Consider the following 57,671-nt stretch of genomic DNA (forward strand, 5'->3'; position numbering starts at 1 on the left):
AATTTACGAGCAACTTTAAAGTTGCTAGCTCGTTTTTGTTGCTTATTTATTGTCAAAATTGACAGTTGAATGATTTAATCATTCGCCCTGCACTTTTGGTTCGTTTTGCTTTGTTCAGTTTTCAAAGGTCTATCTCGTTGCCCTCAGACAACTTTATTAGTCTATCATAACCACGAATCGTTGTCAACTACTTTTTTAAAGTTTTTCACAAGCTTCTTTCGTCAACTACTTGGTGTTTGACAGTGTTATTATCTTATCACTAGCAGATTTGTTTGTCAATAACTTTTTTCAAACTTTCACAAAGTTTTCTTGTTAAAGAAATAATTGCTTCGTCACGAGACAACTTAATTAGTTTATCACTTGAGAGTACTTATGTCAACTGTTTTTTCAGAAATTTTCATTTAGATTTTTTCAATACATAAAAATTAGTCTCTAATGATATTCAAAGTATACATCACTACGTGATGTGCTTCAAATAAGAATCATAGATAACTGGAGAACTTTATTTCATTTAAAAATATAAAAAAACAATTTAGTAATCTGTAATTTACTAAAATCTATCTATTTTAACTTATATTATATATTGTAGTTTTACATCAATATATAATATTATCTATAAATACGACATACTTAATTAATAATTAGATGCAAAATACATCGTTATTAATCAGTGATCTTATATTTTATGTTATATTTCATTTTACTGGATATGGAAATGATTAATAATTTGTATATTATTTCGTATTATATAGAAGAAAACGTATTTTTAAAAACCTTATTCTAACTCAACAGATATACATAATTTACCTTTTTTTAATCAACTGTTGTAATAAATAAGAAATATTTGAAACCAAACTTATACATATATCCCATATCATTGTAATATTACTTTGTTTTAATATGTTTGTACAAGAAAATAAAAACAAACATAAAAAAACATAAAAGGAGATTCATTTTACTTATGAATATTAAATCGATATTAGCAACTGGTGCAGTATTAGGAACGGCAGCTTTTGGTGCCACTTCAGCAAACGCAGAAACAATCTCTCATGAAATTGTATCTGGTGACACTCTTTCATCTATTTCTCAAAAATACCTTGGAAGTGCTGATTATGTTAAAACACTCGCTAGCTTGAATAAAATTCAAGATGCTAATTTAATCTACGTTGGTGAAGTTATTAAGTTTGATACTGACAACTTAACTGTTACATTCACTAATACAAACACTAATGAAGAAAAAACTGTTTCACTCCAAGATGCTGCTCCTGTAGCTCAAGAAGTTACGGCTCCTGCTGTAACAGAAGCTCCTGTAGCCCAAGCTCCGGTTGAAACTACTCATACAGAACAACCTGCTGCTCCTGCACAACCAACTGCTCCTGCAAAACAAGAAGCTTCTTATACTGGTAATTCTTCATCTGCTAAAGAATGGATTGCACAAAAAGAATCTTCAGGTTCTTATTCAGCAACTAACGGACGTTATATTGGACGCTACCAATTAGATTCATCTTACTTAAATGGTGATTATAGCCCTGCTAACCAAGAACGTGTAGCAGATGCTTACGTTAACGGACGTTACGGTTCATGGGAAGGTGCTTTATCTTTCTGGCAAGCAAACGGTTGGTACTAAAATAAATTTCAGTTCGATATAAAATTAAAATAAATAATAACAGTATAGAGATAGATTTAAACTAAAGTATAGAGATGTAAGTAGCCTTTAAGGCTACTTTTTTTTATTTGTAAATTAATTTTTATGTTTATTAATTCATATATATGTAAATATTTGCTATTATCTTAAGTAATAAGAACTTATAAAAAACGTAGAAAGTCATTTTATGAATAAAATTATAGAAACATTTATTGAGAGAAAAGATGATCTTTTCAAGGCACTAATCCAACACATTTCCATTTCCTTAACTGCATTGATTATTGCAGTAATTATTGCACTTCCATTAGCTATATTCTTTTCTCGCTATAAAAAGGGTGCTGAATTCATTCTTCAAATAACAAGTGTTCTTCAAACTATACCTTCACTTGCATTGCTAGGTTTGCTCATTCCTTTTGTTGGTATCGGAACAACACCTGCTCTTATTGCATTAGTAATATATGCTTTACTACCTATTTTTCAAAGTACATATATAGGTCTCTCAGAAATTGACCCTTCTCTAGAAGAAGCCGGTACTGCTTTTGGTATGAGCCAAGTGCAAAAACTAGTAAAGTTTGAGTTACCAATAGCTATGCCGGTAATAATTTCAGGTATTAGAACTGCCTTAGTTTTAATAATTGGAACTGCTACTCTTGCCGCTTTAGTCGGAGCTGGTGGTCTGGGTTCATTTATACTTTTAGGTATTGACAGAAATGATCCTTCGTTGACAATTATTGGGGCCACTTGTTCAGCACTTCTTGCAATAATATTCAGTAGCTTTATAAAATTTCTTCAAAATAAATCTTTTAAAACTATAATTTTAGTTATGCTTTCTTTTATTTTATTAATAAGTGGAGGTGTTCTTGTAAAAAATATTAATAATAGGCAAGCTAAGACAATAACAATTGCTGGTAAACTTGGTGCTGAACCAGAAATTATTATTAATATGTATAAGGAGTTAATTGAAGAAGAAAATCCCAATGTTGATGTTAAATTAAAGGAAAACTTTGGTAAAACTAGCTTTCTTTTCAATGCTTTAAAGGCAGGACAAATAGATATCTATCCGGAATTTACAGGAACAGTCTTGGAGAGTTTGGTCGATGTTCCACATGAAACAAAAATTGATAAAAGTGCTGAGGGTACATACAAACTTGCTAAAGAATTACTTAAAAAAGAAGATAATATGGCTTATCTTAAACCAATGCAGTATGAAAATACATACGCACTTGCTGTTAAAAAAGAATTTGCTAGCAGCAATAATTTAAAAGATATAAGTGATTTAAAAAAGATAAGTAAAAATCTTAAAGGTGGCTTCACACTTGAATTTATTGACAGGGAAGATGGCCTAAAAGGAATTGAAAAAGCTTATAATATAGAAATACCTAGTGTTCAGTCTATGGAGCCTGCTCTTAGATATCAAGCAATTAATAAGGGAGATATCAATTTAATTGACGCATACTCTACAGACAGTGAAATAAGGCAATATAACCTTGTTACTTTGAAAGACGACAAGGGTATTTTCCCAGCCTACCAAGGCGCGCCTCTTATGACACAAAAATTTAAGGATGCTAATCCAGACGTTGTAAAGGCTCTCGATAAGTTAGCCGGTCGTGTGACTGAGGATCAAATGATAGAGATGAACTACCAGGTCAATGTTAAGGGACGTAAGACTCATGATGTCGCCCATGACTATTTAGTCAAAGAAGGACTTGTGGGGGAAAAGAAATGAAAAATATTATTGAATTCAAAGATGTAAATAAAAATTATGACCAGAAAAAGGCCCTTCAAGATATTAATTTACAAATAAGAGAGGGTGAAATTTTTGTATTAGTTGGTCCATCTGGAAGTGGTAAGACTACTAGTTTAAAGATGATTAATGGATTAATACCTGTAACTAGTGGGGAGATTTTATTCAAAGGTAAGGATATTCATGAATATGACCTACAGAAAATGCGTTGGCAAATGGGCTATGTTTTGCAACAAATTGCTCTTTTCCCTAATATGACTGTTAAGGAAAATATTGAGCTTATACCATCTATGCTTAAATGGTCGAAAGAAGATATGAAAGATCTTGCAAGTAATTTGTTACAAGAGGTTGGATTAAGTCCTGAAAAATATCTCAAACGCTATCCAAAGGAACTATCTGGTGGAGAGCAGCAAAGGGTTGGTATTATACGTGCTATTGCATCTAAGCCCGATATTATTCTTATGGATGAACCATTCAGTGCATTAGACCCAATCTCTCGAGAGTCCCTTCAAAATTTAGTCCTCGATATTCATAAAAATTTGCAAACAACTATAGTATTTGTAACTCATAATATGCAAGAGGCATTACTTCTAGCGGATAGAATTGCGATTATGCGAGATGGACAAATTATTCAGTGCGATACTCCGGAAAACATTTCAGATAATCCTGCTAATGATTTTGTTCGTGACTTCTTTAAGGAAACTCACCGTGATGAAGATGGAAAAGAAACTATTTTACAATTTCTTGCTAATAGACCAATGCTTGCTGCAAATATTGATGATAAAGCTCCTCGAATAAATATAAATTCAAAAATGATTGATGTATTCTCACTTTTATCAAAAAATGTCATTGTCAATATAGAAGATAATGGAAAAAACATCGCTTCTTTATCACAAGATTTAGTCTTCAAATATTTAAGTGAAAAATGAGGATATAACTAGCGTTCATCAAGATGAGTCGCTACGTCTTACTCCGATGTCGATTATATTTTAAATAAACAAGCTTATTAGTATAAATCATAACGATATATTAGCCTATTTTTAAGTGACTATAAATAAACGACAAAACTCAAGGTCTTCTGGCCTTGAGTCTTTTTATCAATCAAATAATTTTGAAAAGAGTAATTCTTTGTCTTCATAAAAAAGTTTTAACAATTGATATGGTTTACTATCCTGATAGTCAATTTCAAGTGGACTGTCTGAATCAAGTGAGATAATTTGTGCACCTGGAAGTGAAAGTAACAATGGTGAATGTGTTGCAATGATAATCTGTGAACCCTCATCAGCAAGTTCTTTTAGACTGACCATTAGTGATAATTGCCTTTGCATGGATAAAGCAGACTCTGGTTCATCTAGAATATAAAGTCCATCACCTCTAAATCTATTATTAACGAGATTTAGAAAACTTTCTCCATGTGACTGCTCATGTGATGGTTTTCCTCCCCATTCTATAAATCCATTCTCAATACCAATCCCAATATCTTGAGCATTACTTGCTACATTGTAAAAACTTTCAGCTCTAAAAAAGAAACCATCTTTAGCATGTCTAAAAGATTTAGCTAATCTTATAGAAGAATAAAGAGGTGAATGTGTATCATGAGTTGAAAAATTGAAGTTTTTACTTCCCCCTTCAGGATTAAAACCCCAATTTACAGCAATTGCTTCAAGTAAGGTAGATTTTCCACTTCCATTTTCACCTGTAAATATTGTTATTGGACTAGTAAAATCAAGCTCTTTAAATTTCTTTAAACCATCGATTTCAAATAGATAAGAATCCTCGTCAAATCCATCTAGATATATTCGACTGATAAAATTTTCCATGATATCTCACCCCCCTTTTTCCAATATTCTAGCACATTATTTAATATAAGAATGTTTTTCTTTTTGATAAACAAAAATATTTGAAAACAAGGCTACTGAAATGAAAATTAGCATCAAAAATAGAAGATTAGTTTGGAAATTATTTGAGATGAAAACTCTATCTTGTATATTTAATAATTCAAGTACTGATTGATTCTTAACTGGTGATAAATTACCAATCTTTGTAAGAAATGGTTTATTGAATTTCTCAAAAATAAGAGGTAATAAATATAAGCCAACTGATATAGCTAAAACAGGAAATGATGCTTTGCTTAATGATGAAAGCAATAAAGTAATACCTGAGATTGCCAAAAGTCCAGTGAACTGAAGGAGCAATAATAAGATATACACTTGAAATTGATTTAATTCTACTGGGAATGTGAACACTTCAAGCATAAAGTTAAGTTGTATACTAGTATTCCATCCTAAACTACTTGAATAGTATAGAAATACGGCATATGTTAATAGATTTGCTAAAATAAATATTCCACTTGTTATCGTAAATCCTGCTAAAATCTTTGCTGAAATAAGTTTTGAACGACCGTATTTAGTTGTCAGTAATATTTGATTAATATTTTTTTCAGTATCTCCTGCAAAAATTCCCGCTAATAGAATAATAGTAAAAATAACTATTGCCATTATCACCATACTAGTAGCATTATATAAGTCATACCATCCATAATAACTACTAGTATAGAGTGGTTTATTAAATTTAGGAAAGTTAAGGTCAGAGATTTTTTTCAAATCAATATCTGTAACTCTAAGCGTCTTACCACTTTTTACAGCTTCATCAATCTTAACATAAGAACTTCTGTCCCTTGAATTTTTATCAAAATTATCAAATATGAACCAAGTATATACATCCATATTATTTTCTATTTTATATGTACCTGCCTTCCTTTCATCTTGAAATTTTACCATATAATCATCTATTATTTGATTAAGTTTTTCATCTGTGAAGTCTCCTTCGTGACTTTTTGCCACCTGTTGAGCATTGTCATTTAATCTTGAGACCTCAAAACTTAAGAAGTAAATCCCTGTAAGTGCCAATAAAAAAATTACAAAAGAACCTATAAATAATTTTGTTTTTAGTATTTTTTTTATTTCAAATTTGTAAATATTAAACATTTTTATACCTCTTCCTGAAAATATCTTAAATATAAGTCCTCTAAAGTAACATCTGCTCTCACTGCATCTCCTGCTGGCCTTGTTTCAGAGATTATTCTTAAAAGTACTCCGCCAGTATCATGTCTTTGATTGATAACTGTATATTCTTTACGGTAATCTTTGACATCACGCGCACTTACATTTACCTCCCATACTAATCCCTCAATTTCAGAAAGTAGTTCTTGTGCTGTTCCCATGTTCTTAATTTGACCATTTTTCAAAATAATAATCTCGTCAGCAATATATTCAACATCGGAAACAATGTGCGTTGATAGAAGAACAATATTATCTTCAGCAATTTCACTAATCATATTTCTAAAACGAACACGCTCTTTGGGGTCAAGTCCAACTGTTGGTTCATCAATAATTAATACCTTTGGATCATCCAAAATGGCTTGAGCAATTCCCAATCTTCGTTTCATTCCGCCAGATAGTGTCTTTATCTTCTTTTTAGATAAATTTCGATTAAGCCCTACCTTATCTAAGACTTCAAAAGTCTTATTTTTTGCAATCTTTTTATTCATACCATTCAAGGCTGCCATGTAAAGCATGAAGTCAATCACTGTAAACTCAGGATAGTAAGAAAAATCTTGAGGAAGGTAAGCCAAGTCATCCAAAAATTCTTTATTATTTACAATATTATTTTCATTATAAGTAATTTCACCTTTTGAGGTTCTACTAACATTACAAATCATCTTCATTAGTGTTGATTTGCCTGCACCATTTGCTCCTAATAATCCGTAGAGTCCTGGTTCTAAAGTCAGATTTATGTCATCTATAACTAACTTATCTCTATAAGATTTGCTTACATTTTTAATTTCTAAATTCATAATTTTTCCTTCTTTCTATTAATAGCAAAATAATAAATACCAACCATGATAAAGGTGTAAATATTATTGACATGCGTGTAAATATATTGTCAACATAGTTTACAGATAAGGTATTTTCCATATTTAAAATGTCCTTCTTTATATTTAAACTACCAATTTCTGACAAGCTATAGTTTTCACCAATTAATTTTTTATTATTTAGGTTTAATTGTGTGCCTTTATAGGTAACAATGGGAATATTATTAGTTTGATTATTTCCTTTCCATTCGATAATCAAACTATTGTTTTTTACATATTTTTTAAATTCAGGATTTATTTTAATTATTTCTTCTTCGTAAACATCGTATTTACTTATAGATTTACTACTTGTAAAATTATCAGGTAAATAATCAGCTGTTCCCTTACTAACTAACGCTAAACTTTTTGACTTATCCTTATCATAAAATGATTCTTTAATATACTTAAACTCTTTAGATAAATATACTGTCTTATCACCTGTTTTAAGAAAATTTTCCTTGCTGTTCCAAGTATTCAAAGTAAATAAAACTAAAGTAACCACTTGTATGATACTAATTAATATAATTAATTTCATTAGCTTGTGCTTATCAATTTTCAACTTAGTATCTTGAAAAATTTTTGTGAATAAATAAATTAAGATAATAGTAGCTGGAATAAAAAATCTAAAAGGAAACTGAATTAATTGTGCGAGATAAAAATTTATTTTCACCAAGTAGTTCCATGGTATAAGATTAGTAGATAGTATCAAATATACTAGCATGATAATAAATAAGATTTTATCAGCATCAAAAAATCTCTTCCAATTTCTAGGTAGATAGACCAATGTAATAACTAATATTGGCAAAAGAAATACTGGATTGATAAGCCAATAGTAACTATTTTGTGTGATAGTACTTAAATTCATATCTATATTAATAAATGGTTGGGTAATATAGTCACAAAATAGTATCGTAAAATATGAAGTCCAAATATTTAATGTCAGGAGAATGAAAATTATTATTTCTCTTAAAATATCGCATATGAATCCTCTCTTAGATGTAGTCTTAGCAAAAGCGAATGTGAAACTTATAAGATAAGCAATAGTTATCATAAATGCTGATAACATATGCACTTGTAAAGCAAGAGCAAGATATATTCCTAACCTAAATTTTGGAATCTTGTAGTTACTTTGTATAAGCTCAAAGATAAGGCTAAAACAAAAAGGCATGACAACTGCTCCCCAACTTGAAAATCCTTGTCTTATAACCCAATAGAGTACGGAATAGGTGGTCATATAAAGGATACTAGAATATAAAATAAAGGGATTTTTTATATTAGCTCTCAGTAAAAATACATACATAGAGATACCTGATAATATGTATAGAAGAAAATTTGAACTTACTTGATAAGTAAACCAACTCCTACTAATTAAGACAATTAATCCATGTATATAAGCTATATATGGACTGTAAAGAGCATTTACAATACGAGCTGATTGCTCAAAACCATACATACTAATAAAATATTGAAAATTCTTTTCTTTAATTTGTTGACTAGTATCATAAAAACGATTGAAGTGAAAAATTGAATCTGAGCCCATAATCATATTTCTAGTAATTAATTGAGGAATAACCAATGTAAATGCTACCAATATAATTATAAAAATATGGTATTTAATTTTTGAATTCCTAACCATTCATTCTCCTAAAATTTAATTTACTTTATTTGGTATTTTTATTCTTCTTTGATTAAATATTGAATTACTTATAATTTTATCTACTATAAAAATACAAGCTAGGCAGCTACTTAGAGTTGATAGAAATAAAGGAAAACCTTGAAATTTTTCTACTCCACTATTTTCAATACTCATTTTTATTATTTCCAAAAACATAGGATGTAGGAGGAACAATTTCTTGCTGTAGCTTCTTAAAATCCAAGATTTATTCCATTTGAATTTTGATTGGATGATTAGTAGAAATATTATCGGTACCAGAATAATTAAGCTAAAGATAAAATTTTTGTCATATCCTTGATTATTGAATATTACTTTTCCTTCTAAACAATAAATAAAGATAGAGATTATTAGTTTTACAAGGATATGTTGCTTGAAAATTTTCGCCTGCTGAAAGTCGTGAATGATAAAACCAAGTAGGATAAAGATGAAAGCAAAGAATAGGCCATTTTTACTGGTAAAGAAGATGCTTTTATATTGATCGAACATTTGCCCTAGAGCTGTTCCCCTGGTATAAGATGAATATGTTTCTAGAGCGCCAAAGCTATAGAAGATAAGTGCTAGGACTACTAGTAATTTGTAGGATAGGTATTTTTTCAACTTTTCAACTAACCATATGGCAAATATGAGGGCTGGGAAATACCAGAGATGGTAGCAGACACCAAGATACATTAAGGCGAAGATGAGAGCTAATGGATAGTATTTCGCCTCTATATTGAAGTTAGAGAGCATTTGTAGACCATAGGGTAGATAGACGACTGACCATAGTAAGTACGTTTTGAGCTGCCTTTTGACATATATTGGGTGATAGTTAGGGGTAGATAGTGACATCTTACGGTAAAAGTATCCGTTTGTTATAAGAAATAGTGGGACGGCTATTCGGCAAAGTCCTGATTTTAAAATAAATTGTGCCAAGTCGTTTTCAAACATTCGTCCTGAGTGGATGAAGATTATTAATATTGATGATATAAATTGACTTATATCTAGTCCAGAATATTTTTCTTTCATATTTTTTCCTTACCTAATATTTATATATTTAATATAAAATCTAAAGGAGTAATATTAAAGAAATGAAGAATAACATGTCAGAATTTGATGAGAAACAGTAGCTAACATGTATAAAAAAGACCCGCAACAAATTGTTGCAGGCGCGTGGTTAAGCTATTTCTAAATATATGTACTTTTTTATATGATATAATTGATTTAATAAATAAATGGAGCACGTGTCATGAAAATTGGACAAATTATAAAGGAAGAAAGAACTCATAGAGAACTTACACAAGAGGACATGGCTAACGAATTTTTCGTAACTCGTCAGCTAATCTCTAAATGGGAAAATGATAAATCTTATCCTGATCTAGAGCAAGTCGTAAAAATTTCTGAGTATTTTGACTTACCTCTTGATTATCTTTTAAAAGAAGATAAAAAAATGGTAAATGAACTAAACTTCGATTCTAAAAAGAAAAAATGGATGAAGTATTTGATTTACTTCCTCATCACATTAAGCTTTTATTTAGTAGTATCATTTTTTTTGATATCATTTTATGATGGAGCTTCTTTAACAAAAAAAGATATAGAGATTACTAAAATTGAAAAAATACTTTTACCAGAAAAGAAACTCAAAAATAGTAAAACAGGACAAGAACTAACTTTACCTGAAGATATTGAATATACTATATACTTTAAAACTAATAAAGCTTTTGTAGATCTATCTAATGTGTTTGGACGTGAATTGTACACAAATGAAGAAAAAATTGTTACTCAAATCAATACTGGTCGAAAAATATTTGGGAAAAAAATTAAGAAAGGTAAGATATCTATTCGTAGTAATCGCGGATTATTATCAGAATATAATTTTGAAGGTGATAACACAAATATAAATAAAGACATCTACTTATATGACCCATATAAAGCTAATAAAAATATTGATTGGGATAACATTCCATCATACGCTGATTTAATTGCCTCAAAAGAAGAACTTAATAAACTACCTTTGAGTAAAAACAAATCATAGATTAACTTTTGATTGAGCGATTTTAATACAATTACAAGTAAATGGAGTTGAGTTATGAAAATTGGACAAATTATAAAAGAAGAAAGAACTCATAGGGAACTTACACAAGAGGATATGGCTAACGAATTTTTCGTAACCCGTCAACTAATCTCTAAATGGGAAAATGATAAATCTTATCCCGATTTAGAACAAGTCGTAAAAATTTCTGAGTATTTTGACTTACCTCTTGATTATCTTTTAAAAGAAGATAAAAAAATGGTTAACGAACTAAACTTCGATTCTAAAAAGAAAAAATGGATGAAGTATTTAATTTATATATTTACTATCATATTTGTATATTTATTAATAACTTTATTTATAATCACTTTCTTTGATCTAAGTGAACTAAATAAAAATGATATTCAAGTCACAAAAGTTGAAAAATATCATCTTCCTCAACAAGATATTATTAATAAATCAACTGGTCAAAAAGTCACTTTAGCTGAAGACTTTGAATATGTAATATACTTTAAAACGCAGAAACCTTTTATTGATCTACCTACCATCACATCTACAAATACAATTAATGAGGATAGGAATAATATCTTAATTAATAGTGCAATTGTCCACAAAAAAATATTTGGAAAAAAAGATAAAGAAAGTACATTCGTTATAAGAAGCCAACGAGAAAATCTAAATATTGACAAGGAATATTTAAATAAAAATAAAAGTATATATCTTGATAATATTAATAAACGTAAGAAAAATATTAACTTCAATAATATTTCCACGTATTCAGATTTGTTATTGACTAAAGATGAACTTGACAAGCTCCCTATAACAGAAGGAAAGATGCCCTATTAAAGGAGCATCTTTTTTATATATTTAATTTTCCATTTTCCAGTTTTAATATTTGATCAAAGTTTCCTAAAAATTCTTTACTATTGGAGTGGGTAACTACGATAATTATCTTATTTTCTATTTTTCCAATGGCCTCAGATATTAGATTTTCATTGATAGAATCTAGACCACTTGTAGGTTCATCAAAAATCAAAACATTAGCATCTCTATATAATGCGCGTGCAATGTCTAAGCGTCTTTCTTCTCCACCAGATAATTTAGTTTCAGCTGTAAGTTTAGTCTCAATACCAGCTTCAAAGCCTGAAATTAATTTAGATAATCCTGCCTTCTCTAGACATATCTTAACTTTCTCAGCATCAACTGGACCAAACATTGTAACATTTTCAGCAATACTTGCAGGGAAAATTGCAGTTTTTTGAGGTACGTATGCTATGTGGTCGTAATAATCATAAGAATTCACCTCTTGCAAATTGAGACCATTAACTTTAACAGATCCTTTATCAGGTCTGATAATTCCCATTAAAATTTGAAGGAGGGTACTTTTACCAGCTCCACTCTCACCTTTTATTGCATATTTTTTATTTTTATCAAATTCACAGTTTAATTTATCAAAAAGCTCTTTTCCTTTTACTGAGTAGTTAACATTATCTAAATCTAACTTTATTATTTCTTCAGAAAAAGAGTTAATTTTTTTGCCCCTATCAATAGGATCGTCTTTAATTGTATCAAAGTAATCTTTTACTACTTCTTTACTTGATGAGAGATCCGTTACTAGCTCGCTTAAGTACTGTATGGGACCTGCCACTGTATTCATAAGAATTGTCATAGCAATCAGTCCTGGAACTGTAAGTTGTTTATTAAAAACAAAAACACCCCCAATAATCCATGTACCCGAATAGACGATATTACTCAAACCGTAAGAAATAGCAATTGTTTTAGATTCTTGCTTTTTAAATTCGTCATTTGAATCTTTCATATCTTGGCTTGATTTACCAAGCATTCTATTGAATACTTTTTGCGAGTTGGTAATTACTACAGTTGAAATATTTCGTGAGAAGCTCTCAAATACTCCTAAATAACTTTTTTTAGCTTCTTGATAATCCTTTTTATTGGAAGATAGGATTTTTTGGTTGATCAATGGTGCAAGAAAAGGAACAAAACAGATTACTAACATAATAATTGTGAGCATTCCTTGAAGATAGAAAGCACCCATTAAAGAAAATATAAATAAAAATGAAGTTTGAATAATAGATAATATAGGGCGCAAATACTCATTTTCAATTACATCTAAATCATTTACTAGTCTATTGGTCCTTACTGATGGATCTTCTTGATTCAATGAATACAAATCTTTCTTAAGATAGTGTGTGGTTAAGTCCATTCTCATTGAATTCATAACTGAATTGACGAGGACCGACTTTGTAGCTCTTGGTACATAGTCAAAATATGCATCAAACAACAAATATATAACTGCAAAAATTGCCATTAAAATGAACTTTTGAAAATCATCTCCTAATGCTGTTGATGTCAATCCACTATAGAGGAACCCCATACCTGCTGTTAGAAGCGATGTTATTGTAGCCGCAATTAAATAAATAATGAATTCTTTTCTATTACTTTTAAAGTATTTTTTCATAAATATACTAATCAACTACAATTGAATCAACTACAATTGAACTCCAAAAAATTTAAAATTATCTTTAAGAATGTTCCGCTCCTTCTTGAGTTGATTTTTCTCCTATTTTTAATTATATAAAAATTTATATAATTAAACAATTAATATTTTAATTTTCTAACAATTATATACATTTAAATTTTTTTATAAAAAAAAGAATCTATTTCTAGATTCTTACATATGGGCACAAGTGGACTCGAACCACCGACCTCACGCTTATCAGGCGTGCGCTCTAACCAGCTGAGCTATGCGCCCTCTTTTATATAAAAGAGTTTTACAAAAAAAAATGAACCGAAGTTCAAAGCGGGTGACGAGAATCGAACTCGCGACAACAGCTTGGAAGGCTGTAGTTTTACCACTAAACTACACCCGCTTATTATTAAAAATGGCGCGAGACGGAATCGAACCGCCGACACATGGAGCTTCAATCCATTGCTCTACCAACTGAGCTACCGAGCCATAGTGGCGTTTACCGCTCTTACCTATATTTATAATTACTTAAAATAGATTAATACTTCGTTGACTAGTATCAATGAACAACAGTTCCATCAGCTACTCGTCGCCTAGTCTTATTTCTATTTTAATCAACTATATAAGTATTGCGGGAGCAGGATTTGAACCTACGACCTTCGGGTTATGAGCCCGACGAGCTACCTAACTGCTCCATCCCGCGATATTAAAAAGGAGGATAAGGGATTCGAACCCTTGCACGCTTTTACACGCCTGACGGTTTTCAAGACCGTTCCCTTCAGCCGGACTTGGGTAATCCTCCAAAAATAGTCCGTACGGGATTCGAACCCGTGTTACCGCCGTGAAAAGGCGGTGTCTTAACCCCTTGACCAACGGACCATTTGTTTTTAAGAGATCTCTCTCTACTCCGGCAGTAGGACTCGAACCTACGACATCATGATTAACAGTCATGCGCTACTACCAACTGAGCTATGCCGGATTATAACTTGGCACCTACCTTATCTCACAGGGGGCAACCCCCAACTACTTCCGGCGTAATGAAACTTAACTTCTGTGTTCGACATGGGAACAGGTGTATCTCTCATGCAATTAGTACCAAATTAATGGGCACAAGTGGACTCGAACCACCGACCTCACGCTTATCAGGCGTGCGCTCTAACCAGCTGAGCTATGCGCCCTAATTCTCAATGAATTAAGTTATAAAAATTGAACCGTGGTTCAAAAGCGGGTGACGAGAATCGAACTCGCGACAACAGCTTGGAAGGCTGTAGTTTTACCACTAAACTACACCCGCTTATTATTAAAATGGCGCGAGACGGAATCGAACCGCCGACACATGGAGCTTCAATCCATTGCTCTACCAACTGAGCTACCGAGCCATATCGGTGTTTACCGCTCTTACCAATGTAAGTATTGCGGGAGCAGGATTTGAACCTACGACCTTCGGGTTATGAGCCCGACGAGCTACCTAACTGCTCCATCCCGCGATATTAAAAAGGAGGATAAGGGATTCGAACCCTTGCACGCTTTTACACGCCTGACGGTTTTCAAGACCGTTCCCTTCAGCCGGACTTGGGTAATCCTCCAAAAATAGTCCGTACGGGATTCGAACCCGTGTTACCGCCGTGAAAAGGCGGTGTCTTAACCCCTTGACCAACGGACCATTTGTTGTTTGCCCGTCTCTCAACGGTACTTTATTATTATATATTATTTTTGCTATTTGTAAAGAGTAAATTTAAACTTTTTTTAAATTTACTCTAAAATCACATCATATGACTTAATAGCAATACCTGATAAAGATTGTAAATTTTGAAATAATAGTAAAATCCACGCAAATGCTAAAATAAATGCAATTAATTCAAATGCAGTTAATGATAAATAACCAACATTTTGGAACAAAACATTAGCAACAACTAATAGTGCCGCAATTCCATATGAAATTGTCAAAAATTCTTTTTTAACATTTGGTAATAACCATCTAAGACCAATTATCATTATTACAATCATATAAACTAACATATTTGCTGACTTGTCATGCAGTACATGCCAATAGGTATCTTTATTATTTGGAAAAATACCAACGCCCGCTAAACTAAGTGCTGTAATTGTCATTAAAACATGTAGAATCATTAATCCGGTATTTTTAGGCATATTTTCCTTCAAAATACTAAAAATATAATCTGTAAGTGTAAGTAAAAGAAATGCTGATAATATAAGCGTTAAGTTGAATTGCCATGAAGAAGCAGCTTTTGCAGTTCCTAGAAAACTAAGGTTAACATGCCACCATTGTAAGTTTCTATTAGAAATCATTGCCATAAATACTCCACCGATAATTACCACAGTAAATAAGGTTATTATTCTAGTTGGTGTGATAGTTACTGCAAAGTAGATCATTAGATAATTAATAACTGCTACAAAAATAAAGAATAAAAATGTTGATGTGTATATATCAAACTTAGCACCTTCAAAAATAATACTAAAAAGCCAAAATATAGCTAACAAAACCATTCCTAACATTACTGCAAATGAAATTAAAAGAACTGGGAAATTCCTCCAATATATATTCTTTAAATTTTTTTGAGCACTCCTTTTACCTTTAATAAAGAAAATGGCGAATGAGATGATACCAGTTAAAAGTCCTAAAACAATTGTCATTGTAGAAATTGAAACGGTATTTGCTCCTGTAAAGGAAATATAATTTATTTTTTCATAAAATTTGAAGTATACAAAAAATGCAATACTAGCTAAAATAGATGGAACAAGAAACCATCTCAAAGAAATATTTTGTCCACTTTGAATATTCTCTAATTTTTCAATGACAATTCTATCACCATCAATTTTTACTTGTAGTTCATCAGAGGAATGTAAATTCAAATCTTTTTTTACCTCTTCTGGCAACTGTATCTTAGTTTCAGTCATTAATAATCTCCTATAAAATTGAACTCTAATTGTCTTAATTATAAACTATAAAATTTTATTACTCAAATTTAAAAAAGATCAAGCATACTTTACTTGATCTTTTTACTTATCTCTATTATTGAGCTGAATAGTTAGGAGCTTCTTTAGTTATTTGAACATCATGTGGGTGACTCTCTTTAAGACCAGCACCACTCATTTCGATAAACTGAGCATTGTCATGTAATGCTTGAATATCCTCTGCTCCAACATATCCCATACCAGCTTTAATACCGCCAAGCATTTGGAAAACAATATCAGTTGCACTGCCTTTATAGGCAACACGTCCTTCAATTCCTTCTGGGACTAGCTTGTTAGCTTCATTAACTGAACCTTGGAAGTATCGGTCACTTGAACCCTTCTTCATGGCTCCAAGACTTCCCATTCCACGATATGTTTTAAATTTACGACCTTGATAAATTTCAAATTCACCTGGAGATTCATCTGTACCTGCTAGCATTGAACCAAGCATTACTGCGTTTCCACCTGCCGCAAGAGCTTTAACGATATCTCCTGAGTATTTAATACCACCATCAGCGATAATTGTTTTACCATATTCACGCGCAACACTTGCTGCATCATAAATAGCTGTAATTTGAGGAACACCAACTCCTGCAACAACACGAGTTGTACAAATTGAACCTGGACCAATACCAACTTTAACTACATCAACTCCTGCATCGTAAAGAGCACGAGCTCCTTCTGCAGTAGCAATATTACCAGCAATAAGAGTCTTATCAGGGAAATGTGCACGAATTTCAGAAATCTTGCGTAGTACACCCGCTGAATGTCCATGGGCAGTATCAATAACAATTGCATCAGCTCCTGCTTCAAACAATGCTTCTGCACGATCAAATGTGTCACTAGTTACACCTACAGCACCTGCAACGATTAAACGTCCATGCTCATCTTTAGCAGAGTTAGGAAACTCAATAACACGTTCAATATCTTTTATTGTAATAAGTCCACTTAGACGACCTTTTTCATCAACCAATGGAAGTTTTTCGATTTTATGTTTTTGTAAAAGTTTTTCAGCATCTTTCAAAGTAGTTCCAACTGGTGCTGTAATTAGCTCCTCTGTAGTCATAACATCTTTGATAGATTGAGAATAATCATCAACGAAACGTAAGTCACGGTTAGTAAGGATACCAACAAGTTTACGATTTTCTAAAGTTTCAACGATTGGCACACCACTAATACGGTATGTAGCCATTAGATTTTCAGCTTCTTCAACAGCATGGTCTGGTGTTAGGAAAAATGGATCTGTAATTACTCCAGATTCACTACGTTTAACCTTGCGAACTTCTTCAGCTTGTTGTTCAATTGACATATTTTTATGAATAACACCAAGTCCACCTTGACGAGCAAGTGAAATTGCCATAGCAGATTCAGTAACTGTATCCATAGCGCTTGATAAAATCGGAATATTTAATGTCAAATTACTAGCAAGTTTAACCTGCATATTTACTTCGTTTGGTAAAACTTCACTTCTTGCTGGAATTAATAAAACATCATCAAATGTAAAGCCTTTTTTCAAAAATTTACTGTCCCAATTTGACATTAGATTCTCCTTTTTTCTATACGAATTTTTTTTATTTTTCCTATGATAACATTTTACACCTAAAGGTCAATACAATTAAACTTTTTGATATGTTCTTTTAATATCTTTCTTTTATTTCTTTTCTTCCCTATATAGAATCCACATTAGTACTCCAAATGGAATCATTAAAAGAAAGATTGTATTATTTCCCATATAATTACTTAATTTAGCAGATAGATATGCTCCAAATGCAAAAGCCAGTACCACTAAAAAAGTATTTCTTGCTTTTCTAAGATATATAGGATCTCTTTCGCTTATACCTTGAGCAAGAAAAACTGAGAAGCTTTTTAAATTTCCCGTCATCATAATATTTGCATATGGTGTACCACGAACATGTTTGAAGGTTTCTGCCTGGATAGCCGCAAAGAATGCTAATAGTGCAACTGTCAATTGATTATAAGATGTCATGGAAGACAGACCAATAATAAAAATCCCTACAAACATTAAAGTTGCAGATGTCAGGTACCATGGACCTCTCTTATAGATAATCTTCTTTCGGATAAAGTAGGTAAACATTGCTCCTATTATGAAACATACGATTGGTAAGAGGTAGCTTAGTGCACTCCAATACCTACCTGCAGCTAGCTCCATCATAAGATAAATCATATTTCCTGTCTGCATACCAGAGAAATGACCACCTTGTGTTTTAAAACTGTAAGCATCCATAAAACCTCCGATGAAAGTCAGCATTGATGCTGTCCTCAGTCGTTCTGCCATATGGTAACTTTTTTTATTCATTTGTAACTCCTTAAATTTTTATCACTTGTGATACTCACTACCTCGATTAATCATTTGAGCTCGATATATCTGTTCAACTAGTACTAATCTCATTAATTGATGAGGTAGCGTGAATCTACCAAAAGAAATTTGTAAATCAGCTCTTTTATACACATCGTCTGATAATCCTAGTGATCCTCCAATCACAAAGACAACATTTTGTGCACCATAGACTTCAAAATCTTTCATTTTCTCAGCTAATTCTTCGCTGGTCATCAACTTCCCTTTAATTGCTAAAACGATAAGTTTATCTTGGGGTGAAATTTTTTCAAGAATTTTTTGTCCCTCTTTATTTTTAACAAGTTCTTTTTCCTTATCACTTGCTTTATCTGGGATCTTTTCATCTGATAATTCAATTACCTCAAGTGGGAGCATGGTGGTCATTCTTTTTTTGTACTCATCTATACCTTGCTTAAGATATTTTTCTTTTAGTTTTCCAACTACTACTAATTTTAATTTCATAAATTTATTTTATCATAGTTTTCCCCATTGAAAATACTTTTGAAAGCTTTATTTATCAACAATTTCTAAAAACCATCCACATTTCTGTGGAAAACTTTTAATCTTTTCCACTTACTAACAGAATTCAGTATAGTTATTAACAAAAATGTGGATAACTTTGCTTAACATTTTTATTTATAAGGCTTTTAAGGTATTATTAAGTTTGTGGAAATAAAATTAATAAAAAAATAACAAGGAGATAATATGGCAAAAAATAATTTCATTGGTACTGTCTTAGCTGGTGTGGCAGGTGGTGCTCTTGCACTAGGTGGAAACGCTGTTTATCAAAATAATTTTGCAAATACACCCAGCACAACTACTACTACAACAACAAATAATGGAAAATCAACTACCAAAGTATCATATGTTGTTGAAAGTGATACAACAAAAGCAATTGATAAGGTTTCTGATGCAGTCGTATCTGTTATCAATTATCAAAAGAAACAATCAGGAACTTCACTTGAAGATTTTTTAAATGGTAATTTTGATCAAAATGGCAATGATGATGCAAAAGAAGAAGAAGCTGGTGAAGGTAGTGGTGTAATATATAAGAAAGATGGAAAAACTGCCTATGTGGTTACTAATAATCACGTAGTTGAAGGTGCTAGCAGTTTAGAAGTAATGCTTTCTACAGGTGAGAAAGTTAAGGGTGAACTTGTAGGTAAAGATGCATTTAGTGATTTAGCTGTTATCAAAATAGATGGTAGTAAGGTTAAAAATACTGCTGAATTTGGTGATTCTAGTACTCTTAAGGTTGGTGAACCCGCAATTGCTATTGGATCACCTCTTGGAAGCCAGTATGCAAACTCAGCAACTCAAGGTATAATTTCAAGTCTAAATAGACAAGTAACTTCACAAAATGATAATCGTGAAACTGTAAGTATTAATGCAATTCAAACTGATGCTGCTATCAATCCAGGTAACTCAGGAGGTGCTTTAATTAATATTAAAGGACAAGTAATTGGGATTAATTCAAGTAAAATCGCATCAACCTCATCTAGCGTAAATGGAATTTCAGTTGAAGGTATGGGATTTGCTATTCCTTCAAATGATGTCCAAAGTATTATTGATAAATTAGAAAAAGATGGACAAGTGTCTCGTCCTGCTTTGGGTATTGAGATGAAAAATCTAGCTGATATCCCTAAAGAGTCTATTGATAAATCTCTTAAACTTCCAGAAGATGTTACAAGTGGTGTTGTGGTAACAAATGTTCAATCTAACATGCCCGCTGAAAAAGCTGGTTTGAAGAAATATGATGTAATCACTAAATTAGGTGATGTAGATACCCCAACTTATATTGAGTTACAATCTGCTCTCTATAAATTGAATATCGGAGATACAGTAAAAGTTACTTATTATAGAAATGGTAAGAAGGAAACAACAGATGTAAAACTTACTGAATCAAATAAGAATTTGAAACAATCTCAAAATAGTAATGACCAAAAGCAAGATAATAGTAACAGTGGTCGAAACTAAAAAATATTTATCGAGCGGTCCTAAAGGGCTGCTTTTTTTATTATAAAAAATTTTAATTTGTTTCACGTGAAACTTGCCTTTATAAAATCATTAACTTAAAATTAAGATATGAAAAATGATGAAATCAATGAAGAAATTAAAAAAATAAAAATATCTGACATTACGGCCAATCCATATCAACCTAGATTGAATTTTAACGAAGAAAAATTGGAAGAATTAGCAAAATCAATCAGAGAAAATGGTATCTTACAGCCAATAATTGTTCGCAAATCAGGAGTATTTGGTTATCAAATACTTGCAGGAGAGAGACGATTTAGAGCATCAATTATTGCAGGATTAGATGAAATTCCCGCAATAGTAAGAGAGATTAGTGATCAAAAAATGATGACTCTGTCCATTCTTGAAAACCTTCAAAGAGATGATATGACAGCAATTGAGGAAGCAAAAGCTTATAAAAATTTAGTTGATAAAACAGATATGACTCATCAAGAAATTGCACAAACCCTAGGAAAATCAAGACCATATGTTTCAAACATGATTCGTATACTAAATCTTCCTATGAGTATCCTTAGACTATTAGATGAAAACTTAATAAGTCCTGGTCACGCGCGTGTACTTCTCTCACTTGACAATAAAAATGACCAAGAAAAAATTGCTAAACAAATAATCACAGATAAAATTTCAGTCCGACAATTAGAAAATATTGTTTCATCCATCAAAGAAAAAAATAACCAAGAAAAAAAATCGAAGAATAAAAATATTTTTTCTAAGGAAATTGAAGAAATATTATCTCGAAAATTTGGTATCAATGTATCGATAAAAAATAGTGGTAATTCCAAAGGAAAAATCGAAATTCCTTTTTCAAATTTAGAAGAATTGAATCGAATTATAGACGATTTACTTTGAATATTATAATCAACAAAAGTATCCACAGGCTAAATTCAGCCTGTGGATACTTTTATTTTAATATACAATTATTTACACAAAAAAAGCTAAATTCACAGGCTGTTAGACTTTTTTATCCACAAGTTGTTAAAAACTCTTGGAACCCTTTAATTTACTGAAATTTTTATACACATTTTACTGTTAATTGATTAGTTATTTTGGATAGTTATCCACTTTATACACAACTATTAATTTTCATCCTAAAATACTGTTAATTTCTTATTCACAATTTATTTTTCCTGTGGATATATTTTAAAATAAATAGTTTTTCTTTCTAAAATATGTGGATAACTTTTATAAAAAGTGTTATCATAGCTATACTGATTTTTTATGAAAGGAGCACCATGACTCTAGATAATCTCGAACAACAGTTTTGGAATAGAATAAAGGAACTGGCTAAAGAAAATATCAAGCCCGCTGCCTATGATTATTTTATTGAGTCTGCCAATTTGCTTTCAATTCAAGATAATGATGCTAAAGTGTTAGTACCGACAACCTTCCACGAACCTTTTTGGCGCAGTCAAGAAGATTTAGTTACCACTGCAGGTTTTGAAGTATACGGTGATAAGATTTCTTATAGTATATTTGCAGCTGAAAAGACATCAGATGAACAAATAGCTGAACTAAGTGGTAGTTCAATTTCAGAAGATGGCCAAGAACAGCTCAAACCAACAGTCACTCAAAAGGAAGATACTGGCATTAAGTCTGACTACACTTTTGAAAATTTCGTTCAAGGAGAAGGAAATAAGTGGACTCTAGCAGCTGCTATTGCTGCAAGTGATTCACCTGGTAAACTTTATAATCCCTTATTTATATATGGTGGGGCAGGACTTGGTAAAACTCATCTAATGCATGCTATCGGTAATGAAATATTAGAAGATAATCCACGTGCAAAAGTTAAATATGTATCAAGTGAAACATTCGTTAACGACTATGTTAACGCTACACGTAAAAATAAAATGGATGAGTTTACCAAAACTTACCGTAGTTTAGACTTATTACTACTTGACGATATTCAATTTTTCAGTGGTAAAGAAGGAACCTTAAATGAGTTTTTCTCAACCTTCAATGCATTGTATGATAAAGAGAGTCAAATTGTTCTTACAAGTGATAGATTGCCACAAGAACTTAACAATCTAGAAGAGCGTTTAGTTTCTCGTTTCTCATGGGGACTAACTACGGACATTACACCTCCCGATTATGAAACACGAATGGCAATACTACTTAATCTTGCTGAAAAATCTGAAATTCATTTTGATGATAAAACGCTAGGATATATTGCTGGTCAGATTGACTCTAATATTCGTGAGCTCGAAGGAGCATTCAATAGGGTAGAATTTGTTACTAAAACTAGTGGCGTATCCTCAGCAAATATTGAGATGGCAGAAAAAGCTCTCGAAGGATTGAAAGCCAAAAGCGCAATAGCTACAAAAGTAATAACTACAAAAGATATTCAGTCTGCAGTTGCTAAACACTATCGCATTACTCGTGATGAGATAGTAGGTAAGAAAAGATTAAAGCAAATCGCCTTTCCAAGACAAGTAGCAATGTACCTAACAAGAGAACTAACTGATAGCAGTCTTCCAAAGATAGGTGCTGATTTTGGTGGTAAGGATCATACTACAGTAATGTATGCCTATGATAAGATAAAAGACATGATGAAAATTGATGCTGAACTTCAAAAAGATATTGATAGCATTAAAAGTAATTTAAAATAACTTGGGGATAAGTCCTAAAGTTATTCCAAAATTATCAACAAGTAATCCACAGGGATAAGCCCTTTTAGTTTATAGGTTTTTATTACTTATCCCACTTATCCACAGGACTTATTACTATTACTATTTTATTTATAATATTAATATATATATAAGGAGTTTGAAAATATGATAAATTTTTCTATAAATAGAACTGCATTTCTAAATTCATTAAAAATTGTAAAATTAGCAATCAGTTCTAAGGTTGTTATTCCAGCATTATCTAAAGTAAAAATTTCAGTTGATAATGAAGGTTTAACATTAACAGGTTCAAATGGTCAAATTTCTATTGAACACTTTTTACCAGTAGCAGATGAAAATGCTGGTATGGTTGTTAATGGAAGTGGAGCAATTTTATTAGAAGCAGCTTTCTTTGATAGCATTGTATCTAATTTGCCAGAAGTAACTTTTGATTTTAAAGAAATCGAGCAAAATCAAGTTTTGATAACTTCAGGAAAGTCTGAAATTACACTTAAAGGATTAGATTCTGAGAATTATCCACGAATCCAAGAAATTTCTACTGAAAATCCATTAAAAATTAATGTTGGCCTTTTGAAAAGTATCTTTTCAGAAACTTCATTTGCAGCAAGTACTCAGGAAAGTCGTCCAATCTTAACTGGTGTCCATCTATTATTACTTGAAAATCAAAAACTTAAAGCAGTAGCAACTGATTCTCACCGTTTGAGCCAAAGAGTCGTTACTCTTGAAAAATTAAGTGAAAATTTTGATGTAGTAATTCCTAATAAATCAGTTAATGGATTTAAGAGCGTATTTTCTGATGATACTGATGAAATTGAAGTTTTCTTGTCTGATAGTCAAGTATTATTTAGAAACGATACAACGAGCTTCTATACTCGTCTAGTAGAAGGAAATTATCCAGAAACTAATCGTCTTATCCCAAATGATAGCGACTATACATTAGATTTAACTTTTGATACTGCATCACTTCGCCATACAATGGATCGTGCTCGTCTTTTAAGTAGCGCTACTCAAAATGGTACAGTTAAATTAACAATTGAAAATGATAAAATCATTGCTTCTGTTAACTCACCAGAAGTTGGTAGCGTTCATGAAGAGATTGATGCTATTAAATACGAAGGTGATGATCTTGTAATAAGCTTCAACCCTCAATTTATGATTGATGCATTAAAAGTTATCCAAGAACCAGAGGTAAGAATTAGATTTATCTCAGGAGTTCGACCTTTTACACTTGTTCCAAATAGTGAGAGCGTTGATTTCATCCAATTGATCACCCCGGTAAGAACAAACTAAAATTTTTATTATAATGTGTTAAAATAAGGCTAAGAAACTAGTCTTATTTTTTTCGTAGTGAGGTGCGCATGAAGATAGTATATACAGATATTTACAATGATTTAACTAAGGAACTTCTTCGAATATCGAAGGAGGCTATTTCTGCTGGGAAAAAAGTATTTTATATTGTCCCTTCATCACTTTCTTTTGACAAGGAAAAAGAAATTCTAGAGCGTTTTAATAATGGAATTGATACTTCGTTATTTGATTTAACAGTTACTAGGTTTAAACAACTACCTTGGTATTTTGTAAAAGATGCTGATAATGAGGACAAAGTTGAACTTACAAATGTAGGGAAGGCTATGTTATTCAAGCGCGTGCTTTCAAAGTTCACAAAAGATGAACTTCCTTTGTATTATTCAATGGGTTCTAGTTCAGGTTTTCTAGATTCACTGGTTAATCTTCATTCAGAACTGGAAAAATCAAATTTGACATCTTCTGATATGGTAGAAGCAAATGGTGGTGAGAGGATAAAGGAACTTGCCTTAATCATCGATCAATTTGATCTTGAACTTTCAGAAAAATATGCAAATTATTCGAAAATTGACGAATTTATTGACAATATAGTAAATGATAAATTTACAAATTCTTTACAAAAATCAATTTTTATAATAGATGGCTATAGTAGATTTTCAGCTGAAGAAGAGAGTTTAATTACTGTATTAGATAATAAGAGCTCAGACCTTGTGATAGGTGCATATATGAGTGAAAAATCATATAGATCAGCTTATATACAAGGGAGTGTTTATCAAAATACCATAGAAATGGTTAATAGGTTTAAAAATCAATATTCAGCAGAGGTTTACAAAATAGTAAATGAAAATGTAAATAATTATTTTACAGATGTTTCAATAGCATGGGAAAACGAGAATGATCCAACTTCGACTGATGAATTTAAGTTTGAAATACCCAAAAATGAAGAAAATAAACTAAGAATTTGGAAAGTAATCAACCAAAAAGAAGAAATTGAATATGTTGCAAAAGAAATAAGACAACTGTTAAGTAAGGGTGTAAGATACAAGGATATTCAAGTTTTAGTCGGTGATGCAGAAAATTATAGAATAAAGTTAGAACAAATTTTTTCACTTTATGAAATTCCTTATTTCTATTCACTTGAAGAGCTTATGAAAAATCATCCTCTTATAACTGTAATTGAGTCTTTAATTAGAATTAAGAAGTATAATTATGAATCTAATGACGTAATTAATCTTTTAAAAACTGAGATGTACAAACCAATTGATTATTCATTAGATGAAATTTATGATTTTGAATTTTATATTGTAGCAAATAAAATTAGAGGAAGAAAAAAATATTCAGAAGAGTTTAATGGAAGATTTGCTGCTGAAAATATTGAAGAAAAAAATAGTTTAAGAGAAAGTTTACTTGGAGATGAGTCACCGATTCAAAAACTATTAAGCAATAATAATAAAAGACTTGCAAAAACATTAATAAATGATTTCAAATCATATTTAAAAGAATCACGTATTGATGAAATAATGGAAGATCTATTTAATCAGGCTGAAAATGACAATGATTTTGCATTAGCAAATAGGCATCAACAGGTATGGGATTTAATGCTAGATAGTATTGATGAATTCCTTCAAGTTTTTGAAGGTGAAAAAATGACCATGCTGGAGTTCTTGGAGTTACTATACTCTGGTCTTTCAACTGCAAGTTATCGAGGAATTCCGGCTAATGTTGACGTTGTAAATGTTAGGGATTATGAATTAGTAGAGCCTAGAAGCTCCAAGTATGTGTATGCAATCGGATTAAGCCAAGCAAACTTTCCAAAACATAAGATAAATTCTAGCCTCTTGTCGGATGAGGATAGGGAAAATATTAATAAAAGTATTGAAGACACGAGTAAAAAAACAGCAAATAAGAGTAAATTTATTGAACAGCCAAGCTTTACAAGCAACTCGAAAAATATTTACAATGCTATGTCTTTATTCAATTCTGCAACTGAATCTTTAGTACTATCATCACCACAGCTATATGATGTTAGCCAGGAAGAAGTATCTCCTTATATATCATTTTTAATTAACAAAGGTGTAAATGTTGAAGTAAAGAAAGGTGTAAATTTAAAGTCAAGTATTGAGGAAATAGGAAATTATAGAGGCTTGCTTTCTAATATTGGTAAACTAGAAAGACAGATGAAAGATGATACTAGCAATAATCAAAATGAAGACAGTAATTCTGCTTTCTGGAGTAGTATGTTTAGAATAATAAAAAATGATAAAGTTTATAATAGTATTATTCAAGCTAATGTTGATGATATTGTTCCAGTTAATCTTTCCATTGATGTTTTAGAAGATATGTATGAAAAGAATATCTATGCTTCTGTTTCATCATTTGAAACTTTTTATAATTGCCAATATCAATATTTTATAAATAACAGTTTACGATTACAAGAGCTTGAAACGATTACTGTTGATTCAAGAACTTCTGGTAATTATTTTCATGAAGTTTTTGAGAATTTGATGAAATCTTATCCAACAACTAATGATTTCGACGAAAAATTGACACAGTCTTTACATAAAATTTACAATGAAAATAATTACAAATATTATTTTCAAGATGAGACTGGAAAGTACGTTTACAATAGGTTGAAAGAAATAATTTTTCAAACAGCAACAATGCTTAAAAAGGTTATTAATAATGAGTTAATAAGTCCAGAGGAGTTTGAAGATACTTTTGGTTTTCCTGGGTCAAAACTCTCGGATTATTCAGTGAAAATTGATGAAAATCATCATCTTAAATTACGTGGTAAGATTGATAGAATTGACAAGATAGTTGACAGTATAGGAGTAGTTGATTATAAGTCGGGAAATCTAGATTTTGATTTGAATAAAGTATTTAACGGTCAAAGTTTGCAATTTATGACCTACTTGGATACTTTAAAAAATAATTATAAAAGTCCTATTTGGGGTGCAACTTACCTTCAATTAAAGAATTCAGTTATAAAGTTGAATGATTTACCTGAACTAGATTTATTGCCGGTATATCTTTTAAAAAATATGTTATATAAAGGAGTATATAACTCAGAGGAATCAATAGAGTTAAGAGATACTAATTTATATAACATAAGTAAAAATAACTCATATTCAACTTCTGAGATTGACAGTTTAATTCAACATAATGAAAAGCTATATAAAAGTGCAGCAAATAAATTAGTAACTGGACAGTTAGCAGTAAATCCAGTGGTGGAAAAAGATGTTGCGGTTGGTTGTAGATTTTGCAATCTAAAAGCTATATGTAAATTTGAGCCAGATATCCACATGAAATATGGTAGAAAAATTATTAAACAACCAAAAGACGCGATTTTTGAGGAGATAGCCGATGACAGAGATTAAGCTTACTAAAGAGCAGAAACAAGCAATCTATGATTCCGGACAAAATATATTGGTATCAGCTAGTGCAGGTAGTGGTAAAACATTCGTAATGATTGAAAGAATAATCAATAAAATACGTCAAGGCGTAAGCATTAAGGATTTATTTATTTCAACTTTTACTGTAAAAGCTGCAGAAGAATTGAAGACAAGACTTGATAAAAAATTGAAGGCCGAACGACGTAATACAAGTGATATAGTAGAACGTCAGAAATTTACAAGAGCTTTACAAGAACTCGAGAATGCTCATATTGGAACAACAGACTCATACACAAACTTCTTACTTAAAGAATATTACTATACGATTGATCTTGATCCTAACTTTAGATTAATGGTTGATAAGGCAGAACAAGACTTACTAAAAGAAGAAGTTTTTAATGAGATGTTTGAGTCTTATTTAGCAGCGGATGAGAAAATAGAAGATTCATTAAAAGTATCAGTTGATAACTTTACAGCATTGTCAAAAAATTACTCAAATGATAGAAATACAAATGGATTCAGAGAAGTAATTTATCAAATCCATTCATTTGCTGAGAGTACTGAAAATCCATTAGAGTGGTTAAAAAACGATTTTTTAACTGCTAGTAAACTATATAAAAGTAGTGAGGATTTACCATCTGATTTAATTGATGATGTAAAGTCAGACTTGTATATGTTTATACATTTAATGGAAACTTCATCAGAGAATGGGCTTTTTTCTGGAAAAGCTGCTAAGGAAAATTCCGAGAATTTTTTAGCACAAGCACCTTTACTTTTGAAATTATTAGAAGAAAGACAGATTGCGAAATTTGCTGAAGAATTTTCAGCTATGAAATTAGATTTTCGTTTTGGTAAATCAAAAGACGAAGTCTTAGTTGAATTACAAAATGAATTTAAAAAAGTCAAATCAGCATTGGTAGGAAGTCCTTCAAGTCCTGGATCAATTCGTAAGTTTACTAATTCCTTTAAATACGCGAATTTGATAGAAGAATATTCTGATATGTCATATCAGTTAATGCAGGATTTACAGAAGGTATCAATATATTTTTATAAAATATATTTAGAGAGAAAGTTACAAGAAAATACTTTAGAATATGCGGATATTAATCATTTGGCGTTAAGGATTTTGAAAGAAAATGAAGAAATACGTTTACACTTTGTTGACAAGTATAATGAAGTAATGATTGACGAATATCAAGATGCTAATAGGGTACAAGAAGCACTATATCAATTAATTTCTAACGGTCATAATCTATTTATGGTTGGTGATATCAAGCAGTCAATTTACAGTTTCAGACAGGCTGATCCACAGTTATTTTTATCAAAGTATATTGCATATCAGAGTAATGATGCTGATGGTGAGTTAATAAGACTTAAGGAAAATTTTAGAAGTAGGACAGAGGTTCTTAATTTCACCAATAATTTCTTCGAGAGTATAATGGATAAAAACTTGGGAGAAATGGAATACGGATCAGAGGAAAAATTAGTATTTGGTTCAAATGAATTTCCTAAGGATGAGGAAGTTGACAGCTACCCAGAACTTTTACTTTTTTATGATAAGGAGGCTGGAAGTTATAATACTGATGAAAATGAATTTGTTAGTCAAAATGAGCTTCTTGTTACTGCAGAAAAAATAAAAGAACTTGTAAAATCAGGTGTAAAGTATGATGATATTGTAATTTTGGTGAGAAGTAAATCCCATAATAATGAGATTGAGGATACGCTAACTAGTCTTGGTATACCTGTCGTTTTAGATGAGGGAAGAAATAATTATCTTGAATCTATGGAAGTTAAAATCATGCTTGAAACTTTACGAGCAATTGACAATCCTTTACAAGATGTCTCTTTCGTGGCACTTATTAATTCACCTATGTTTAATTTTAACGAAGATGATTTGATGCGTATCTCTTTACAGGATAAAAAATTACCTTTTTACAGAAAATATCAACTTGCTTTAAATGGTTTGGGGCAAAAATCTGAACTCGTTAGTTCATCTTTGCGTCAAAAGTTAGAGGACTTTAATGATAAGTTTTCGAACTGGATAGAGATGGCAAATAAGGTTAGTTTACATAATTTAATTTGGAAAATTTATCAAGATACATATTATTATGAGTATGTGGGTGCCATGAATAATGGTGCATTGAGACAGGCAAATTTACAAGCTTTGTCAATAAGAGCAAATGATTTTGAAAACAATGGTTACAAGGGTCTTTACCGTTTTGTTAAGATGATCGATAACTTTTTAGAACAAAATAATGATCTTGCAAGTGTAAATGTTGAACTTCCTGAAAATGCTGTAAGAGTTATGACCATCCATAAAAGTAAAGGACTAGAGTTTGATTATGTTTTTCTTTTAAATTTACAAGTAAAATTTCAACAACGTGATCTAACATCTAAATTAATCTTATCTCGTGAAAACGGTGCTGGTACTCAGATGATTGTTGATATGAAAGATAAGGTTGAAACAGACTTCCCGTATGCATTAGTCAGTTTGGAAACTGTTACATATATTGTAAATCGTAATGATAAACTCAAGGCTTCATTATCAGAGGAAATGAGAGTTCTTTACGTTGCCTTTACCAGAGCTGTAAAGAAACTATATATGGTAGGTAGTGTAAAAGGTAAGACTCCATTTGCAAAGTATGACAATTCTGTACTTGAAGCTGGTATGTTAGATGTGAAGTCAAGGAAAAATGCCAAGTCATATCAAGATTGGTTGCTTAGTTTATTAAGTGCAAAAGAGGAAGAAAACTTTACTGACGCACTTGAAAGCAAAGAATTTATTTCAAATAAATTGAAGTTAGCATTTAAATTATTTGATAATGAAATGTCAATTATAGAGGAGCAGTCTACTATTCCCAATCAAGAAGAAAATAAAGTATTTGAAGAGTTTAAAGAAGAAATAACAATATTTGATAACGAGACTCTTGTTGCTGATAAAGTTAGGGAAGCTAGAAGAATATTAGATTCAACTGACGAAGTCAATTCTAAATATGCAAATGCAATTGAACTTCCAACAATTCAAACACCAAGTCAAATTAAAAAGCGCTATGAAAAAATAATTGATATTGATGGGATTGCACAAGATAATTCTAAATCAAATGGTAAATTTGAATTATCTCGTTCGGATTCTGTGTCAGCAGCTGAATTAGGTAGCGCAACCCATGAATTAATGCAGCAGGTTAACCTTAATGACACTAGCATGGAAGGTTTGACAATAGCTTTACAGAAGGTATCTGCTAGAAATTCTGTAAAAGAAAAAATAAATTTGAAAAAAATATCAAATTTCTTTGATACTGAACTTGGAAAATTAATGATTGCTAATCAAGATAAGTTAACTCGTGAGGCACCATTCTCAATGCTTAAAACAGACAGTGATTCGGAAGAACAATATTTGATACGTGGTATCGTAGATGGTTTTTTAAAATTTGATGATAAGATAATTCTTTTCGATTATAAGACTGATAGGTTTACACGTGATTCACAAGTTTTAGATATTGAACAAAGGTATGAAGTTCAAATGAATCTTTATGCTGATGCCTTAACTATGAGTTACGGCATTGATCAAATTGAAAAGTATTTAATTCTATTGGGTGGAACAAAGGGTATTATTGTCCGTAAATTACCTTAGCCAAATGTCTGAAAAATTGCTTTTTTAACCATTATATAGTAGAATTATTAGTGCTAAAAATTTGAGGAGGCTTTGTAAATGTATGATTTAGGTGATTTTGTTGAAATGAAAAAACCTCATGCTTGTACGGTAAAATCGACAGGTAAGAAGGCTAATCGCTGGGAGATCATAAGACTTGGTGCAGATATAAAGATTGAATGTACTAATTGCAATCATATAGTTATGATGAACCGCCGTGATTTTGAGAAGAAATTAAGTAAAGTTTTAGATAAGTAAATTAAAATAAAGTATAGTAAATAGGAGAAAACAATGGCTTTAACAGCTGGTATCGTAGGTTTACCAAACGTAGGTAAATCAACACTTTTTAATGCAATAACTCAGGCAGGTGCAGAGGCTGCAAACTATCCTTTCGCAACAATTGATCCAAACGTTGGAATGGTTGAAGTTCCAGATGAACGTTTACAAAAATTGACTGAACTTGTAAAACCAAAGAAAACAGTTCCAACTACTTTCGAGTTTACTGATATTGCAGGTATCGTTAAAGGAGCAAGTAAAGGTGAAGGTCTTGGTAATAAATTCCTAGCTAATATCCGTGAAGTTGATGCTATCATCCACGTTGTCCGTGCTTTTGATGATGAAAATGTAATGCGTGAACAAAACCGTGATGCAGAATTTGTTGACCCTATGGCTGATATTGATACAATCAATTTAGAGCTAATCTTAGCTGACCTTGAGTCTGTAAATAAACGTTATGCAAGAGTAGAAAAAGTTGCTCGTACTACTAAAGACAAAGATGCTATTGCTGAATTTGCTGTTCTTGAAAAAATTAAACCGGTTCTTGAAGATGGAAAATCAGCAAGAACAATCGAATTTAATGAGGATGAGCAAAAAGTTGTTAAGCAACTATTCCTATTAACTACAAAACCTGTATTATACGTAGCAAATGTTTCCGAAGATGAAGTCTCTGATCCAGACGCAATTGAATATGTAAATCAAATTCGTGATTTTGCAGCAACTGAGAATGCTGATGTAGTTGTTATTTCAGCAAGAGTTGAAGAAGAAATTGCAATGCTTGATGAAGATGAAGAAAAGATAGAGTTTCTTGAAGCAATTGGTTTGACAGAGTCTGGTGTAGATAAGCTTACAAAAGCTGCATATCATTTACTAGGTCTCGGAACATACTTTACAGCTGGTGAAAAAGAGGTTCGTGCATGGACTTTCAAACGTGGAATTAAAGCTCCACAAGCAGCTGGTATTATCCATTCTGACTTTGAAAAAGGTTTTATCAGAGCAGTTACGATGTCTTATGATGATCTTTTACAATATGGTAGCGAACGTGCTGTAAGAGAAGCTGGTCGTTTACGTGAAGAAGGTAAAGAATATATTGTCCAAGATGGCGATATCATGGAATTTAGATTTAACGTCTAAAATAGCTAACAAATATAGGTTTACACTTGTGTAAACCTTTTTGAAATTTATAGGTAGGTAAGAAATGACAAAAATGATAGTTGGTCTGGGAAATCCAGGTGATAAATATACAGATACTAAACATAATATAGGTTTTATGGCTTTGGATATGCTTGCACAGGAATATGGCGTTAGCTTTACACGTGATAAAACATTTATTGCAGATACTGCATCTACTTTTATTAATGGTGAAAAAGTTTATTTAGTAAAACCTGTTACTTTTATGAATGAATCTGGTAAGTCAGTTGGTCCATTACTTTCATATTATGGTTTGGATAATTCAAATTTATTGGTTATCTATGATGATCTTGATATGGAAGTTGGTAAGGTTAGACTTAGACAAAAAGGTTCGGCAGGTGGTCATAATGGAATTAAGAGTATTATTGCTCATACTGGTGATTCTAATTTTAATCGTATAAAAGTCGGTATTGGTAGACCGAAAAATGGTATGAAGGTAACAAGTCATGTATTGAGTAAATTTGATGCTGATGATCAACCATCAGTTAAGCAAGGTCTAGATAAAGCTATTCAAGCTAGTGATGACATTGTTCGAACAAATGATTTTGTTGCTGCTATGAACAAATATAATGGTAAATAATATGAACATTATTGATTTATTAAATGAGGATAGAAATTTACAGGCTTGGGAATCAAGGTTTACAACCTTGTCAAGAACACTACTTTTGGGATTATCTGGAAGTATTAAGAGTCTTGTTATGGCCAATGCCTATGATAATGATCCTGACAAATATATATTAATCACAGATACCCAGTATCATGCTAGTGAACTTTTTGACGAGTTGGGAAATTTACTTGGTGAAGATAAAGTAGTTCAATATTTTTCTGATGACAATGTATATGCTGACTACGCTATTGCTAGTAAAGATAGGGTCACATATAGGTTGGAAGCCTTGGAATTTCTAATTGATCCTAAACGTACAGGATTCTTTATTACCCCTCTTTTGAGCCTTAGAGAGCTACTACCTTCAGTAGAAAATTTTAAAGGTGCTTTTCAGGAGATCAAGGTTGGTCAGGAAGTTGATTTAGATAGTCTTGCCGATCAGCTTGGCCATATTGGATATGAAAGAACTCAGAGAGTAATGACTCCTGGGGAATTTTCGCGTCGTGGTGATATTTTAGATTTATATTCTCTTGATGCAGAACATCCTGTAAGAATTGAGTTCTTTGGGGACGAAATAGATGGTATAAGGTATTTTGATGTTGAGACACAAAGATCAGTTGAACAACTTGATTCTTTGGTTATTAAACCTGCAAATGACTTTATTCTGTCTGATGAAGAATTTGATAAAGGTGTAAAGAAACTTTACAAGGTAATTGATAAAAGTGACGATGATGTCTTTAAATCATATCTTGAAGAGGTGGTTTCAGCAGCATCAAATAGATATTATCATCAAGATTTACGTAAATTTGCTGAATTCTTTTATAAGAAGGAAACGACTTTATTTGATTATTTTCCCAAAAACGTTCAATTTTTCTTAGATGATTTCCAAAAAATAAATGAAATGAATAATAAAATTAGTCTTGAATTAGCTGATTTTATATTGAGTGAAAAAAATCTAGGACGTTATGTTGAAGGCCAAAAATATTTAGCAGATAATTTTTCAAAGGTTAGAAATTATAAACCATCTTCTTTCTTTTCTAATTTCCAAAAAGGTTTGGGAAATTTAAGATTTGATGCAATATATAATTTTAATCAACATAGTATGCAAGACTTCTTTGGTCAACTAGGACTTTTAAAAGCTGAAATTGATCGATTTGTAAAAAATGAAAATACAGTTGTTATTGTAGCTACTCCTGAAAAATATGGTAAAATGCTTCAATCTTTACAAGATGTTGACATTAAATTTACGGAAACCAAAGAAGGTGATATTAAAATTAAAGAGGTCAATCTGATCTCTTCTACAGCTATTAGTAAAGGATTCAATTTCCTAGATGACAAGCTAGTTGTCATAACTGAACAGGAAATTTTTGGTAAGGTAAGAAAGAAAAGAATTCGCCGATCTAATAATATTTCAAATGCTGAGCGTCTAAAGGACTACAACGAGCTTGAGATTGGTGATTATGTTGTACATAAGAATCATGGTATTGGTAAGTACATGGGAATTGAGACCATTGAAGTTGGTGGTATTCATAGAGATTACTTGACCATCCAATATCAAAATTCTGATAGAATTTCAGTTCCTGTTGATCAATTGGACATGCTGACAAAATACACAGCTAGTGAAGGTAAAGCTCCAAAAATCAACAAACTTAATGATGGTCGATGGAAACGTACAATGCGTACTGTCAATAAGCAGGTTGAAGATATCTCTGAGGATTTAATCAAACTTTATGCTCTTCGTCAAAGTCAAAAAGGATATGCATTTTCAAAAGATGACGATAACCAATTAGAGTTTGATAATAACTTTGCTTATGCAGAGACTGAAGATCAATTGAGAAGTATTGCTGAAATCAAGAAAGACATGGAAAAAGAACGTCCTATGGACCGTCTTTTAGTTGGAGATGTTGGGTTTGGTAAAACTGAGGTTGCTATGCGTGCTGCTTTTAAAGCAGTGAATGATCATAAACAAGTAGCAGTTCTGGTACCTACTACTGTACTTGCTGAACAACACTATTCAACAATGCTTGAACGATTTAGCGAATTTGGTGTTGAAATTGCAGTGCTTTCACGTTTCCAAACTAAATCACAACAAAAAGATATCCTTGATAAACTTAAAAAGGGAAGAATAGATATCATAGTTGGAACACATAGAATTCTTTCAAAGGACGTTGAGTTTTTCGACCTAGGTCTAATGATTATTGACGAAGAACAACACTTTGGTGTAAAGCATAAGGAAAGATTAAAAGAACTTAAGTCACAGGTTGATGTATTGACCCTAACGGCGACACCAATACCAAGAACTTTACACATGTCAATGCTTGGTATACGAGATCTTTCAGTTATTGAAACACCTCCAACCAACCGTTACCCAGTTCAAACTTATGTAATGGAGACGAACTATGGTGTAGTTCGTGATGCATCTTTACGCGAAATAAGTCGAGGTGGACAAATATTCTACCTTTACAATCGTGTTGACACTATTGAGCAAAAAGTGGCCCAATTATCAGAATTAATTCCTGAAGCACGTATTGGATATGTACATGGTCAAATGAATGAAGTACAACTTGAAGATACTTTACTTGATTTTGTAAATGGTGAATATGATATGTTGGTTACAACAACAATTATTGAAACAGGTGTTGATATCCCTAATGCAAATACTCTCTTTGTAGAGGCTGCAGATTATATGGGACTTTCACAACTCTACCAATTAAGAGGACGTGTAGGTCGTAGTAATCGCATTGCCTATGCATATTTTATGTACGACCCTGATAAGCAGTTATCAGAAGTTAGCGAGAAACGTTTGGATGCCATTAAAGGCTTCACAGAGCTCGGTAGTGGCTTTAAAATTGCCATGCGGGACCTATCTATCCGAGGAGCTGGTAATCTATTAGGAGCTGAGCAATCAGGATTTATTGAAAGTGTCGGGTTCGACCTATACTCACAACTACTTGAAGAGTCAGTTAATAGTCGCCTTGGTAGAGGAAATACTAAGAAAACAAGTAATGCTGAAATTAACATTGGTATTGATGCATTCATTCCAAGCGATTATATCACTGATGAAAGACAAAAAATTGAGATTTACAAACGCATACGTGAAATTGATAGCAGAAAATACTATGAAAACCTTCAAGATGAGCTTATTGACCGTTTTGGAGAATATCCAGATGCAGTCGCCTTCTTGTTAGAAATTGGATTACTCAAGTACTATGCTGATAACGCCTTGGTTGACAGAATGCTTAAACAAAAAGATATAATTGTTTACACCATGTCTATGGCAGCAAAAAATGTTTACCTTCCTCAAGATTATTTTGATGCCTTATCAAAAACTAATCTTCCTGTTAAATTAGGTGAGGAATCAGGAGTTATGGTTCTTCGCTTCGATATAAAAAATAGAAGTGATGCTAATTACCTGTCTGAACTTATTAGCTTTACAGAAAGACTTAGTGAAATCAGAGATGAAAAAGATTCGCTTAAGAAAGTCTCCCAAGAAGAAAATGAATTAGAAGAGACATCAGAGGATGGAAATGATTAGGCGCTTGAAGGGAATTAATATTTTAATAATTTCTAGTTTGATTGGAAAAATATTATCAGCCCTTTACCGCTTTCCTTATCAAAATATTGTAGGTGATTTAGGATTTTATGCATATCAGCAGGTTTATCCATTTTATGCCATAATCACAACATTAAGTTTGACAGCTTTGCCTAATTTTCTTTCCAGCCTATTAAATACATCTGATACAAGTGAAGAAGATGAAAGTCAATTCTTCCAAGTCACTTTGATAATATCTTTAGTAAGTTTCATTATTTTAACGGTTTTATCAATACCTCTTGCAAGAGCCATGGGAACGGAAAAACTAGCAACTTCCCTGATATGTTCAATAACTCCCTTATTGTTAGTCCCTTTCCTCTCTCTTTACAGAGGTGTAAAGCAGAGTCAGTTGGACATGACCACAACAGCAATATCACAGGTTCTTGAGCAAACAATCAGAGTTACAATGATTATTCTTGCAGCTTTAACATTTTTAGTTATTGATGAAGATGTTTACAGAGTATCATCACTAGCAATGCTAGGTAGTTTTCTAGCTGGTCTTGTAACTTTGATATATTTAATATCAAAATCTGATATTAAATTTAAAAATCTTTTTAAAGATTTTACTAATGTAAAGGCGAAATTTACAATCATAAAAAGATTTGGATTATCTTCTCTAGTGTTTGTCTTCTTCATGATTTATATGCTTATTATGCAGCTTATAGATGTCTTCACTGTAAAAGATGCATTAGTAGCTAGTGGTATTTCAAGTGACCAAGCAGAGATTCTGAAAGGAATATATGATCGAGGCCAACCATTTTTACAATTAGGTCTAGTTTTTGTAACCTCAATATTTACAAATGCATTGCCAAGACTTACACTTGATAAAAGTGAGAAAAAAATAAAAAATATTTTTGATTTAACCGTATACCTTTCACTCACCTTAACAGTTGGTTTGATGATTTTACTCCCACAAATGAATCAAGTTTTATTTAAGAGTAATAGTCAAAGTACAGCTTTAATTATCTTTGTTAGTCAGGTTGCATTAATAGGAATTGTTCAATTTTACCATCACTCATTATTTCTTGAAGGACGAAATAGGGAATCGGGAATTATTCTTATCATAGGTTTGGTCCTTAAAATTTTCCTTAGCCCCCTTTTAACAAGGGAAATGGGATTAAATGGTGCTAGTCTATCTAGTGTCATAAGCATATCATTTATTCTGATAGCTTATATCCTCATTAGTAAAAAATTCCCAACTCAAATATTCAATTTAAGATTTATTATTTCCCTAATTTTAATGGCTACAACTTTAATGATTGGATCAAATATGTTCCACGTGGAACACCGTTTTATGCAATTAATTAAGTTAGTAATTATAAGTGGAGTTTCTGCAGGAGTTTTCCTTCTATCTGCCAAGAAATTAAAAGCTTTCTCAAATGATTTGTGGGAAGAATTGGGATTATAAAAAAAAGTTGAGAGAAATCTCAACTTTTTAATTTGATGTAAAATACTCAATAATTTGACCAACTAGGCCTCCCAAAACTGCCCCTAGAAGCATTCCTAATATCATTAGAATGAATAATTTTTTTGTATTTAACTTTTTATTATCAGATTCGTAAATTTCTTTCATAAAGAATAGACTTGATAGTATTATATTTAGTAATATAGCCAACTCATACAAAAGTGCATTTTTAAGGTTAATATTATAATTTATGACTATTCTAAACAAGAGTATTAGTGATAATATACTTGTTATTGAAATTGGAATATACCATTTCTTAAGTTCAAGTCTTCTTTCATTTTTTTTAATATTTTCGACAACATCAGATCCCTTTAATAATACATCATCTAGTGAAAGATTATAAAATTGAGCAAGATCAATCAAGCTTTCAATATCTGGAATTGTTTTACTGTTCTCCCAGTTTGATATAGTTTGTCTACTTACAAAAAGTTTATCAGCTACATATTCTTGTGTATAAGCTTTTTCCAACCGTTTATCTTTCAAAATTTTGCCTAATTCCATTCTCTATATTCCTTATCACCTATTCATTGTTCCATAAAAATATTTATTTCGAAAAATATGCTAAATTATTTAAATATATGACCTGCTATTGCACCAATAATTAAGCCAACTAGGTCTCCAATTATTACCATAATAAAAAATGATTTTGTTTTAAAAGGTAAGCCTTTAATTTTATTCTCCTCTTTGGCAAAATAAAGTATAATAAATAAATTTGCAATCATAATTGCTAAGCATATGACAAAACTAACGATATCAACTTTTGGTGCTGCTAGTATTTTAAAGAGGAGTACCATATTCTTGAGTATAAGCTTTCTCTAAGCGTTTATCTTTTAAGATAGTTCCTAATTCCACTTGTTTAATACCCTTCTTCCTTGATAGATTTATTATCTCAAAATGTAACCAACTGTCTATATAAGTTCTTTTACATATGCCAAATTTAAACGTTAAAGTGTTTCACCATAGTAAATATTATATAAAAAAAGAAGGTGTAATCCTTCTTTTTTATATAAATATTATTGTTTTTTCTTTGAAATAATTATAAGTGATGAAGTTACAAGTATAAGACCTGTTGCTATGATTACATAATTGTTTACATCTCCCGTTTTTGGTAAATGTTTACCTGAATTTCTTTTTGGAACATTAGAATTGTTATCTTCATTTGAACTACTGTTAATTGTGTTGCTAGACTCACTTGTTTGTGTTTGACTCTGTGGATCCTGTGCTTTATTTTTCTTTACAGCATCGTTTACTATATTGTCAATTTCATCTTTAGATATAGAGTTTTTAATTGCAAGAGTGAATTCATCTTTTTGTTTTTTATTTAAATTCTTAAGGTCATTTATTTCTTTGCTTGTTTTTTCTTTTAGTTCTGCTAATTCTTGCTCAAGTGATTTTATTTTATCATCTTGACTAGCATTCTTTAAAATAGCACTAATAGAATCATCAGAGTTTGCTTGTTTAATCTCCTCAATATATTTAGCTTTATCTGTTTCATTGATAATTTTTAAATTATTAATTTCTTTTATTGATTCTAATTTTTTATTTTCAAGTTTAGCTTCAGCTATTATCTTATTGATATCTTCAACTGAGTTGGAAGATTGTATGTTATTAATATATTTTGTTTTAGTATCATCAGTCAGAGAAGAAAGTTCATTAATTGTTTTTACTGCATTTTCTCTATAATCTAAGACTTCTTTTTTAATAGGAATGATTCTTTCATAAGGGAAGGGTTCTTTCCTATCTTCTGATATTTTTCCTTCATATTTTAAATAGTTAGTGAAAACTTCATCCATTGAAGGGCCTTCTTCACGAGCACCACCAAGCATGGTATAACCATCTCCACCTGCTGCTAAGAAATCATTTGTTGTTAAGTAATATGTTTTTTCTAAATTAACATCTTCGAACTGTTTTGATTGTCTATTAAGAAGTTGTACTTTGAGGACGCGTTGACCAGGTGTTTTTTCTTCAGGAACTTCACCTTGTAAATTTGAATCAAAATACACTTTTACAGAAGATGATACTTGCAAAAATCCACCATTTCTATCAAGAGCAGGTTGCCCTTTTTCATCTAGAACGATATTTCCATTTTCATCTTTTAAAGCAATTGATCTTAGAGAATGTTCAAACATGTCATATAGTTGTTGACCATTTACTTCAATTTGTGAAATAGTATTTCCGAAAGGTAGGACTGATAAAATGTCTCCTTTTGTTATAGTTCCTTCTTTAATTGATTGACGTATCCCACCACCATTTATTATTGCAAGATCACTTTCATGTGTAAAGCCAGTTTGTCCATATTGATAAAGAGCATCACCGATTAGATTCCCAAGATTAGTTTCACGAGTTCTGACCATAGCACCTTTTCCTTCAAGGTTTACAGTATTTCCTTCTAAAACTACTTCAGACATATCGTTATTGAAATCACTAGCAACTTGGTTTACAAAGTTGTCAACGTTTGTATTAGCAGGTAATTCTTTTGCCTCTGAAAATGGTATTAATTTTGCATTTATTGAACTATCGGTGTCAGAATATTTAGCTTCAATTTCTCCTACATTATTTAAGTAGTTACCTGTCTGAGCTAAAAGAACATTTCCATATTTTTCGCCATTTGGTAATTCTGTATGCGAGTGACCATCGATTATTACAATTTTGTCTGTTGGATGGTTTTTACTCAATTCTTTGGCAAGAGTTCTACTTTGCCATTCTGTTGGTGTTGTTGCATCTATTCCTAGATGACTAAGAAAAATAAATACATCTGCTTTTCCCTTAAGTTCTTTCATATATTTTTCAGCAGTAGGTATTGGATCTTCAAAGGTTACTCCAACGATATTATTTGGATGGGTTTTAGTTGTAGTTTCTGGAGTTGTAAGTCCAATGATAGCGAATTTTTTGCCATCTTTCTCTATAATTTTATAGGGATCAAAGGATTGTTGACCATTTTTATATACATTTGCTGATACAAGTGGTGTATATTCTTTTAATTTCATTGCCTGGTCATATCCAAAATCAAATTCATGATTTCCTGCAGTAGTAGCATCATAAGGGATCATAGTCATACCTTTAGCCATTTCAATTCCTTTGCTATTATTAGAAATTGGAAGGCCTTGAACTGAGTCACCAGCATCTAGCATTAATGTTGGATTAATTTGATCTTTTAAGCTTTTCAATCGAGCTAAGCCGATTGATTTATTCTTTTCATCAAATTGCATACGACCATGCATATCATTTGTATGTAAAATAGTAAATGAGAATTCTTCAGCTAAGATTGTATTAGAAAATAACAAAGTTGCTGAGCCAATTACTACTATGCCTATGCTTTTTAGGTACTTACCTATACGTTTTTTCTCTTTCATTCCTACTCCTTTAAAAAAATATTATAACAATACTCTAATTATAAGATATAACATTAGCTATGAAAAGCCTTTTATAATAAATTGATCTTAAATTTAACTCTATAGTTCGTATTTTTGGTATATTAATATCTATTTGAATATTTATTAACTTTTACAAATTTCATGCCACAATCTAAAAAGTTTGTTGAAAAAGAAGGTGATAAATGTGGCACAACTTCCGATAAACAACTTTATTCAGGTCCTTATAAATTTGAAGGAAGGAATGGTACAAATGGGTCATTCAAACTTGTTAAAAATGAAAATTATTGGGATAAGGATAGTGTAAAAGCACCAGAAATTGATTTTGAAGTTGTAAAACAACCAGAAAATGCGGTCCAAATGTACAAGCAAAATAAACTTGATTTTGCTCCAATTGGTACACCAGATTTGTACAATGATAATAAAAATGAAAAAGGTGTGAAATATGTTGCAGAGGCAACTACAGCATATATTCAATACTTACAAAATGGTAAAAATAAAGCTCTTTCTAATACTAAGATTCGTCAAGCATTAAACTTAACAACTAATAGGAAAGAATTAGTTGATCAAGTAACTGCAGGTGTTTCTAAACCAGCAACTGGATTAGTACCTGCTGAACTTGCTAAAACAAGTGATGGAAAAGATTTAGCAGAATTTGTTAAACAACCTTATACATATAATGTTGATGATGCTAAAAAACTATGGGATGAAGGATTAAAAATGAAGGAAAATCAAATAAAGTAAAAGCTATTGATAACATCAGTTTTCAAATCCATAAAGGAGAGGTATTTGGATTAGTTGGTGAATCAGGTTCAGGTAAAACAACAGTTGGCAGAACACTTCTTAAGTTATATGAACCAACTAGTGGTGAAATTATTTTTGACGGTGAAGATGTGACAGCATTGAAGAAAAAAGAACTCTTTCAATTCAGGAAAAACGCTCAAATGATTTTTCAAGATCCTCAAGCAAGTCTAAATGGTCGAATGAAGATTAAGGATATCATTGCAGAAGGAATAGATGTCCACAATCTCGCCTCTTCTTCCGAAGAACGAGATAAAATGGTTGATAATCTTTTAAATCAGGTAGGTTTAAATAAAGATCATTCTTCAAGATATCCTCATGAATTTTCTGGAGGACAAAGTCAAAGAATAGGGATTGCTAGAGCATTAGCAGTTGATCCTGAGTTTATAATTGCTGATGAGCCAATATCAGCACTTGATGTATCAATTCAAGCTCAAGTAGTAAACTTGATGCAGGAGTTACAACGTGATAAAGAACTTACATATCTATTTATTGCACATGATCTTAGTATGGTGAAGTATATTTCAGATAGAATTGCTGTAATGCATTGGGGTAAAATTTTAGAATTAGGTCCTGCAGAAGAAATTTATAATAATCCAATACACGATTATACTAAATCATTAATTTCTGCAATTCCGACTCCTGATCCTGAAATTGAAAGAAGTAGGAAAATAGAAGTTTACGACCCAACTGCTGAATTAGATGGTCAAGAAAGAGAAATGCGAGAAGTTAGATCAGGTCACTATGTTCTATGTACTGAATCAGAGTTTTTAGACTATAAGAATGCTTAGTATAAAAAATATCTCATATGTTGAGATATTTTTTATTAAGAATAATTGTTTTTAAGAATAAAAAATTGTGTTATAATCTAGGCATGAGATTAGATAAATTTTTAAAAGTTAGCCGTCTTATTAAACGACGTACAGTCGCTAAAGAAGTTGCTGATAAAGGAAGAATAAAATTAAATGGTGTACTGGCTAAAAGTTCAAGCACTGTAAAATACGATGATATTTTGACTATCCAGTTTGGAAATAAAATAGTTGAGGTACGCGTACTTGAAACTAAGGATAGTACAAAAAAAGAGGATGCAGGCAAGATGTATGAGTTGCTGAGCGAAACGAGGATTAATCAAGATGTCAAAGAAGAAGAGAGTCGTTAGACTTAATAATGATTATACTAACGCTAGTATAGTAAAACAGCAAAATCATATAAAAGAAAAATTACCCAGACGTAAATATATGGGAATTATTTCAGTCATAGCTGTTGTTTTAATGTCTCTTTCTGTGGTAAACCTTGTAAAAAGCTATACAGAGCTTGAGAGCAAGATGAAACTTGAGAAAAAATATACAGAAGAAGATAAGAATTTGGGTGCTTCTCTTGATATGAAAGAAAAACAAGTAGTTAAATTACAAAATGATGATTATGTAGCAAAGTATGCGCGTGTTAAGTATCTATATTCAAAGGATGATGAGCTAGTCTTTACAACACCTGATTTGTTAACTACAAATCAAGGAAATGAAAAAAAATGATTGAAAATCAATACAAAATTTCTAATATAACTAAATTTGGTATATTTGTTGATTTAGATGATAATAGGACTGGTTTAGTTAGATGGTCAAATGTTCCAAAGAATGAGAAGTATCATATTGGTGATTATGTGAGTATCATTATATTAAATACTCATCCAGATGGAAAAATTGACTTGGAGATATCTACTGAAGATTTCAATGATAGGTTTGAAAATTTTATAAGTACTTCATATATTAGATTGGCTGAATTACAAGAGAAAAATAAGCACATAAGAGATTTTATAAAATAAAAAAACTCCAGGTTACTACTTAATCTGGAGTTGAATTTTTTCAAGATATAAAAATTATAATTAAAACTAAATGTTTACATATTTGTTTACATTTATATTTACAAACATGTAAACATAAAATGATAAAATAAATACTATTGGGGGTAATTTTCATAGATAATTTGATAGAAAATAAGTTTTTGGAAGAAGTGAAAAATAATCATTTATTTGATGGTCACTCAAAAGTTTTGATCGCACTATCTGGAGGTATTGACTCACAAACATTATTCAACCTGCTTTACAAATTTAGAAAAGAATTGAATTTAGAGATAGGTGTTGCTCATGTTAATCATAAAGTTAGAGATGAAAGCGATGATGAGGAAAGAATATTAAGACGTAGAATGTCTGAAATTGAAGTTCCTTTTTATTGTGATTGCTTTACAGATGAGTTTACGGAAAGTAAAGCACGTGATTTTAGATATAGTTTTTTTCAAAAAGTTATGGGAGAAAATAATTATACTTGTCTAGTTACTGCTCATCATTCTGATGATGTTGTGGAGACAGTATTTATGCGTCAACTTAGGGGGAGTCGTTTGAGGCACCTCACAGGAATTAAACAGAAACAAAGTTTTGCTAATGGAGAACTCATTCGTCCTTTACTTAATTTTAAAAAATCTGACTTTGATACTAAAGATTACTTTGATGACTATACAAATTATGAAAATGAATATTTAAGAAATCGTATTAGAAATCAATACATTCCAGAGCTAGAAAAAGAAAATCCAGCTTTTAAAAAATCAATTTTATCCTTATCTAAAGAAGTTGAAGCTGCAATGTGTGTAATTAACAATAGTATTAAGAATTTGAATTTTGAAAAAGATAAGATCGATTTAGAAAAATTCTTAAATCAAGACCAATCTTTACAATACTTTATACTGCAAGATTACCTTGATAATTATAAGGATATTAGTATTGGGCGAGATCAATTTGATCAACTATTACATATAATTAGAAAAAGTGGACAATTTAACCAAAGGATAAATAAAAATTATTCCCTAATAAAGGATGATAAGAATTTTTATCTTACATCAGATAGTTTACCTGAATCAAAGGTAGAATATGAAGTTTCAAGAATCAAACCACAAAATCTTAACTATAAGGAAATTTATATCCCAAAAAATGCAAACTATTTTGTTCGAGGAAGAGAAGAAGGCGACCGTATTTTGTTAAACGGAATCAATAAAAAGGTCAAGAAATACTTTATTGAACAGAAAATTCCTTTAAAAATGCGAGAAATGGCTCAAATGTTAGTTGTTGAGGGCCAAATCTATGAAATTTTGGGAATTACGACAAGTGATTTGAGTAAATCGCTTAAAAATGCTAAAATGAATGATACTTTATACTATTTTGAAAGGTAAGAGAATGTTAGAACAAGACATAAAAAAAGTGTTAATTTCGGAAGATGAGTTACAAGCAAAAGCAGTTGAATTAGGGGAAGTTTTGACTAATGACTATGCAGGAAAAAATCCTTTAGTAGTTGGAATCCTTAAAGGTTCAGTACCTTTCTTAGCTGATTTAATAAAAAGAATTGATGCCCACTTGGAAATGGACTTCATGGTAGTTTCAAGCTATCACGGTGGAACTTCTTCTAGTGGAGAAGTGAAACTAATCAAGGATTTAGATACGAGTGTGGAAGGACGTGATATTTTAATAGTTGAAGATATCATTGACACAGGTCGTACTCTTAAATACTTAGCTGAGCTTTTGGAACACCGCAAGGCTAATTCAGTTAAAATTGTTACTTTACTTGATAAACCAGAAGGTCGTGTTGTTGAAATTGATGCTGACTATGTAGGTTTCCAAGTACCTAATGAGTTTGTAGTTGGATACGGACTTGATTTTGATGAAAATTATCGTAATTTACCATATATTGGTGTATTAAAGGAAGAAATTTATCAATAATTCAGTCTAAGGTACCATTGAGTAATAGTGGATATTGGACTATAATTTGTGAGGATATGGACTTAATCTAATTATTCTGATATTTAGATATCCATAGTTGGCATTTTTTTAAATTTTTTGCCATAATAAGAAAATATTAAAGGTTAGAAAAGGAAATAAATGAACAATAAGAAAAATAACGGATTCGTTAAAAATTCCTTTTTGTATTTACTACTTATAGTAATTGCAGTTGTTGGTTTTCAATGGTTAATTGGTGATACCTCAACGGCAGTAAATAAAGTTAGTTATACGGAATTTGTAAAGGAACTCAAGGATGGTGACATTAAAGATTTAAGTTATCAACCATCTAGCGGTCTTTTAGAGATAAAAGGTAATTACAAATCTGAAAAAACTGTAAAGTCTGATCAAGACTTAAAACTATTTGGTGGAACAGCAACTACTAAAGTAAAAAAATATAAAACTTTAGTTCTTACAAATGATTCTACTATTTCAGAAATTCAAAAGTTGGCGGCAGACTCTTCTACTAAGGTTACGGTAGTACCTGAAAGTTCTAGCGGTATATGGTTGAGCTTCTTGATGTCATTCTTACCACTTATTTTACTTGTTGGTTTCTTCTATATGATGATGAATGCTGGTGGTGCTGGTGGTCGTGGTGCTGGTGGTACTATGAACTTTGGTAAATCCAAAGCTAAACAACAAGATAAATCTGCTAATAAAGTTAAATTTGAAGATGTAGCTGGTGCAGAGGAAGAAAAACAAGAACTTGTTGAAGTTGTTGAATTTTTGAAAAACCCTAAGAAATATACTAAATTAGGCGCACGTATTCCCGCAGGTGTACTACTTGAGGGCCCTCCAGGAACTGGTAAAACTTTACTAGCTAAAGCTGTTGCCGGTGAAGCTGGCGTTCCATTTTTCTCAATTTCAGGTTCTGACTTTGTAGAGATGTTTGTCGGAGTGGGAGCAAGTCGTGTACGTGATTTATTTGAAAATGCTAAGAAAAATGCTCCAGCCATAATCTTTATCGATGAGATTGATGCTGTCGGTCGTCAACGTGGTGCCGGTATGGGTGGAGGAAATGATGAGCGTGAACAAACACTTAATCAACTCCTTGTAGAGATGGATGGTTTCCAAGGTAACGAAGGTATTATAGTAATCGCCGCAACTAACCGTAGTGACGTACTCGATCCAGCCCTTCTCCGTCCTGGACGTTTTGACCGTAAGGTTTTAGTTGGTGCTCCCGACGTTAAAGGACGTGAAGCTATATTACGAGTTCATGCGAAGAATAAACCTCTTGCGGATGATGTAAATCTTAAGGTAGTTGCACAGCAAACTCCAGGTTTTGTCGGTGCTGACCTTGAAAATGTACTTAATGAAGCTGCATTAGTTGCTGCTCGTCGTGATAAAAATCTTATTGATGCATCAGATATTGATGAAGCAGAAGATCGTGTAATTGCTGGTCCTGCTAAGAAAGATAAAAAAGTATCTGATAAAGATCGTGAGACTGTAGCTTATCATGAGGCAGGTCATACAATTGTTGGTCTTGTATTATCAAACGCTAATATCGTTCATAAGGTTACAATTGTACCCCGAGGACGTGCTGGTGGATATATGATTTCACTACCTAAAGAAGATCAAATGCTTCTATCTAAGGAAGATATGCAAGAACGTCTCGCAGGTTTACTTGGTGGACGTACTGCAGAAGAAATTATCTTTAACCGAATCACAACAGGTGCCTCAAATGACTTTGAGCAAGCTACACAATTAGCTCGTGCTATGGTGACTCAATATGGTATGAGTGATAAACTTGGTACGGTTCAATATGAAGGTAATCAATCAGTCTTTATTGGGCGTGATTATGGTCAAACTAAGGGTTATAGTGAAGCAACAGCACTTGCTATTGATGAAGAAGTTCGTCGTATTATTAGCGAAGCCCATGAACAAGCTCGTCAAATAATTGAAGATAATCGTGAAGCGCATAAAAATATTGCTATGGCACTTCTTAAATATGAAACACTAGATGCTCGTCAAATTAAGTCAATTTACGAAACTGGTAAAATGCCAGCGGATTTTGTTGATGATGAACCAGAAGTTGCTCAAACTTATGAAGAAGTTAAAGAACAGTATGAGAAGCACGATGAAGAACGTGAACAAGAAGAAGAAAAAGAAGTGGGTGAAACAGCTGAATAATCTCAGCTGTTTTTCTTTTTGTCTATTTTTCCATTACTGAGCTCAGAAAAAAGAATCATCTTGCAATCTTAGGCTATTTTTTGTAAAATGAATAAATACTCAAAAAGTTAGAAAATTATGAAATATCACTTAAAGTAAGTGAAATTTTATTTAAGAAGGATTTATTTATGAACATATTTCGTACGAAAAATTTGACCGCAGATAAGACAGAGATGAAGCGAGAGCTTAAAACTTGGAATCTGGTAATGCTTGGACTTGGAGCGATGGTCGGAACAGGTATATTTACAATTACAGGTATAGGAGCAGCTATCTATGCGGGGCCTGCTCTAATAATTTCAATTATAATGGCTGCCTTTGCTGTTGGTTTATCGGGCTTATTCTTTGCTGAATTTGCCTCTCGCTTACCGGTTATAGGTGGTGCTTATGGTTATTTATATGCAGTTTTTGGAGAATTTATTGCTTGGATAGCTGGTTGGCTAATGATCATGGAATTTATGTCAGCAATATCTGGCGTTGCAGCTGGATGGGGTTCATATTTAAAAGGTATGTTCAATCTCAATCTACCTTTGGCAGTTTCTGGTCCATTTGATCCTGCTAAAGGTACTTATATTGATATAATGCCCGTACTTGTTATTTTGGCAGTTACTGCTTTATTGCTGTTAAATTCAAAGCTTGCGCTTGGTTTTAATAGTGGTTTGGTTATTTTAAAATTCTCAGCTCTAATATTATTTATTGTTGTTGGGGTATTCTATATTAAACCAGATAATTGGTCGGACTTTGCACCTTATGGTTGGGGTTCATTCTTCGGGGGTAAGACGGGTATAATTGGTGGAGCAGCTATAATGTTCTTTGCCTTTCTAGGATTTGAATCAATAGGTACCGCAGTTGATGAAACAAAAGATCCTCAAAAATCAATTCCTCGTGGGATTATTGGATCACTTATAATTGCTACACTTTTTTACATCATTATTACACTTGTGTTGACAGGAGTTGTAAATTATAAAAACTTAAATGTTGAGGATGCTGTAGCATTTGCACTACGTTCAGTAGGTGCTACCTGGGCTGCAAATTACGTTTCAGTTGTCGCTATCTTTACGTTGATTACTGTGTGTATTTCAATGACCTATGCTAATGCTCGAATGATTTATGGGATTAGTCGTGATGGACTATTACCAAAATCATTAAGTAAACTTACTGTAAAGTCTAAGATACCTAAAAATGCTACAATACTTGCTGGTTTGCTTTCAGCATTTGCCGCAGGCTTTACATCACTTAACCAATTAACTGAATTTGTAGTTATCTGTACCTTGGCTTACTTAATCTTATTAGCAGCTGGAATTATTAAACTAAGAAGAGATCAAGGAGCACCTAAAGAAGGACAATTTAAAACTCCTTGGGTACCTTTTCTACCTATTGTTTCAATCATTATTTGTATAGGATTTATGACACAGTTTGAAGCTAAAACTTGGATTGCATTCATAGTTGCATTGATAATTGCGGTAGTAATTTATTTCGCTTATGGTTATAAAAATAGTGAAATTAATGAGTAGTCAGTATTAATTTATAAAGTCATCTGAATGTTTCATGTGAAACATTTAGATTTATAATTGATTGTATGAAAAAAGCAGTTTGGATTTTATTCCAAGCTGCTATTTTCTTTTTAAAATACTTTTTTTCTCTTTAACTTCATAAGTAAAACCACTTCCAACTATTTCATGGACATTGATAACTGAAATAAAGGCATTTGGATCAATTTCTGCGGTTAATTGTTTTACAGCTAATACTTCTTGCGGATTAAGAACTACATATATAATTTTTTTCTTATCACCAGAGTATGCGCCTTCTCCGTTAAGATAAGTTGCTCCTCGATCAATCTCTGCAACAATTTTTTGAGTTATTTCATCGTGTTTATCAGAAATAATAAGCATACCACGGACAGTATATCCACCAGTTTCAACAAGTCCTACAACATTTGAAAATACAAAGCTTGCAATTAATGTATACATCATATGTCTGATATCAATATACGAAAGACTTGCTAGTAGAACGATAGAGTCAATAATTAATAAAGTTTTACCTAATTGAGCACCACGTTTAACTTCAAAAATCTTAGCAACAATATCTCCTCCACCTGATGTACCCCCATAGCGGAAGATTAATCCGCTACCTACACCAGCAAATATTCCAGCAAGAAGTGCTGCAATAAGAAAGTCATTATCTATATTAATAGTGAAGTTAACTCTTTGGAAGAGATAAATAAAGAATGACATGGTTAGAGTACCATATACTGTATAAAATAGTGCTTTTTTCCCACCAAGATATTTATATCCCATTATAAATAAAGGAATATTAATAATAACTTGAGAATAAGATGGATCTATGTGAAATAGGTTATACAAAATTAAAGTAATACCAGCTAGACCACCTTCAGCAAGATGATTTGCCATATTGAAGTTAACGAATCCAAAGGCATAGATAGCAGCACCAAGTGCAATCATGAAAAGATTGACCGGGTTAAAAATAGATTCATTTTTTTTCATATAAATAAGATTTTCCCTTTATAAATTTATTAATTAGATGATTAATCATCAACAAAATTCCCAAGAATTTTAACGTTTTCGGAAATTGAAACGAAGGCCTTGTCATCAACTTTTTTCATAATGGCCTTGAAAAAAGAAAATTCAGCCCGAGTAATTATAGTAATTAAAACTGTTGTTTTATCATGTGTATATGCACCTTCAGCATTATTAATGATAGTCACTCCACGATGAAGTTTGTCTTGTATGGCTTTACAAACTTCAGGAGCTTTTTTAGTAACAATCATAACCTGCATTCTCTTTTGCTTAGTATAGACAGCATCTGTAACGCGACTTGATACAAAAATTGTTAAGAGTGAGTAAAACATATACTTCCAACCAAATAGAATGCCGGTAATTAGGACTATAACGGTATTAAACATTAATGAAATGAAACCAACATTTCTTCCTGTTTTTTTTCTAATAGAGATACTTATAATATCAGTACCACCACTTGATATTCCGTTACGTAATCCGTAACCAATCCCTGTTCCCATTGTAAGACCACCAAAAATAGCATTGATGATAGGATCCGTTGTAAGTGTAACCTCTGGAACAAGTTGGATGAAGATTGAACTAAGAGTTACAGTTAGGATGGTATAAATTGTAAACTTATGTCCAATTTTATACCAAGCAAGAACAAAAAGTGGAAGATTAAGTGCATAGAGGGTTACTGATACAGGAATAGTATAACCTAACCAATTATGACTTAATGTAGTTAAGATTTGTGCTAAACCTGTAATACCACTTGAGTAAATGTGACCAGGTTGAAAGAAAAAGTTGATAGCGACACTTGATAGTATGGCATAAACTACTGCAGCAGAGAAACGTTCAGTAAACTGCTCCATTGCAGTAGCTTTCTTCATAGTATCTTCAGGGGATTTTTTGAAGGTGAATTTCATAGTATTAGTCTTTTTTCTTTTCCTCAACTGAAAGGCTTAATTCAGCAAGCTGTTTGTCAGAAACTAGGCTAGGAGCTTCTGTCATTGGATCAGTAGCTTTATTATTTTTAGGGAAGGCGATAACTTCACGAATATTATCTTTTTTAGCTAAAAGCATAGCAAATCTATCAAGACCAAGAGCTAGTCCTCCGTGTGGTGGGAAACCATATTCAAGTGCTTCTAAAAGGAATCCAAATTGGTCTTTTGCGTCCTCAGCAGTAAACCCAAGAGCTGTAAACATTCTTTCTTGTAATTCACGTTTGTTGATACGTAGGCTACCACCACCAAGTTCATAACCATTTAATACGATATCATAAGCAACTGCACGTACTTTTTCAAGATCTGATTCAAGATAGTGTGCTGTGTCTTCTGTTGGAAGTGTAAATGGGTGGTGAGCAGACATATAACGACCCTCTTCTTCGCTATATTCGAACAATGGCCAGTCGATAACCCATAGGAAATTGAATTTGTCGTTGTCAATTAAATCAAGTTCTTTAGCTAGACGACCTCTTAGGGCACCTAAAGTAGTATTAGCAACATCTAAATCGTCAGCTACAAATAAAATTAAATCTCCATTTTCAGCAGATAATTCTTCTAAGAAATCAGACGTTTTATCTGTTAGGAATTTAGCGATTGGACCAGTTAATTGATCGTTATCAACTTTTACCCATGCAAGGCCTTTTGCACCGAAATCTTTGGCAAAATCAGTAAGCTTGTCAATATCTTTACGTGAATATTTGTCAGCAGCACCTTTTGCAACGATTGCCTTTACAACTGGAGCTTCTGCAAATACTTTGAAATCAACTGTTTTTGCAAGTTCTGTCAAGTCTTGTAACTTCATTTCATAGCGTGTATCAGGTTTATCATTGCCATAGAAGTTCATAGCGTCATTATAGGCCATACGTGGGAAAGGAAGGGTAACATCAATATTAAGAGTTTCTTTCATTACTTTAGCAAGTAAACCTTCAGTGATATCTTGAATTTCTTGTTCAGATAAGAAAGAAGTTTCAAGGTCGACTTGTGTAAACTCAGGTTGACGGTCTCCACGTAAATCTTCATCACGGAAACATTTAACGATTTGATAATAACGGTCAAAGCCAGCATTCATTAAAAGTTGTTTTGTTAATTGCGGACTTTGTGGTAAAGCATAGAAGTGACCTTCCGAGATACGACTTGGTACAAGATAGTCACGTGCGCCTTCGGGTGTTGATTTAGTAAGTACTGGTGTTTCAACATCAATAAAGTTTAAATCATCAAGATAGTGTCTGATTGATTTAGTAATTTGATGGCGAAGTTTAAAGTTTTTAAGCATTTCAGGACGACGAAGGTCAAGGTAACGATATTTAAGACGAGTGTCGTCATTTACAGTAACATCATCTTTAATTTCAAATGGAGTAGTTTTAGCAGTATTTAGAATAGTTAATTCGTTTACAGCAAGTTCTATTTGTCCAGTTGGGATGTTGTTATTTGCTGATGCACGTTCAACTACCTCACCTGTAACTTCAATAACATATTCATTTCTTAAAGATTCGGCATCTTTCATCAAGTCTTCTGATACATTTTCAGGATTAATAACCAATTGCATGATACCTTCACGGTCACGTAAATCAATAAAGATTAATCCACCAAGGTCACGACGACGTCCAACCCATCCTTTAAGAGTAACAGTTTGACCAATATTTTCGCTTCTTACATCACCAGCATACATAGTTCTTTTCATTATAAAATCTCCTCTAATAGTTCATCAAAAATTGGGTTAAAATCTTCATATACATTTTCAAGAGTTGTAGCAACTTCTCGACGATTTTCATTGTTTTTAACTATAATATTACCCGTAGTTGCTTCTTCTTCCCCTAAAGTGATAATAAGTTTAGCATCATATGCTTCAGCAGATTTGAATTGGGCTTTAATTTTACGTCCCAGATAATCACGGTCAGCAACAAAACCTTGTTCACGTAAACTTTGAACAACCTTTAATGCTGGGTAATTTGCTTCATCACCTAGAACCACAACATAAACATCAAGAGAATTAGCAGTTGGTATTTCGATACCTTGTTCTTCCATAATTAGAAGAAGTCTTTCGATACCCATTCCAAAACCAAAACCTGGAGTAAATGGTCCACCAAAATATTCAACGAGACCATCATAACGACCACCAGCACAGATTGTTAACTCAGACCCTTTAACATCAATCATAAATTCGAAGATTGTGTCATTGTAATAGTCAAGACCACGAACCATAGTATGGTCAATTGTATATTCAATATTAAGAGCATCAAGCATTGAACGTACTTGATTAAAATGATCAAGACTCGCTTCAGTTAAATAATCTAGTACTTTTGGAGCCTCAAGCACGATTTCTTTATCTCTTTTATCTTTGCTGTCAAGTATACGTAAAGGATTTTCGGTCAGTCTGCGTTTGCTATCATCAGACAATTCTTCTGCATAAGGAGTCAGATAGTCAACCAGTGCTTGACGGTATGCAGCACGACTTTCTTTGTCACCTAGGCTATTAAGGTGAAGTCTTACACCTTCTATACCAAGTTGTTCAAAGAATGCTTGAGCCATAGCAATTGTTTCAACATCAGTAGCTGGATTTTTTGACCCAAAGCACTCTACTCCGATTTGGTGGAATTGACGCATACGTCCTGCTTGAGGACGTTCATAACGAAACATTGGTTCAGTATAATAAAGTTTAACTGGCTTTTGAACCTCGGGTGCAAACATTTTGTTTTCAACGTAAGAACGAACAACTGGAGCAGTACCTTCTGGGCGAAGTGTTATATGGCGTTCACCTTTATCGTAGAAGTCATACATTTCTTTTGTTACGATGTCACTTGTATCACCAACAGAACGACTAAATACTTCATAGTGTTCGAAGATTGGAGTACGGATTTCCTTATAGTTATAGCTTGAAAAAACAAGATTGGCTGTTTCTTCAATGAATTGCCATTTGTTACTTTCAGTAGGGAGTATGTCATTTGTCCCTTTTGGTTTTTGTAGTTTCATAGATATCCTTTCTGGTAGAGATATTTGTTTGTATAGTCACTTAAAAATAGATTAATACATCGTTGACTCATCTCGATGAACGCTAGTTCTATCATCAATTCGTCGCCTTGTCTTATTTCTATTTTAATCAACTATAATTCGAATACTGAGAGGTTGTTTCATCTTTTCTTGGGTATAGAAAAAGCCCTTGAGATTACTCAAGGACGTACAATTGACGTGGTGCCACCTTTATTCACAGAAAATATCTGTCTCTAAAAGCTATAAGGTTGCTAGCCATATCTTACGTCACTTTTTTCTAATAAATTAGAAACTTATCTCAATGCATTCTCTCAGCTTACTGAATGCTCTCTTTTTCTAGGACTCATTATAACAAAAGCATTATCATAAAACAATGATAAAATAGGGGCTTTAGGTATTTTTTACAGATAATATACCTCTAAATGAATTAATGTTTACTAATCCGACAATGACTAGGGAAACGATTGGGATGAAAAAGGCAAAAACAAAGGCCAGAGCAAAACAACCATAGAAATTTTTAACCCATTTATTAGTTCTAGGTAAAGTATTTTCCATATCAGGATTATCTCTACATACTTGTTTGTTTAAAACAAAGAAACTTTCCACCCAAAGAATTTGGAGAAGAAGATAAGTTATCATAGGTAGTGTGGCATTGGTTTTTTCACTAATCTAAGAGGTCGTGAAAGGAACTAAGGTAAGTAGGAAGAGCCAAATCCCATTTAATAGGAAAACTTTATTTGATATGATTTCGGCATTCTTAAAGGTATTATGGTGAGAAAACCAAAAAAGATAAATTAAGAAAAAACTAACGATGTAGGCAAAAAGTACATGCCACTCAGAAAGTAGGTTACTTAATTTTACTCCATCAGGTGAATGAAGTTCTAAGACCATAATTGTTGCAGCTATTGCAATCATTGCATCTGTAAATGCTTCTAAACGTGATTTATTCATAAATATACCTCCAAAATTTCTATTAAATTATACTATTTTTATTTGTAAAGTAAAAATACTTTACAAAACTCTTGTTTTTGTTTAATATTCATGTTAAGATACTAAAGTATTGAAATTTAGGATAAACCTAATCAAGAAAATATAATTAAAGGAGACATATAAACATGGCAGTACCAGCACGTCGTACTTCGAAATCTAAAAAAAATAAACGCCGTACTCATTACAAAATTTCAGCTCCAACTGTAACTTTTGATGAGACTACAGGTGATTACAACCGTTCACACCGTGTATCTTTAAAAGGATACTACAAAGGTCGTAAAGTTACTAAGGATTAATAGGAGGCTAATATGCGCGTAAATATCATTTTAGAATGTAAAGAAACTGGCGAACGTATATATTTGACTTCAAAAAATAAACGTAACACACCAGACCGTTTAGAACTTAAAAAATACTCTCCAAAATTACGCAAACGCGTAACTTTCAAGGAAGTTAAATAATTTATTTTAAAACCCTTTCTAAGGGTTTTTTTCATTACTAAAAATTTTAATGAAAATTTTTATACAGTAAAATGTTATTTTGATCAAATTATGCTATAATTTTAGCTAGTAATTTTCATAAATTATAATTGATAAAATCTATAATTAAATAACACTTATTGTTTTATAATAAATTTTTAGGAGCTCCAAGATGACAGTCTATTCATATGAATATTTTAAAAATCTAGCAGAGACCAATATTAATTATTATCATGTTTTCTATGCAATTGCAGGGGTTGCTTTTGTAATCTTACTTTTTTTGCGTCTTCGCTCACATATTGCGGGACGTCATAGGGACTTGTTAATTATTATTGGTTTATCTTTTTTCATTATTTCAGGTATTCAATACTCAAATTACACAAATGGTAAGACAAGTACTAACAATGCCAAGAATATGATAACTTTCCTGGATTCTGTAAGTGATAACATGCATAGCAATATTAATAATGTATATGTAAATCAGACTTCAATGAAGGAAGGAATGGTAATAAAAGTAAATGATAAATTTTATAAAGTGACCTTTAATAATGACTACTCTTCATATTTACTTGATGAAACATATTTACTGCAAAGAGGGGAGCTAG

At 31.9% G+C, this 57,671-nt stretch carries 46 protein-coding genes, 13 tRNA genes, 1 rRNA gene and 1 pseudogene (1 of these 61 running past the window's edge); 28 read left to right on the forward strand and 33 right to left on the reverse strand.

The features are described 5' to 3' along the window. Positions 1 to 961: 961 nt before the first annotated feature. From apf to BG262_RS00015, 3 genes are all read left to right on the forward strand, one after another. Positions 962 to 1,627 (forward strand): aggregation-promoting factor, encoded by a 666-nt coding sequence (gene apf / locus BG262_RS00005; protein ID WP_070786852.1) that lies wholly within the window; start codon positions 962 to 964, stop codon positions 1,625 to 1,627. 205 nt (positions 1,628 to 1,832) lie between these two features. Further along, the gene (locus BG262_RS00010; protein WP_070786853.1) at positions 1,833 to 3,371 is read left to right on the forward strand and encodes an ABC transporter permease/substrate-binding protein; all 1,539 of its coding nucleotides are present in this window, start codon (positions 1,833 to 1,835) and stop codon (positions 3,369 to 3,371) included. After that, positions 3,368 to 4,318: an ABC transporter ATP-binding protein gene (locus BG262_RS00015; protein ID WP_070786854.1), complete on the forward strand. Its 951-nt coding sequence runs from the start codon at positions 3,368 to 3,370 to the stop codon at positions 4,316 to 4,318. Before BG262_RS00010 ends, BG262_RS00015 begins: the two co-directional genes overlap by 4 nt. A gap of 168 nt (positions 4,319 to 4,486) precedes the next feature. On the opposite strand, the gene BG262_RS00020 is transcribed toward BG262_RS00015, so the two are convergent. The 5 genes from BG262_RS00020 to BG262_RS00040 are packed head-to-tail and all read right to left on the reverse strand — an operon-like array spanning position 4,487 to position 9,982. Next, a complete protein-coding gene (locus BG262_RS00020) occupies positions 4,487 to 5,209 on the reverse strand; it encodes an AAA family ATPase (RefSeq protein WP_083312835.1) in 723 nt (240 codons plus the stop codon). Positions 5,210 to 5,245: 36 nt separating this feature from the next. Beyond that, the gene (locus BG262_RS00025; protein ID WP_070786856.1) at positions 5,246 to 6,376 is read right to left on the reverse strand and encodes an ABC transporter permease subunit; all 1,131 of its coding nucleotides are present in this window, start codon (positions 6,374 to 6,376) and stop codon (positions 5,246 to 5,248) included. Positions 6,377 to 6,378: 2 nt separating this feature from the next. Beyond that, entirely contained in the window at positions 6,379 to 7,245 is an 867-nt protein-coding gene (locus tag BG262_RS00030) for an ABC transporter ATP-binding protein (RefSeq protein WP_070786857.1), read from the reverse strand. Further along, the gene (locus tag BG262_RS00035; protein WP_158006623.1) at positions 7,229 to 8,893 is read right to left on the reverse strand and encodes a putative glycosyltransferase family protein; all 1,665 of its coding nucleotides are present in this window, start codon (positions 8,891 to 8,893) and stop codon (positions 7,229 to 7,231) included. The genes BG262_RS00030 and BG262_RS00035 overlap by 17 nt, the downstream gene beginning before the upstream one ends. Before the next feature lie 60 nt (positions 8,894 to 8,953). Further along, positions 8,954 to 9,982 (reverse strand): acyltransferase family protein, encoded by a 1,029-nt coding sequence (locus BG262_RS00040; protein WP_070786859.1) that lies wholly within the window; start codon positions 9,980 to 9,982, stop codon positions 8,954 to 8,956. 220 nt (positions 9,983 to 10,202) lie between these two features. Between BG262_RS00040 and BG262_RS00045 the strand changes: the two genes are divergently transcribed. Together BG262_RS00045 and BG262_RS00050 are read left to right on the forward strand one after the other, a co-directional pair. Then, positions 10,203 to 10,988: a helix-turn-helix domain-containing protein gene (locus BG262_RS00045; RefSeq protein WP_070786860.1), complete on the forward strand. Its 786-nt coding sequence runs from the start codon at positions 10,203 to 10,205 to the stop codon at positions 10,986 to 10,988. 54 nt (positions 10,989 to 11,042) lie between these two features. Further along, positions 11,043 to 11,831, forward strand: coding sequence for a helix-turn-helix domain-containing protein (locus BG262_RS00050; protein ID WP_070786861.1), 789 nt, complete (start codon positions 11,043 to 11,045; stop codon positions 11,829 to 11,831). Between the two features lie 13 nt (positions 11,832 to 11,844). Here BG262_RS00050 and BG262_RS00055 read toward each other — a convergent pair whose 3' ends face one another. The 19 genes from BG262_RS00055 to rlmH form a co-directional block, all read right to left on the reverse strand. Then, positions 11,845 to 13,464, reverse strand: a complete 1,620-nt coding sequence (locus tag BG262_RS00055) for an ABC transporter ATP-binding protein (RefSeq protein ID WP_070786862.1) — start codon at positions 13,462 to 13,464, stop codon at positions 11,845 to 11,847. Between the two features lie 220 nt (positions 13,465 to 13,684). Further along, positions 13,685 to 13,758: transfer RNA gene (locus BG262_RS00060), tRNA-Ile, on the reverse strand. A gap of 47 nt (positions 13,759 to 13,805) precedes the next feature. Next, positions 13,806 to 13,876: transfer RNA gene (locus BG262_RS00065), tRNA-Gly, on the reverse strand. 13 nt (positions 13,877 to 13,889) lie between these two features. Next, positions 13,890 to 13,962, reverse strand: a tRNA-Phe gene (locus BG262_RS00070). A gap of 140 nt (positions 13,963 to 14,102) precedes the next feature. Further along, a tRNA-Met gene (locus BG262_RS00075) sits at positions 14,103 to 14,176 on the reverse strand. Between the two features lie 9 nt (positions 14,177 to 14,185). Next, positions 14,186 to 14,275, reverse strand: a tRNA-Ser gene (locus BG262_RS00080). 5 nt (positions 14,276 to 14,280) lie between these two features. After that, a tRNA-Glu gene (locus tag BG262_RS00085) sits at positions 14,281 to 14,352 on the reverse strand. A gap of 26 nt (positions 14,353 to 14,378) precedes the next feature. Then, positions 14,379 to 14,452 (reverse strand) — tRNA-Asn (locus BG262_RS00090). Between the two features lie 5 nt (positions 14,453 to 14,457). Then, positions 14,458 to 14,573 (reverse strand): 5S ribosomal RNA (gene rrf / locus BG262_RS00095). Positions 14,574 to 14,577: 4 nt separating this feature from the next. Further along, a tRNA-Ile gene (locus BG262_RS00100) sits at positions 14,578 to 14,651 on the reverse strand. 45 nt (positions 14,652 to 14,696) lie between these two features. Continuing rightward, a tRNA-Gly gene (locus tag BG262_RS00105) sits at positions 14,697 to 14,767 on the reverse strand. A gap of 12 nt (positions 14,768 to 14,779) precedes the next feature. Beyond that, positions 14,780 to 14,852: transfer RNA gene (locus tag BG262_RS00110), tRNA-Phe, on the reverse strand. Between the two features lie 34 nt (positions 14,853 to 14,886). Next, positions 14,887 to 14,960, reverse strand: a tRNA-Met gene (locus tag BG262_RS00115). Between the two features lie 9 nt (positions 14,961 to 14,969). Beyond that, positions 14,970 to 15,059 (reverse strand) — tRNA-Ser (locus tag BG262_RS00120). A gap of 5 nt (positions 15,060 to 15,064) precedes the next feature. Then, positions 15,065 to 15,136: transfer RNA gene (locus BG262_RS00125), tRNA-Glu, on the reverse strand. A gap of 89 nt (positions 15,137 to 15,225) precedes the next feature. After that, positions 15,226 to 16,392, reverse strand: a complete 1,167-nt coding sequence (locus tag BG262_RS00130; protein ID WP_070786863.1) for a DUF998 domain-containing protein — start codon at positions 16,390 to 16,392, stop codon at positions 15,226 to 15,228. 115 nt (positions 16,393 to 16,507) lie between these two features. Further along, complete coding sequence (gene guaB / locus BG262_RS00135) at positions 16,508 to 17,989, reverse strand: IMP dehydrogenase (RefSeq protein WP_070786864.1); 1,482 nt, start codon at positions 17,987 to 17,989, stop codon at positions 16,508 to 16,510. A gap of 111 nt (positions 17,990 to 18,100) precedes the next feature. Then, positions 18,101 to 18,766, reverse strand: coding sequence for a YoaK family protein (locus BG262_RS00140; protein WP_070786865.1), 666 nt, complete (start codon positions 18,764 to 18,766; stop codon positions 18,101 to 18,103). 21 nt (positions 18,767 to 18,787) lie between these two features. Then, positions 18,788 to 19,267 (reverse strand): 23S rRNA (pseudouridine(1915)-N(3))-methyltransferase RlmH, encoded by a 480-nt coding sequence (gene rlmH, locus BG262_RS00145; RefSeq protein ID WP_070786866.1) that lies wholly within the window; start codon positions 19,265 to 19,267, stop codon positions 18,788 to 18,790. 243 nt (positions 19,268 to 19,510) lie between these two features. Here rlmH and BG262_RS00150 point away from each other — a divergent pair, with 243 nt between their 5' ends. The 11 genes from BG262_RS00150 (at position 19,511) to BG262_RS00200 (ending at position 38,880) form a co-directional block, all read left to right on the forward strand. Further along, positions 19,511 to 20,782: a S1C family serine protease gene (locus BG262_RS00150; RefSeq protein ID WP_070786867.1), complete on the forward strand. Its 1,272-nt coding sequence runs from the start codon at positions 19,511 to 19,513 to the stop codon at positions 20,780 to 20,782. 108 nt (positions 20,783 to 20,890) lie between these two features. Continuing rightward, entirely contained in the window at positions 20,891 to 21,688 is a 798-nt protein-coding gene (locus tag BG262_RS00155) for a ParB/RepB/Spo0J family partition protein (protein WP_099098709.1), read from the forward strand. A 383-nt stretch (positions 21,689 to 22,071) separates the two neighbouring features. Continuing rightward, positions 22,072 to 23,445, forward strand: a complete 1,374-nt coding sequence (dnaA, locus tag BG262_RS00160) for a chromosomal replication initiator protein DnaA (RefSeq protein WP_070786868.1) — start codon at positions 22,072 to 22,074, stop codon at positions 23,443 to 23,445. A gap of 165 nt (positions 23,446 to 23,610) precedes the next feature. Further along, positions 23,611 to 24,753, forward strand: a complete 1,143-nt coding sequence (gene dnaN, locus BG262_RS00165) for a DNA polymerase III subunit beta (protein ID WP_070786869.1) — start codon at positions 23,611 to 23,613, stop codon at positions 24,751 to 24,753. Positions 24,754 to 24,821: 68 nt separating this feature from the next. Further along, the gene (rexB, locus tag BG262_RS00170; RefSeq protein ID WP_070786870.1) at positions 24,822 to 28,145 is read left to right on the forward strand and encodes an ATP-dependent nuclease subunit B; all 3,324 of its coding nucleotides are present in this window, start codon (positions 24,822 to 24,824) and stop codon (positions 28,143 to 28,145) included. After that, positions 28,132 to 31,791, forward strand: coding sequence for a helicase-exonuclease AddAB subunit AddA (gene addA / locus BG262_RS00175; RefSeq protein WP_070786871.1), 3,660 nt, complete (start codon positions 28,132 to 28,134; stop codon positions 31,789 to 31,791). Before rexB ends, addA begins: the two co-directional genes overlap by 14 nt. 78 nt (positions 31,792 to 31,869) lie before the next feature. Beyond that, positions 31,870 to 32,067: a DUF951 domain-containing protein gene (locus tag BG262_RS00180; RefSeq protein ID WP_070786872.1), complete on the forward strand. Its 198-nt coding sequence runs from the start codon at positions 31,870 to 31,872 to the stop codon at positions 32,065 to 32,067. Positions 32,068 to 32,100: 33 nt separating this feature from the next. Next, positions 32,101 to 33,219: a redox-regulated ATPase YchF gene (gene ychF, locus BG262_RS00185; protein ID WP_070786873.1), complete on the forward strand. Its 1,119-nt coding sequence runs from the start codon at positions 32,101 to 32,103 to the stop codon at positions 33,217 to 33,219. 64 nt (positions 33,220 to 33,283) lie between these two features. After that, positions 33,284 to 33,856 (forward strand): aminoacyl-tRNA hydrolase, encoded by a 573-nt coding sequence (gene pth / locus BG262_RS00190; protein ID WP_070786874.1) that lies wholly within the window; start codon positions 33,284 to 33,286, stop codon positions 33,854 to 33,856. A 1-nt stretch (position 33,857) separates the two neighbouring features. Continuing rightward, positions 33,858 to 37,415 (forward strand): transcription-repair coupling factor, encoded by a 3,558-nt coding sequence (mfd, locus tag BG262_RS00195; protein ID WP_070786946.1) that lies wholly within the window; start codon positions 33,858 to 33,860, stop codon positions 37,413 to 37,415. Beyond that, complete coding sequence (locus BG262_RS00200) at positions 37,402 to 38,880, forward strand: oligosaccharide flippase family protein (RefSeq protein ID WP_070786875.1); 1,479 nt, start codon at positions 37,402 to 37,404, stop codon at positions 38,878 to 38,880. The genes mfd and BG262_RS00200 overlap by 14 nt, the downstream gene beginning before the upstream one ends. 27 nt (positions 38,881 to 38,907) lie before the next feature. Here BG262_RS00200 and BG262_RS00205 read toward each other — a convergent pair whose 3' ends face one another. From BG262_RS00205 to BG262_RS00215, 3 genes are all read right to left on the reverse strand, one after another. After that, positions 38,908 to 39,438 (reverse strand): helix-turn-helix domain-containing protein, encoded by a 531-nt coding sequence (locus tag BG262_RS00205; protein WP_070786876.1) that lies wholly within the window; start codon positions 39,436 to 39,438, stop codon positions 38,908 to 38,910. A gap of 65 nt (positions 39,439 to 39,503) precedes the next feature. Further along, positions 39,504 to 39,731, reverse strand: coding sequence for a hypothetical protein (locus BG262_RS10660; RefSeq protein ID WP_070786877.1), 228 nt, complete (start codon positions 39,729 to 39,731; stop codon positions 39,504 to 39,506). A gap of 219 nt (positions 39,732 to 39,950) precedes the next feature. Then, positions 39,951 to 42,290, reverse strand: a complete 2,340-nt coding sequence (locus tag BG262_RS00215; protein WP_070786878.1) for a 5'-nucleotidase C-terminal domain-containing protein — start codon at positions 42,288 to 42,290, stop codon at positions 39,951 to 39,953. A 132-nt stretch (positions 42,291 to 42,422) separates the two neighbouring features. Here BG262_RS00215 and BG262_RS00220 point away from each other — a divergent pair. The 9 genes and pseudogenes from BG262_RS00220 to BG262_RS00260 form a co-directional block, all read left to right on the forward strand. Further along, positions 42,423 to 43,028: pseudogene (locus tag BG262_RS00220) on the forward strand (ABC transporter substrate-binding protein); the annotation flags it as partial. Then, on the forward strand, positions 43,022 to 43,900 hold the full coding sequence (locus BG262_RS00225; RefSeq protein WP_070786880.1) for an ABC transporter ATP-binding protein: 879 nt from the start codon (positions 43,022 to 43,024) through the stop codon (positions 43,898 to 43,900). The pseudogene BG262_RS00220 and the gene BG262_RS00225, both read left to right, overlap by 7 nt. An 83-nt stretch (positions 43,901 to 43,983) precedes the next feature. Continuing rightward, positions 43,984 to 44,268 (forward strand): RNA-binding S4 domain-containing protein, encoded by a 285-nt coding sequence (locus BG262_RS00230; protein ID WP_070786881.1) that lies wholly within the window; start codon positions 43,984 to 43,986, stop codon positions 44,266 to 44,268. Next, entirely contained in the window at positions 44,243 to 44,638 is a 396-nt protein-coding gene (locus tag BG262_RS00235; RefSeq protein WP_070786882.1) for an FtsB family cell division protein, read from the forward strand. The genes BG262_RS00230 and BG262_RS00235 overlap by 26 nt, the downstream gene beginning before the upstream one ends. After that, positions 44,635 to 44,928: a S1 RNA-binding domain-containing protein gene (locus tag BG262_RS00240; RefSeq protein WP_070786883.1), complete on the forward strand. Its 294-nt coding sequence runs from the start codon at positions 44,635 to 44,637 to the stop codon at positions 44,926 to 44,928. The genes BG262_RS00235 and BG262_RS00240 overlap by 4 nt, the downstream gene beginning before the upstream one ends. A 179-nt stretch (positions 44,929 to 45,107) precedes the next feature. Next, positions 45,108 to 46,325 (forward strand): tRNA lysidine(34) synthetase TilS, encoded by a 1,218-nt coding sequence (gene tilS / locus BG262_RS00245; protein WP_143602618.1) that lies wholly within the window; start codon positions 45,108 to 45,110, stop codon positions 46,323 to 46,325. Positions 46,326 to 46,329: 4 nt separating this feature from the next. Next, on the forward strand, positions 46,330 to 46,869 hold the full coding sequence (hpt, locus tag BG262_RS00250) for a hypoxanthine phosphoribosyltransferase (protein WP_070786947.1): 540 nt from the start codon (positions 46,330 to 46,332) through the stop codon (positions 46,867 to 46,869). A 159-nt stretch (positions 46,870 to 47,028) separates the two neighbouring features. Continuing rightward, entirely contained in the window at positions 47,029 to 49,056 is a 2,028-nt protein-coding gene (gene ftsH, locus BG262_RS00255; protein ID WP_070786885.1) for an ATP-dependent zinc metalloprotease FtsH, read from the forward strand. A 167-nt stretch (positions 49,057 to 49,223) separates the two neighbouring features. Next, positions 49,224 to 50,606 carry an amino acid permease gene (locus BG262_RS00260; protein ID WP_070786886.1) on the forward strand — a complete coding sequence of 461 codons (1,383 nt, stop codon included), beginning with the start codon at positions 49,224 to 49,226 and terminating at the stop codon, positions 50,604 to 50,606. A gap of 99 nt (positions 50,607 to 50,705) precedes the next feature. On the opposite strand, the gene BG262_RS00265 is transcribed toward BG262_RS00260, so the two are convergent. From BG262_RS00265 to BG262_RS00285, 6 genes are all read right to left on the reverse strand, one after another. After that, on the reverse strand, positions 50,706 to 51,596 hold the full coding sequence (locus BG262_RS00265) for a YitT family protein (RefSeq protein ID WP_070786887.1): 891 nt from the start codon (positions 51,594 to 51,596) through the stop codon (positions 50,706 to 50,708). A 41-nt stretch (positions 51,597 to 51,637) separates the two neighbouring features. Next, positions 51,638 to 52,561 carry a YitT family protein gene (locus BG262_RS00270; RefSeq protein ID WP_070786888.1) on the reverse strand — a complete coding sequence of 308 codons (924 nt, stop codon included), beginning with the start codon at positions 52,559 to 52,561 and terminating at the stop codon, positions 51,638 to 51,640. Next, a complete protein-coding gene (gene aspS, locus BG262_RS00275) occupies positions 52,539 to 54,293 on the reverse strand; it encodes an aspartate--tRNA ligase (protein ID WP_070786889.1) in 1,755 nt (584 codons plus the stop codon). The genes BG262_RS00270 and aspS overlap by 23 nt, the downstream gene beginning before the upstream one ends. Continuing rightward, on the reverse strand, positions 54,293 to 55,582 hold the full coding sequence (hisS, locus tag BG262_RS00280) for a histidine--tRNA ligase (protein ID WP_070786890.1): 1,290 nt from the start codon (positions 55,580 to 55,582) through the stop codon (positions 54,293 to 54,295). The genes aspS and hisS overlap by 1 nt, the downstream gene beginning before the upstream one ends. Before the next feature lie 408 nt (positions 55,583 to 55,990). Further along, the gene (locus tag BG262_RS10665; protein ID WP_158006624.1) at positions 55,991 to 56,239 is read right to left on the reverse strand and encodes a hypothetical protein; all 249 of its coding nucleotides are present in this window, start codon (positions 56,237 to 56,239) and stop codon (positions 55,991 to 55,993) included. Positions 56,240 to 56,269: 30 nt separating this feature from the next. Beyond that, positions 56,270 to 56,551, reverse strand: coding sequence for a TMEM175 family protein (locus BG262_RS00285; protein WP_070786891.1), 282 nt, complete (start codon positions 56,549 to 56,551; stop codon positions 56,270 to 56,272). Between the two features lie 164 nt (positions 56,552 to 56,715). Here BG262_RS00285 and rpmF point away from each other — a divergent pair, with 164 nt between their 5' ends. From rpmF to BG262_RS00300, 3 genes are all read left to right on the forward strand, one after another. Next, entirely contained in the window at positions 56,716 to 56,886 is a 171-nt protein-coding gene (rpmF, locus tag BG262_RS00290) for a 50S ribosomal protein L32 (RefSeq protein ID WP_070786892.1), read from the forward strand. 12 nt (positions 56,887 to 56,898) lie between these two features. Continuing rightward, positions 56,899 to 57,048 (forward strand): 50S ribosomal protein L33, encoded by a 150-nt coding sequence (rpmG, locus tag BG262_RS00295; protein WP_070786893.1) that lies wholly within the window; start codon positions 56,899 to 56,901, stop codon positions 57,046 to 57,048. 190 nt (positions 57,049 to 57,238) lie between these two features. Continuing rightward, on the forward strand, positions 57,239 to 57,671 hold the 5' portion of the coding sequence (locus BG262_RS00300; RefSeq protein ID WP_070786894.1) for a DUF3290 family protein. It continues 11 nt past the right edge of the window; 433 of the gene's 444 nt are visible here — the first part of the coding sequence; it begins with the start codon at positions 57,239 to 57,241; its stop codon lies off the right edge, out of view.

The organism is Floricoccus penangensis (assembly GCF_001832885.1).
GTDB lineage: Bacteria > Bacillota > Bacilli > Lactobacillales > Streptococcaceae > Floricoccus > Floricoccus penangensis.

Bases quoted from the DNA above. Each gene is read 5' to 3' on its own strand.
- BG262_RS00230 (WP_070786881.1), top strand. From the start codon at position 43,984: ATGAGATTAGATAAATTTTTAAAAGTTAGCCGTCTTATTAAACGACGT.
- dnaN (WP_070786869.1), top strand. From the start codon at position 23,611: ATGATAAATTTTTCTATAAATAGAACTGCATTTCTAAATTCATTAAAA.
- BG262_RS00050 (WP_070786861.1), top strand. From the start codon at position 11,043: ATGAAAATTGGACAAATTATAAAAGAAGAAAGAACTCATAGGGAACTT.
- mfd (WP_070786946.1), top strand. From the start codon at position 33,858: ATGAACATTATTGATTTATTAAATGAGGATAGAAATTTACAGGCTTGG.
- addA (WP_070786871.1), top strand. From the start codon at position 28,132: ATGACAGAGATTAAGCTTACTAAAGAGCAGAAACAAGCAATCTATGAT.
- BG262_RS00265 (WP_070786887.1), bottom strand. From the start codon at position 51,596: ATGAAAAAAAATGAATCTATTTTTAACCCGGTCAATCTTTTCATGATT.
- BG262_RS00260 (WP_070786886.1), top strand. From the start codon at position 49,224: ATGAACATATTTCGTACGAAAAATTTGACCGCAGATAAGACAGAGATG.
- BG262_RS00285 (WP_070786891.1), bottom strand. From the start codon at position 56,551: ATGAATAAATCACGTTTAGAAGCATTTACAGATGCAATGATTGCAATA.
- apf (WP_070786852.1), top strand. From the start codon at position 962: ATGAATATTAAATCGATATTAGCAACTGGTGCAGTATTAGGAACGGCA.
- BG262_RS00200 (WP_070786875.1), top strand. From the start codon at position 37,402: ATGGAAATGATTAGGCGCTTGAAGGGAATTAATATTTTAATAATTTCT.
- rexB (WP_070786870.1), top strand. From the start codon at position 24,822: ATGAAGATAGTATATACAGATATTTACAATGATTTAACTAAGGAACTT.
- BG262_RS00205 (WP_070786876.1), bottom strand. From the start codon at position 39,438: ATGGAATTAGGCAAAATTTTGAAAGATAAACGGTTGGAAAAAGCTTAT.
- BG262_RS00010 (WP_070786853.1), top strand. From the start codon at position 1,833: ATGAATAAAATTATAGAAACATTTATTGAGAGAAAAGATGATCTTTTC.
- pth (WP_070786874.1), top strand. From the start codon at position 33,284: ATGACAAAAATGATAGTTGGTCTGGGAAATCCAGGTGATAAATATACA.
- BG262_RS00040 (WP_070786859.1), bottom strand. From the start codon at position 9,982: ATGAAAGAAAAATATTCTGGACTAGATATAAGTCAATTTATATCATCA.
- BG262_RS10660 (WP_070786877.1), bottom strand. From the start codon at position 39,731: ATGGTACTCCTCTTTAAAATACTAGCAGCACCAAAAGTTGATATCGTT.
- BG262_RS00180 (WP_070786872.1), top strand. From the start codon at position 31,870: ATGTATGATTTAGGTGATTTTGTTGAAATGAAAAAACCTCATGCTTGT.
- aspS (WP_070786889.1), bottom strand. From the start codon at position 54,293: ATGAAAAGAACTATGTATGCTGGTGATGTAAGAAGCGAAAATATTGGT.
- BG262_RS00150 (WP_070786867.1), top strand. From the start codon at position 19,511: ATGGCAAAAAATAATTTCATTGGTACTGTCTTAGCTGGTGTGGCAGGT.
- hpt (WP_070786947.1), top strand. From the start codon at position 46,330: ATGTTAGAACAAGACATAAAAAAAGTGTTAATTTCGGAAGATGAGTTA.
- ychF (WP_070786873.1), top strand. From the start codon at position 32,101: ATGGCTTTAACAGCTGGTATCGTAGGTTTACCAAACGTAGGTAAATCA.
- BG262_RS00020 (WP_083312835.1), bottom strand. From the start codon at position 5,209: ATGGAAAATTTTATCAGTCGAATATATCTAGATGGATTTGACGAGGAT.
- BG262_RS00015 (WP_070786854.1), top strand. From the start codon at position 3,368: ATGAAAAATATTATTGAATTCAAAGATGTAAATAAAAATTATGACCAG.
- BG262_RS00030 (WP_070786857.1), bottom strand. From the start codon at position 7,245: ATGAATTTAGAAATTAAAAATGTAAGCAAATCTTATAGAGATAAGTTA.
- BG262_RS00055 (WP_070786862.1), bottom strand. From the start codon at position 13,464: ATGAAAAAATACTTTAAAAGTAATAGAAAAGAATTCATTATTTATTTA.
- BG262_RS00235 (WP_070786882.1), top strand. From the start codon at position 44,243: ATGTCAAAGAAGAAGAGAGTCGTTAGACTTAATAATGATTATACTAAC.
- BG262_RS00130 (WP_070786863.1), bottom strand. From the start codon at position 16,392: ATGACTGAAACTAAGATACAGTTGCCAGAAGAGGTAAAAAAAGATTTG.
- BG262_RS00025 (WP_070786856.1), bottom strand. From the start codon at position 6,376: ATGTTTAATATTTACAAATTTGAAATAAAAAAAATACTAAAAACAAAA.
- BG262_RS00155 (WP_099098709.1), top strand. From the start codon at position 20,891: ATGAAAAATGATGAAATCAATGAAGAAATTAAAAAAATAAAAATATCT.
- rlmH (WP_070786866.1), bottom strand. From the start codon at position 19,267: ATGAAATTAAAATTAGTAGTAGTTGGAAAACTAAAAGAAAAATATCTT.
- rpmG (WP_070786893.1), top strand. From the start codon at position 56,899: ATGCGCGTAAATATCATTTTAGAATGTAAAGAAACTGGCGAACGTATA.
- dnaA (WP_070786868.1), top strand. From the start codon at position 22,072: ATGACTCTAGATAATCTCGAACAACAGTTTTGGAATAGAATAAAGGAA.
- BG262_RS10665 (WP_158006624.1), bottom strand. From the start codon at position 56,239: ATGATAACTTATCTTCTTCTCCAAATTCTTTGGGTGGAAAGTTTCTTT.
- ftsH (WP_070786885.1), top strand. From the start codon at position 47,029: ATGAACAATAAGAAAAATAACGGATTCGTTAAAAATTCCTTTTTGTAT.
- guaB (WP_070786864.1), bottom strand. From the start codon at position 17,989: ATGTCAAATTGGGACAGTAAATTTTTGAAAAAAGGCTTTACATTTGAT.
- hisS (WP_070786890.1), bottom strand. From the start codon at position 55,582: ATGAAACTACAAAAACCAAAAGGGACAAATGACATACTCCCTACTGAA.
- BG262_RS00215 (WP_070786878.1), bottom strand. From the start codon at position 42,290: ATGAAAGAGAAAAAACGTATAGGTAAGTACCTAAAAAGCATAGGCATA.
- BG262_RS00240 (WP_070786883.1), top strand. From the start codon at position 44,635: ATGATTGAAAATCAATACAAAATTTCTAATATAACTAAATTTGGTATA.
- rpmF (WP_070786892.1), top strand. From the start codon at position 56,716: ATGGCAGTACCAGCACGTCGTACTTCGAAATCTAAAAAAAATAAACGC.
- BG262_RS00045 (WP_070786860.1), top strand. From the start codon at position 10,203: ATGAAAATTGGACAAATTATAAAGGAAGAAAGAACTCATAGAGAACTT.
- BG262_RS00140 (WP_070786865.1), bottom strand. From the start codon at position 18,766: ATGAATAAAAAAAGTTACCATATGGCAGAACGACTGAGGACAGCATCA.